We start from the raw sequence: 57671 nt of genomic DNA, 5'->3' as shown, positions 1-57671 counted from the left end.
TGCCGGCGTTTGCGCATTCGCCGGATTCCGCGCGCGGATGTGTTCGTAATAGACGGCGCCGATCGCTTGCAGAAAATCGGTGATGCCATAGCGGACGCCGGCCCACCAGAACGTGAAGTTCGTCACGACCGACGGCGCGGCGATGTCGCTGTGCGCGTGCTCGACGCCGGCCAGCAGTTGCGCGCGCCCGAGCGGCACGAGCGCGGAAGCGGCGTAGCGGCGGAAGTGCGCGAAGCCGCCGGGCCGCGGCGTGTGGACGTCGTCGAACGCCGCGGCGAACGAGAACGCGCTGCCCGCGTAGTCGAAGCCCGCGCCGTACGCGGCGTTCGACTGGAACGCGCCCGCCGTGCCGCCGAACGCGTAGTGGGTTTCGAGCGTCAGCGCGCCGAGCTTCGCCAGATACTTGACGACGTTGTTCTCGCGATAGTTGATGCCGACGATCGCGCCGTCCGGCTCGTACAGCGTCGAATAGGCGCCCGTCGGCGAATAGCGCTCCATGATGTCGAACAGCGTCGTGTACTGACGGCCGAGCCGCAGCGCGCCCCAGCGCTCGTGTTGCAGCGCGACCCACGCGGAGCGGTCGAAGCCGCCCGAGCCGGCGCCGTTGGCGAGGTTGATGCTGCTTTCGACGCGAAACGCCGCCTGCCAGCCACCGCCGAGATCCTCGACGCCCTTCAGGCCCCAGCGCGATCCGCTCTTGCCGCCCGACGCCATCCGCGCGAGCGACGCGGACGACTTGCCGTCGGGCCCGGCCTGGTTGGTGAGAAATTCGGTGTAGACGTCGGCGACGCCGTACAGCGTGAGGCTGGTCTGCGCGCAGGCGCCGGCCGATACGAGGCCCAGTCCGCACAATGCGGACATTCGCTTGCCCATGGGGCTGTCTCCTTGTTTTGGGGTTGTTGTTCGTCATGGGCGCCGCGCGGGTCGGCTCGCGCGGCGCGGCGTCGCTATCCGGGGCGGAAGGCGAACGGCGCGTGCCGTGCCGGGCCGCTCGCGTGCGTTGCGCGGCGCACGCGGGCGATGCCTGGCGGCTGGGTCACGCGGTCGGGCGTGCGCATCGTCGGTCAGCGTGCGCGGGCCCGCACGGCCGCGTCGCGCGCGAGTACGCGCGTGGCCTGTGCGACGCCCGCCGCGTCGACCATCCGGCCGTCGATGCGCAGCGCGCCGCGGCCGTTGGCGCGCGCGTCGTCGTACGCGGCGAGCACGGCGCGCGCGTCGCGCACCGCGTCGTCGTCCGGCCGGAACGCGCGGTTCAGCGCATCGACCTGCAGCGGATGAATGCAGGTCGCGCCCGCATAGCCGAATGCCGCGGACGCACGCGCGATGCGCTCGAACGCATCGAGGTCGCGCAGTTCGTCGAGGCCGTCGAGCAGGCCGAGCGGCAAAATGCCGGCCGCGCGCGCGGCGATGATCAGCAACTGCTTCGGCACGCGCAGCACGTCGGCGCCGGTGCCGCTTTCGCAGTTCAGCGCGAAGTCGGCGCCGCCGAGCATCATCGCGACGACGCGCGGCGACGCGCGCGCGATCCGCTCCATCGCCTGGAACGCACGCGGCGTCTCGATGATCGCGACGACGCGCGTGCCGCCGGGCGCGGCGCCGGCTTCATCCTCGAGCGTGGCCAGCAGTTCGTCGATCGCCTCGACGTGCGAGCCGCCGCGAACCTTCGGCAGCACGACGCCGTGCACGCCCGCCTGCACGGCCGCACGCAGGTCGGGCACCAGCAGGTCGAGCGGGCCGTTGGCGCGGACCAGCACGTCGTGGCCGGCGGCCCGCAGCCTCGGCACGGCGTCGGCGAGGCCGTCCCGCGCGTCGCGCTTGCACGCGAACGGGACGCTGTCTTCCAGGTCTAGGATCAGCGCATCGGCCGCGCTGGTCGCGGCCTTCTCGACGAAACGGGGGACGTGGGCAGGCACGTAGAGCAGCGAGCGCCAGACCGGTTGGGAGGTGGGATTCATCGTTGTTCTATAAAAATGAAAGTCACTTTTATTTTTGTGATCGATGGGGCCATTCGTCAAGATTATCGTTAACGCCTATATTTATGAGGAGTTGAAAGAAGTTGAACGAAGGAAGCGCTGCGGATTCATGTTGATGTCACGGCCATCCTGCGTATAATGAAAGTGACTTTCAATTTGTGTGAGCCCGGGCGCGCCGTTCGCGCCGCCCGGCACAGCGCGAGGCGGACATGAGCAAGGTGGAGACGACTAATCAGGCGGAAGGCGGCGTGGCCGCGGTCAATCGTGCGTTGACCGCGCTGCTGGCCTTCTCCGGCGCGCCCGGCGGGCTGATGCTCGCGCAGGTCAGCGACGCGACGGGGCTCAACATGAGCACGCTGCTGCGGATGTTCGAGTCCCTCGAACAATTCCGCTTCATCAAGCGCCTGCCCGACGGGCGCTACGTGTTGGGGCCGGCCGTGTTCCAGCTCGGCGTGATGTATCGCGAGTCGTTCCAGTTGCGCGAATACGTGATGCCGATCCTGTCGACGCTGTCGGCGCAGACCGGCGAGACCGCCGCGTTCTACGTGCGCGAAGGCGACCAGCGTGTCTGCCTGTTCCGCATCCAGGCGCAGCGCGCGGTGAGCACGCATCTGCGCGAAGGCGACCGCTTCGCGCTCGACGTCGGCGCGGCGGGGCGCGTGCTGCTCGCGTTTTCCGGCACGCGCGGCGGCGAGTACGAGAAGACGGCCGAGCAGGGCTATGCGGTGTCGATCGCCGAGCGCGATCCGGAGAGCGCGGCGATCGCGTGCCCGGCGTTCGGTGTCGGCCGCGTGCTGAGCGGCGCGATTTCGCTCGGCGTGCCGCGCTATCGCTTCAACAAGAAAGTGCTGGCCGATTACCTGCCGCATGTGCAGGCCGCCGCCGCGGAATTGACGCGTGCGCTCGGCGGCGATCTGCCCGCGACGGGTGCGGCGTTTCCCGCGACCGACCGGCTCGGCGTATTGCTCGAGTAGCGCCGGCGCGCGACGCGCGCATGCCTGACTGACCGACAACTACCAGGAGACATCATGTCCGTACCCGACCCGCAGGCCGCTCGCGCGGCCGGCGCGCATCGTCGCGCGTCCACCGGCCCGATCCATCCGAAATCGTTCGATGCCAACGCCACCGGGCCGCTGTCCGGCGTGCGCGTGGTCGATCTGTCGCGCCTGATGGCCGGCAACATGCTGAGCGTGCAGTTGGCCGACTTCGGCGCGGACGTCGTGAAGGTCGAAAGCGAGCGCGGCGATACGTTGCGCGCGGTCGGCGCCGGCGGCATCAGCACGAACTGGAAGGTGTACGGGCGCAACAAGCGCAGCGTGTGCGTCGATCTGCGCACGCCGGAGGGCGTCGACATCGTGCGCCGGCTGGTGCGCGACGCGGACGTGTTCGTCGAAAGCTTCAAGCCGGGCGTCGCGGAGCGGATGGGGCTCGGCCCCGACGACCTGCTCGCGATCCGCCCGGAACTCGTGATCGCGCGGATCTCCGGCTGGGGACAGACCGGGCCGTATCGCCACAAGCCGGGCTTCGGCACGCTCGCCGAAGGCTATGCGGGTTTCGCGGCGATCAACGGGTTCGCCGATCGCGAGCCGGTGCTGCCGCCGATGTTTCTCGCCGACATGACGGCCGGGATGTCCGGCGCGCTCGCCGTGCTGGTCGCGCTGCATGCGCGCGGCGCGCAGCGGGCGGCCGGGCAGGTGATCGACGTGTCGCTGTTCGAGCCGCTGCTGTCGATCCTCGGGCCGGCCGCGGCGAACTACGTGATGACCGGCGAGATCAAGCCGCGCACCGGCAGCCGCTCGACGAACACCGCGCCGCGCAACGCGTATCGCACGCGCGACGGCAAGTGGCTGTGCCTGTCGAGTTCGACGCAGGCGATGGCCGAGCGGCTGTTCCGCGCGATCGGGCGCGCCGATCTGATCGACGATCCGCGCTATGCGACCAACGTACTGCGCGTGCGGCACGCGCAAGCGCTCGATGCGATCGTCGGCGAATTCATCGCCGCGCGCGATCTCGACGCCAATCTCGCGTTCTTCGAGGAGGCGGGCGTGACGGTCGGGCCGATCCAGGACATCGCGCAGATCGTCGCCGATCGCTACGTGATCGAGCGCGAGGCGCTGGTCGAGCTGCCCGACGACGACGTCGGCAGCCTGCCGATGCACAACGTCACGCCGCGCCTGTCGGGTACGCCCGGCGCCTTCCGCCGGCCCGCGCCCGCGCTCGGCGAACACAACCGCGAAATCCTGCAGCCGCTGCTCGGCGAGCACGAATACGCACGGCTCGCCGCGCTGGGCGTGATCCGCTCGCAGTAAGCGGGCCGCGCACCGGCAGAGACCGGATGCACCGCATAGTGGAGGAGGCATCATGAATCCGCGTTGGACCCACCGACCGCCCGGTTCGAACTGGGGCGATTTCGGCCCGGACGACCAGAAGGGGCGCCTGAACTGGCTGACGCCGGACGCCGTGCTGCGCGGCGTCGCGGAAGTGCGCGAAGGCCGCGTGTTCTCGCTGAGCCTGCCGCTCGACGTGCCGCGCGGCGGCGGACTGAACGCGAGACGGCGCCCGCCGGCGATCATGCCGGCGCTGCTGGGCGACAAGCCGTACTTCGGCTACCGCGCCGACGAACAGGTTGCGAACGCAACGGATGTCGTCTGCGACGACGCGTTCTGCCTGCATTCGCAGTTCTCGACGCAATGGGATGCGCTGTCGCACGTCGGCTCGCTGTTCGATCCGGCCGGCGACGGCGAAAAGACCCGCGTGTTCTACAACGGCTACCGGATGGACGAGCATATCCGCGTGCCGGAAGCGGGCGCCGCGCAAGGCGGCGCGCACGCGCTCGGCATCGAGGTGATGGCGCGCACCGGCGTGCAGGGGCGCGGCGTGATGGTCGACCTGCGCCGCCACTTCGGCGACGCGCGGCGCAAGATCGGTTTCGACGACTGGATGGCGGTGCTGCGCGCGGACGGCGTGAGCGTCGAGCGCGGCGATATCGTCTGCTTGCACACGGGTTTCGCGGACCTTCTGCTCGCCGCCGACGCGCGCGGCGAGACCGGTGCGCCGCCAGCATGCTGCGTGCTGGACGGCGCCGACGAACGTCTGCTGAACTGGATCGACGCGTCGGGGCTCGCCGCGCTCGCGGCCGACAACCACGCGGTCGAGGAGCGCCCGCGCGACGCGCCGCCGCGCGCGCGGCCCGGCGCGCTGATGCCGCTGCACGAGCTGTGCCTGTTCAAGCTCGGCATCCATCTCGGCGAGCTGTGGCACCTGACGCCGCTGGCGGACTGGCTGCACGAACACCGTCGCAACCGCTTCCTGCTGACCGCGCCGCCGCTGCATCTGCGCGGGCTCGTCGGCTCGCCGGTCAATCCGGTCGCCACCGTGTGATTGCCTGCCGCGCGGCCCGCGCCGCGCGTTGATCGACGTCCCGCGCGGCGCGCGGGCGGACTACCGAGGACACGCCATGTCTGACTCTGTTGCGGCATCGCTCGCCGCGCGCATCGACCGCCTGCCCGCCACGGCGAGCATCTGGAAGCTCGTGCTGTTCCTGAGCGTGGGCGGCTTCTTCGAGGTCTACGACCTGTTCCAGATGACCTATCTGCCGCCCGGGCTGATTCGCGACGGCATCTTTCACACCGGCGCGCGCGGCGTGCTCGGCATGTCCGACCAGGGCGCGCTCGGCGCGGCGACGTTCATCGGGCTGTTCGTCGGCGAGATGTTCGTGTCGCGCCTGGCGGACCGCTACGGGCGTCGCGCGCTGTTTACCGGCGCGCTGCTGCTCTATACCGTTGCGAGCCTGGCGATGTGCGTGCAGTGGAGCGCGATCGGCGTGCTCGCGTGCCGCTTCGTCGCGGGCTGCGGCGTCGGCGCGGAGCTGATCACGATCGGCGCGTTCCTGACCGAGCTGGTGCCGAAGGCGGTGCGTGGCCGTGCATTTGCCGTCTGCTTCGCCGTCGGGTATCTGGCCATGCCGGTGCTCGCGTTCGTATCGTGGCTCTGGGTCCCGCGCGATCCGCTCGGCTGGTCGGGATGGCGCTGGGTCGTGCTGCTCGGCGGAAGTGGCGCGGTGGTCGTCTGGTGGCTGCAGGCGCGCCTGCCGGAGTCGCCGCGCTGGCTCGTCGGCGTGGGCCGGGAAGCCGAGGCCGAACGCATCGTGGCGCGACTCGAACGGATCGTCGCGCGCGAATCGGGGCGGCCGCTGCCGGCGGTCCGGCCGCCGGCCGCCGACGTGCAGCCGGCGCCACGCGCGCCGTCGATGTGGGATGCGCGGCACCGCGGCCGCACCGCGATGCTGATCGCGTTCAACGGCTTCCTGAGCATCGGCTTCTTCGGTTTCAGCCAATGGCTGCCGACGCTGCTCGCCGCGCAGGGCGCGACCGTCGCGAAAAGCCTCGGCTATGCATTCGTGATCGCGTTCGCGTATCCGGTGTCGCCGCTCGTCGCAGGCCTGCTCGCCGACCGGATCGAGCGCAAGTGGTTGATCGTCGCGTCGGCGTTCGGCGTCGCGCTGTTCGGCAGTGCGTTCGCGACGTCGGCGCAGGCGCCGTTCGTGATCGCGTTCGGCCTGCTCGTCACGCTGTCGAGCACGGTGCTCGCGAGCAACGGCACCGCGTACCAGTCGGAACTGTTTCCGACCGCGATCCGCGGGCGCGCGCTCGGCTTCGTGCATTCGATCGGCCGCCTGACCGGCGCGGCCAGCAGTTTCATCGTCGCGTTGCTGCTCGAGCGCGCGGGGGTGTCCGCGGTGTTCGCGCTGATCGGCGGCAGCATGCTGATCGTGATGCTGTCGATCGGCGCGTTCGGGCCGCGCACCAACAACCGGTCGCTCGACGATATCCCGGACGAGCAAGCTGACTCGGCCGTGGCGAACCGGCCGGCCGGCACGCTCGACGCGCTGCCGACGCGCCGTTCGTGACGGCCTGCGTGCGCTGGTGCGACGCCCGCTATGCGCTCATCGCCAGCGCGGTCGCGCCGACGTGCCACCGCAAGCATTCGACGACGAGCGCGTGATTGTCTTCGGAGCCGAGCCCCGCGATCGTCATCGCGCCGACGATGCCGGCGCCGACGAGCCGCAACGGCACGCCGCCGCCGTCGAGCGCGTAATCGTCGTCCGACAGGCCTTGCGAGCGCAGCGACCAGCCGGCACGCCGAAAGCACGCGCCGACCGCGAGCGAACTCTGGCCGAAACGCAGCACCGTGTTCTGCCGGCGGCGGATCGCATCGCCGTCGCGCGCGTCGCTGCCGTCGAGCGCGCAATAGAACAGCGGCGCGTGCCCGCCGACGATGCCGACCGCAATCGGCAGTCCGCGTCGCGTCGCGAGGTTGACCGCGATTTCTCCGATGCGGCGCGCGACGGCTGCATTGAAGTGCGGCAGCGCCGGGTTCGACGCATCGTCGTCGAAGGCGTGGGGTTCGAGGCGAAAGGGGGGCGTCACCATGGCGGCTCCGTCGCATTGCCGGCGCTGCACGCGCGTGCCGGGCGTTGCATCGTCACGGGCCGCGCGCGGGCCCGTCTTCCGTTCGGTGCTTCGGCGTTTCAGTGCTTCAACGATGGGGCGCCGCGTCCAGCATCCACTCATGCGCGGGATCGTTCTTGAACGCCCACGCACGGCTTGGGCCCGCCATCACGTTCAGGTAGTACAGGTTGTAGCCGTGAGGCGCCACCACCGGGTGATAGCCGCGCGGCACCATCACGACGTCGTGGTTCTCGACCGCGCAGGCTTCGTCGAGGCTGCGGTCGTCCGTGTACACGCGCTGGAACGCGAAACCCTGCGGCGGATCGATCCGGTGATAGTAGGTTTCCTCGAGCGAGGTTTCGTCGGGCGCGGCGTCGCGGTCGTGCTTGTGCGGCGGATAGCTGCTCGAATGGCTGGCCGGCGTGACGACTTCGACGACGAGCAGCCGGTCGGCGGCCGGGTTGTCGCCCATCAGGATGTCGCATACGTAGCGCGTGTTGGTGCCTTGCCCGCGCACCGAGCGGCGCATCCGCTCGCCGTCGAGGCGCAGCACGCGCTTGTCGCCGCTCGCGTAGGGCGCGGTGCACAGCGCGACTTCCGCATCGCGCGTCGCGACCAGCGTCACCGTCTTGCCGCCCGGCACGTACAGCGCGTCCGGCGACACGTCCTCGAACACGCTGTCGCGCCTGCCGAGCGCGTCGTGGGTTTCGCCGTCGACTTCGGCGCGCACCGTGCCCGTCAGCACGACGACGCACAGTTCGCGCGTGCCGGTGTCGAGCGTCTCGGTGTCGCCGGCCTTCAGGCGCAGCGCGCGAAAGCCGACGTGTTTCCAGCCGGCCGATTCGGGCGTGACGTTGCAGATTTCGCGGTCGGCGGATGCCTTGACCAGGAGGGGAGAAATCGTCATGAGATGGGTCTCCGCAATAGGGTGGGGCGCGACCGCCCAGGCGCTTGCGCGCGTGCTCAAGCGCTCAACCGGTCGACGATCGCGCGCAGCGCGTCGTAGCCCTTCTTCGCATACTGATAGCTCGGCGCGACGGCCGGATCCTGCTCGGCCTCGACGACGAGCCAGCCTTCGTAGCCGGCGTCCTTCAGCGTGCGCAGCGTCGCGTCGTAGTCGAGCGCGCCGTCGCCCGGCACCGTGAAGGTGCCGTTGATCACGCCGTTCAGGAAGCTCCAGCCGTCGTTGCGCGCCTGGTTGACGACTTGCGGTCGCACGTCCTTGCAATGCACGTGCGCCACGCGCGATACGTGCTTCTTCAGCAGCGCCACCGGGTCGGCCGCGCCGCCGAAATACGCATGGCCGGTGTCGAACAGCAGGAACACCTTCGCCGGATCGGTCAGCGCCATCAGCCGGTCGACGTCGGCCGGCGATTCGACGTACGCGCCCATGTGGTGATGGTAGGCGAGCTTGATGCCGTACGTGTCGAGCAGGTGCGCGCCGAACGCGTCGAGGCGCGCCGCATAGCGCCGCCACGCTTCGTCGTCGACGAAACGCGGCCGCTTCGCGACCGGCGTGTCGATGCTGCCCTGGATCGTGCCCGCGCATTCGCCGTACACGACGACCTTCACGTCGTTGAATTGCAGCTTCGTCATGTGCGCGCGGCAGCGCTCGATCTCCGCCGCCACCGCGTCGGCGTCCGTCATGCCCGGCGCGACTTCCGCGAGGAAGCCCGAATACCAGCCCGACACGCACACGAGCCCGAATTCGGCGAGCTTCGCCTTCAGTTCGGGGCCCGTCTTCGGAAACTTGTTGCCGAGCTCGAAGCCCGCATAGCCGATCTCGGCGCCTTCCTTCAGCGCCGTTTCGAGCGGCGTCTCGCCGCCGAGCGACGGCAGGTCGTCGTTCATCCACGACAGGGGATTGATACCGATACGAACGTTCCAGCTCATGACGTGCTTCCTTGGTTCGAATGTTGTTTTACCGGTGCGGCAGAGGCGCGGGGCAGGCGCGCTCAACGTCGCTGGCGCGTCTTCGCGTCGAGATACGCGCGGTGCGCCGCTTCGACGCCGGCGCGTCCGGATACCTGCGGCACCGCGACTTCCCACCACGCGCCGCCGTCGTCGGTCGTGCGATGGTGCGTGGTGTCGATCACGAGCACCTGGCTCTTCGTCGCCGCACGCGCGCGCTTCATTTCATCGCGCAATTCGCCGACGTCGCGCACGTGCACGGCTTCGGCGCCCATCGCGCGCGCATGCATCGCGAAGTCGATCGTCGAGCGCTCGCCGCCTTCGGGCACGCAGTCGTCGAGCATGTTGTTGAAGCTCGCGCCGCCGCAGTGGCGTTGCAGCCGCTCGATGCAGCCGTAGCCGCGGTTGTCGAGGATCACGACGATCAGCTTGCGGCCGAGCATCACCGACGTCGCGAGTTCCGCGTTGAGCATCATGTACGAGCCGTCGCCGACGATCACGATCACTTCGCGCTCGGGGCGCGCGAGCTTCGCGCCGAGGCCGCCCGCGACTTCGTAGCCCATGCACGAATACGCATAGTCCATGTGGTAGTTGCCCGGCACGCCGCTGCGCCACAGTTTGTGCAGTTCGGCCGGCAGCGTGCCGGCCGCGCAGACGACGAGATCGTCGCGCGCGCTGTCGCGCCCCGCGTCGGCCGCGGAGTCGCGCACCGCGCCGATCACTTCCGCGTCGTACGGCAGCGTGTCCTTCGGAATCCGTGTGGTCAGCTCGGTCACGCGCGCGTTCCATGCGGCGGCCTGGTCGCGGTTCGCGGCGGTCCACGCCGCATCGGCGCGCCAGCCGGCCAGCGCGGCCGATAGCTGCCCAAGGCCCGTGCGCGCATCGGCCACGAGTTGCCGGCCGCGCTTCTTGCCCGCGTCGAACGGCTGCACGTTCAGGCTCAGCAGCGTCGCGTCGCCGTAGAGCGCGTGCGAGCCGGTCGTGAAATCCTGCAGCCGCGTGCCGACCGCGAACACGACGTCGGCCTGCGCGGCCGCGCGGTTCGCGGCGGGCGAGCCCGTCACGCCGATCGAGCCGAGGTTCAGCGGATGATCCCACGCGAGGCTGCCCTTGCCGGCCTGCGATTCGGCGACGGGCACGCCGTGCGTGTCGGCGAACGCGCGCAGCGCGTCCCACGCCTGGCTGTACAGCACGCCGCCGCCGGCGACGATCAGCGGCTTCTTCGCGGCTTTCAGCACGTCGAGCGCGTCGGCGAGCTCGAGCGCGTCGGCCGGCGGCCGGCGCATCCGGATCACCGGCGGCGCGAAGAAATCCTCGGGCCAGTCGTACGCGAAGGTCTGCACGTCCTGCGGCAGCGCGAGACACACGGGCCCGCACTGCGCGGGATCGGTCATCACCTGGATCGCGCGCGGCAGCGCGACGAGCAGTTGCTCGGGCGACGTGATGCGATCGAAGTAGCGCGTGACGGGCCGGAAGCAGTCGTTCGCGCTGACGTCGCCCTGTTCGAAATCCTCGACCTGCTGCAGCACCGGGTCGGGCAGCCGCGACACGAACACGTCGCCGGGCAGCAACAGCAGCGGCAAGCGGCCGACGTGCGCGAGCGCGGCGGAGGTCAGCATGTTGGTCGCGCCGGGGCCGATGCTCGACGTCGCGGCCATCATTCGCTGGCGGAAATGCGCCTTCGCGAACGCGACGGCCGCGTTGGCCATCCCTTGCTCGTTGTGCGCGCGAAACGTCGGCAGCCGGTCCTTCTCCGCATGCAGCGCTTCGCCGAGACCGGCCACGTTGCCGTGGCCGAAGATCGCGAACACGCCGCCGCAATACGGCAGGATCTCGGTGCGCCCGTCGGGCTGGACGACTTCGGCGCGCAGGGCGGCCAGATAGCGCACGAGCGCCTGGCTGACGGTCAGTCTTACGGTGGTGGTCATCGTCGGTCGATAGAGAGGAGTCGGGTGGTCGTCACGAACACGGGGCATCAGGCCGCGGCGGCCCGCGCGGTGGCCCGGCGGCCGAGCCACGCGTCGACCAGTCGCGCGAAGTTGCCGGCCACTTCGTCGATCAGCGCCTGATCGTCGATCCGGCCCGCGAACCAGTTCAGCGACGCATCGGCCCACAGCGTGCGCCCGACCATGAAGCCCTTGACGATCGGGTTGGTCGCCGAGCGGAAGCTGTCGACCAGGTATTGCAGCGGCTGGTTCAGGCCGAGGATCACCGCGCCGCGGCAGTACGGGTCGCGCTCGGCGATCAGCGCGGCGAGCCGCGCCCAGCCGTCGGCGGTGAGCGGCGTGAGCTTCCACCATTCGGGCTTCACGCCGAGGTTGTAGAAGCGCGCGACCGTGCGCAGCACCGCGTCGTCCTCGGTGCCGGCCGGCGTGACCGCGCGCGGCGGAATCATTTCCAGCAGCAGCTCGTTGCCGCTCGCGCGCGTGGCTTCCCACAGTTCCAGCACGCGCTGCTCCTGCTCGACGCGCAGGTCGACGGGGTCGTCGGGGTGATAGTGAACGAGGCACTTCACGACCTGTTCGGTCGGCCAGTGCGTGAGCGACGAGCCGACCGAGCGCGTGTCGTCGAAACGCAGCGGCCGCGAGCCGGGCAGCTCGACCGGGCGGCCGACCCACCAGCCGCGCCCGGTGGCTGACGCGAGCGCGTCGCTGCCGTATGCGCCGCCGTCGATCAGCACGCCGACGTGGCCGGCGATCCCGCGATCGCGCTCGACCTGTTCGACCGCGCGCACGAGCAGGCGCTTCAACGTCTTGATCCGTGCTTCGTCCGCGCCGGCCTGCACTGCCAGCTCGTAGAACTGGCTGCGATGGTCGAACGCCATCACGCACAGGTCGTCCCAGTCGCGGCGCGGCACCGTCACGCGATGCAGGTGCGCGAGCGTGCGGTCGGCATCGACCGCCGGATTGCGCCCGCCGTCGAACCAGTGCGCGAGTTCGGCCGGCGTCGGCATCGCGGCCGAGCACGCGTGGCGCGACACGACGATCGCGCCGCACGCGTTCGCGATGCGCGTCGATTCGGCCCAGTCGCGCCCGCGCAGCAGCCCCGACAGCAGGCCCGACAGGAACGCGTCGCCCGCGCCGAGCACGTTGAGCACCTCGACCCGCTCGCCGAGATAGGTCGGCGCATCGTCGATGCGCGCGGGAACGTCGCCTTCGATCACGCAGCAGCCGAGTGCGCCGCGCTTGACCACCAGCGTCGCGTTCGTGATCGCGCGCACCGCCTGCAACGACGCGATCAGGTCGTGCGGCACGCCGCCCGCGATCAGGAATTCCTCCTCGGTGCCGACCAGCAGGTCGAATTCGCCGAGCACCTGCTGCAACTGGCGCGTCACCTGCGCGTCCGGCACGTAGCGGTTTTCGCCGGCACCGCGCGCGGTCAGCCCCCACAGCACCGGCCTGTAGTCGATGTCGAGGATGCGCACGGCGCCGTGGCGGCGCGCATACGTCAACGCGGTCAGCGACGCCTCGCGCGTGCCCGGCGTCGACAGATGCGTGCCGGTGATCGCCAGCGCGCGGCAGCCGGCGATGAAGTCCTCGCTGATCTCGTCGGCGCGCACGGCCATGTCCGCGCAGTTCTCTCGCACGAACAGCAGCGGGAACGTGTCGCGATCCTTCAGCCCGAGCAGCACCAGCGCGGTCAGGCGCTCGCGGTCGGTCTGCAACTGGCTCGTGTCGCAGCCTTCGCGCTCGAGCGTCTCGCGCAGGAAGCGGCCCATCTGCTCGTCGCCGACGCGCGAAATCATCGCGGTCTTCAGGCCCAGCCGCGCGACGCCGAACGCGACGTTGCCCGACGAACCGCCGAGATACATCTGGAAGCTGCGCGCATCCTCGAGGCGGCTGCCGTACTGCTGGGCATAGAGATCCACGGCCACGCGGCCGAGGCAGGCGAGATCGATGGGGCGGTCACTCGGAAAGTTCAGGCTCATATCACGTGTCACGCTCGCGGCCGGCGTTCGGCGCTGCCGGCAGATTAGGGACCGATCCAGCGGCAGCTGTCCGCGGCACGTGCCGCACGACGCGAGGCTGCCTGCCGCCGGGAATCGGGCTACGGAACGGAGTCTAGACTTTTTGGAAATACAGTTCCCTAGGTGAAATCACGTAGAAATAAATTTCCAAATTTTCGAGGAAGTGATCTACAGTTTCATCCGGATGCTTCAGTCCCGATCGGACCAGATCGGACTCGGCCCGGCGGCGCGCAACGCGCCGTCTTCCGCCCCCGGAGATGAGGAGACAGATTGATCATGAAGACCAAGCTGATGGCCGTCGCGGCCGCCGCGATCCTGGCCGCGCCGCTCGCGCATGCCGAGAAGATCGGCGTGACGATGGCATCGTTCGACGACACGTTCCTGACCATCCTGCGCAACAGCATTGCCGATTCGGCGAAGAAGGACGGCGTGACCGTGCAGATCGAGGACGGCGGCAATGACGTCGGCAAGCAGTTGAGCCAGGTCCAGAACATGATCGCGCAGAAGGTCGACGCGATCATCGTGAACGCGGTCGATACCGACGCGACGCCGAAGATCACGAAGATGGTGACCGCCGCGAAGATCCCGCTCGTCTACGTGAACCGCAAGCCGGTCGATTTCGACAAGCTGCCGGCCGGCGTCGCGGTCGTCGCCTCCGACGAGAAGCAGTCGGGCACGCTGCAGGCGCGCCAGGTGTGCAAGCTGCTCGGCGGCAAGGGCGACATCCTCGTGCTGATGGGCGAGCTGTCCAACGAGTCGGCGCGCGCCCGCACCAAGGACATCGAGGACGTGATCGCGACGAAGGATTGCGCGGGCATGAAGATCGTCGACAAGCGCGAAGGCAAGTGGAGCCGCACGCAAGGCCAGGACATCACGATGAACTGGCTGAGCTCCGGGACGAAGTTCGACGCGATCGTGTCGAACAACGACGAAATGGCGATCGGCGCGATCAACGCGCTGAAGGCCGCGCGCAAGCTGACGCCGAAGACGGTCGTCGCCGGTATCGACGCGACGCCGGACGGCCTCGCGGCGATGAAGGCCGGCGAGCTGAAGGTGTCGGTCTACCAGAACGCGACCGGGCAGGGCGCGCAAGCGGTGGCCGCGGCGCTCAAGCTCGCGAAGAAGCAGCCGGTCGATCGCTACGTGAACGTGCCGTTCGAGCTCGTCACGCCGGAGAACATGAACCAGTACGCGAAGCACTGACCGGTTTTCCCGCTGAACTGCGCGGGCCCGGCGCGGCCGGGCTCGCGCGCGACTTTCGAGGAACGTCCATGTTTACAGCCAGGATCGCGCGCTCGATGGCCAGCGAAAGCGCGCCGGCCGCGTCGTCCGCCGCGCCGGGTTCGTCCGGTGCGCCCATGGCCGACTGCGTGCTCGAGGTGCGCGGCGTCGGCAAGTCCTTTCCCGGCGTCGTCGCGCTCGACGGCGTGCAGTTCCGCGTGCGCCGTGGCACCGTTCATGCGCTGATGGGCGAGAACGGCGCCGGCAAGTCCACGCTGATGAAGATCATCGCGGGCGTCTACACGCCCGACCAGGGCGAAATCCTGATCAACGGCGAGCCCGTCGTGCTGAACGGGCCGCTCGACGCGCTCGATCGCGGGATCGCGATGATCCATCAGGAGCTCAACCTGATGCCTTACATGACGGTCGCGGAGAACATCTGGATCCGCCGCGAACCGAAGAACCGCTTCGGCCTGATCGATCACGCCGAGCTGCGCCGCCGCACGGCCGAGCTGTGCGAGCGGCTGTCGATCGACATCGATCCGGAAACCGACGTGCGCACGCTGACGGTCGCGAGCCGCCAGATGGTCGAGATCGCGAAGGCCGTGTCGTTCGACTCGGACGTGCTGATCATGGACGAGCCGACCTCCGCACTGACCGACAGGGAAGTCACGCACCTGTTCCGGATCATTCGCCAGCTGCGCGAGCAGGGCAAGGGCATCGTCTACATCACGCACAAGATGAACGAGCTGTTCGAGATCGCCGACGAATTCTCGGTGTTCCGCGACGGCAAGTACATCGGCACGCACGCATCGAGCGACGTCACGCGCGACGACATCATCCGCATGATGGTCGGGCGCGAGATCACGCAGATGTTCCCGAAGGAAGACGTGCCGATCGGCGACGTCGTGCTGTCGGTGAAGGATCTCTGCGTCGACGGCGTGTTCCGCGACGTGAGCTTCGAGCTGCGCGCGGGCGAGATTCTCGGTGTCGCGGGCCTCGTCGGCTCCGGGCGCTCGAACGTCGCGGAGGCGCTGTTCGGCGTCGTGCCGGCCACGTCGGGCGAGATCCGCATCGACGGCAAGCCGGTGCGCATTTCGACGCCCGCGCAGGCGATGCGGCACGGAATGGCGTTCCTCACCGAGGACCGCAAGGACTCCGGCTGCTTCCTGAATCTCGACCTGCTCGCGAACATGGAAGCGGCGGTGCTCAGCCGTCGCTACGTGAAGTTCAACTTCGTGCAGCACGCGCAGTTGAAGCGCGACTGCGAGGAAATGAGCCGGATGCTGCGCGTGAAGTCGCCCGGGCTGCACGAGACCATCCAGAACCTGTCGGGCGGCAACCAGCAGAAGGTGCTGATCGGCCGGTGGCTGCTCACGCAGCCGCGCATCCTGATCCTCGACGAACCGACCCGCGGCATCGACGTCGGCGCGAAGGCCGAGATCCACCGGCTCGTCAGCGCGCTCGCCGGCAAGGGCGTCGCGGTGCTGATGATCTCGTCGGAGATGCCGGAAGTGCTGGGCATGAGCGATCGCGTGATGGTGATGCACGAAGGGCGCATGACCGGCATCGTCGATCGCAAGGACGCCGACCAGGTCCGCATCATGGATCTCGCGTCGCGCTGAGCCGAAACAAGATTGGAGACAACTGAAATGGGCAACCTGAACCCGGTCGCGGATGCGCAGACCATGACACTCAAGTCGCGGCATGCGAAGTGGCCGCCCGAACTGAGCATCTTCCTCGTGCTGGTCGGCATCAGCCTGTTCTTCGAGATCGTCGGCTGGGTCGTCGTCGGCCAGAGCTTCTTGTTCAATGCCGAGCGGCTCGAGATCATCGTGCTGCAGATGGCCGTGATCGGCATCATCGCGGTCGGCGTGAACCTCGTGATCATCACCAGCGGGATCGACCTGTCGTCGGGGTCGGTCGTCGCGGCCGCCGCCGTCGTGTCGGCGAGCCTCGCGCAGGTGTCCGACTTCCCGCGCGCGGTGTTTCCGCACCTCACCGACCTGCCGGTCATCTGGCCGGTGCTGGCCGGCGTGTGCGTCGGGCTGCTGGTCGGCCTGCTGAACGGCACGCTGATCGCGATGACGGGCATCCCGCCGTTCATCGCGACGCTCGGCACGATGGTCGCCGCGCGCGGCTTCGCGAAGTGGTTCACCAACGGGATGCCGGTGTCGATGCTGACCGACCCGTTCGCGGCGATCGGTGCGGGCGCCAATCCGGTGATCATCTTCGTCGTGATCGCCGCGATCTTCCACGTCGTGCTGCGCTATACGCGCTTCGGCAAGTACACCTATGCGATCGGCGCGAACCGCCACGCGGCCGTCGTGTCGGGCATCAACGTCACGCGTCACCTGATCTTCGTCTATGCGATCGCGGGCCTCCTGAGCGGCATCGCGGGCACCGTGACGGCCGCGCGCGCGATCTCCGGCCAGTCGGGCATGGGCGTGATGTACGAGCTCGATGCGATCGCGGCCGTCGTGATCGGCGGCACGTCGCTGTCGGGCGGCCTCGGCCGCGTGACGGGCACCGTGATCGGCGTGCTGATCCTCGGCGTGATGACGTCGGGCTTCACGTTCATCCGCATCGACGCGTATTACCAGGAGATGGTGAAGGGCGCGATCATCGTCGCGGCCGTGATCGCCGACCAGTACCGCAACAAGAAGTCGCGCCGCTGAGCGCGCGGGCCGCCCGCATTCGAGAGGGAAGCGACCGGCGCGGCATGGGCCGCGCCGCTGATGAACGAACCACCGGAGACAACTGCATGACCTTGCAAATCGGCGTGATCGGCTGCGGCGCGATCGGCCAGGACCACATTCGCAGACTGACCCGCACGCTGTCCGGCGCGCGCGTCGTGGCCGTCAACGACATCGATCCGCGGCAGGCGCGCGACGCGGTGACGAAATACGGGCTCGACGCCGAGATCTACGGCGACGGCCACGAAGTGATCGCGGCCGCCGACGTGCAGGCCGTGCTCGTCACGTCCTGGGGGCCGACGCACGAAGCGTTCGTGCTCGACGCGATCGCGCACGGCAAGCCGGTGTTCTGCGAGAAGCCGCTGGCCGTCACGGCCGACGGTTGCATGCGGATCGTCGAAGCCGAGCTCGCACACGGCAAGCGGCTCGTGCAGGTCGGCTTCATGCGGCCGTACGACGAAGGCTATCGCGCGTTGAAGCGCGTGATCGACAGCGGCGAAATCGGCGCGCCGCTGATGCTGCATTGCGCGCACCGCAACCAGTCGGTCGGCGAGCGCTACACGACCGACATGGCGATCACCGACACGCTGATCCACGAACTCGACGTGCTGCGCTGGCTGCTCGGCGAGGATTACACGAGCGCGCAGGTCGTCTATCCGAAGAAGACGCGCCATGCATCCGCGCATCTCGCCGATCCGCAGATCGTGCTGCTCGAAACCGCGAGCGGCGTGCGCATCGACGTCGAGATCTTCGTGAACTGCCAGTACGGCTACGACATCCAGTGCGAGGTGGTCGGCGAGCAGGGCATCGCGAAGCTGCCCGATCCGCCGGCCGTCGGGCTCAAGCATGCGGCGCGGCAGTCGGTCGAGATCATGACCGACTGGAAAGAGCGCTTCATCGCGTCGTACGACGTCGAGCTGCAGGCGTTCATCGACGGCGTGCGGCAGGGCGTGCTGACCGGGCCGTCCGCGTGGGACGGCTACGCGGCGGCGGTCGCGGCCGACGCGTGCGTGCGGGCCCAGAAGACCGGCGCGGTCGAGCCGATCGCGATGGCCGAGCGTCCCGCGTTCTATCGCGGCTGACCAGCGACCGCCCGCCGCTGACGTACCGGACCGACCGACATGACGATGAAGATAGGTTGCGCCCCGTGCTGCTGGGGCGTCGACGACGTGAACAACCCGCATCTGCCGCCGTGGCGGCACGTGCTCGCCGAGGCCGCGCAGGCCGGTTATTCGGGCATCGAGCTCGGGCCCTATGGCTATATCCCGCTCGAACTCGACGTGGTGAGCGCCGAGCTCGAGCGCCAGCGCCTGAGCATCACGGCCGGCACGATTTTCGACGATCTCGTATCGCCGGAGAACCTGCCGAACCTGCTGCGCCAGACGCGCGACATCTGCGCGCTGATCACGCAGTTGCCGAAGCTGCCGACGCAGGACGGCCAGCGCTACGCGGCGCCGTACCTGGTCGTGATGGACTGGGGCCACGAGGAGCGCGACTACGCGGCCGGCCACGGCGATCGCGCGCCGCGGCTGTCCGACACGCGCTGGGCGCGGATGGTCGACCATATCCGGCAGATCGCGACGATCGCGCGCGACGAGTTCGGCGTGCGCGCGGTGATTCATCCGCATGCGGGCGGCTACATCGAATTCGCGGACGAGATCGACCGGATCGTTGCCGACATTCCGGCCGAGACGGCGGGCCTCTGTCTCGATACCGGCCACCTGTATTACTCGGGCATGGAGCCGGAAGCGTGGTTGCGCCGCCATGCGGCGCGTCTCGACTACGTGCATTTCAAAGACATCGACGCAGCCGTATACGACGCGGTGATGGGCGAGCACATCGCGTTCTTCGCCGCCTGCGCGCGCGGCGTGATGTGCCCGATCGGCGCCGGCGTGCTCGACTACCGCGCGATCCGCGCTCGACGACATCGGCTACGCGGGCTATATCACGATCGAGCAGGAACGCGACCCGCGCAGCGCCGGCACGAGCCTGCGCGACGTCGCCGCGAGCCGCGCGTTTCTCGCGTCGGCCGGTTTCGCATGACCCATGAACACGCACCAGGAACACCACCATCATGATTGACGGACAGATTCTGCTTGGACATTCGATTCGCTGGGGCATGGTCGGCGGCGGACTCGGCAGCCAGATCGGCTACAGCCACCGGTCGGCCGCGCTGCGCGACGGCAGCTTCCAGCTGGTTGCCGGCGCATTCGATATCGATCCCGAACGCGGCCGCCAGTTCGGCGTGAAGCTCGGCGTCGCGGCCGAGCGCTGCTATCCCGATTACGCGACGATGTTCGACGCCGAGGCGCGTCGCCCCGACGGCATCCGCGCGGTGTCGATCGCGACGCCGAACAACACGCACTTCGAGATCTGCCGCGCCGCGCTGAACGCGGGGCTGCACGTGGTCTGCGAGAAGCCGCTGTGCTTCACGACCGAGGAGGCCGAGGCGCTGCAGCGGCTGTCGGTCGAGAAGAACCGGATCGTCGGCGTCGCGTACGGTTATTCCGGACACCAGATGATCGAGCAGGCGCGCGAGATGATCGCGCGCGGCGACCTCGGCGAGATCCGCATCGTGCAGATGCAGTTCGCGCACGGCTTCCACAGCGAGGGCGTCGAGGCCGCGAGCGCGGCCGCGCGCTGGCGCGTGGATCCGAAGTTCGCGGGCCCGAGCTACGTGCTCGGCGACATCGGCACGCACCCGCTGTACATCTCCGAGGTGATGGCACCCGAGCTGAAGATCCGGCGGCTGATGTGTTCGCGGCAGAGCTTCGTGAAGAGCCGCGCGCCGCTCGAGGACAACGCGTTCACGATCATGGAATACGACACCGGCGCGATCGGCTACGTGTGGTCGAGCGCGGTGAACGCCGGCTCGATGCACGGGCAGAAGGTGCGCGTGATCGGCTCGAAGGCGAGCGTCGAATGGTGGGACGAGCACCCGAACCAGTTGCGCTACGAAATCCAGGGGCAGCCTGCCCAGGTGCTCGATCGCGGAATGCCGTACCTGCATCCGCACGCATTGCGCGAAGATCGCATCGGCGCCGGGCATCCGGAAGGGCTGTTCGACGCATGGTCGAACCTGTACGCGCGCTTCGCGCTCGCGATGGACGCGGCCGATCGCGGCGACGCGGCGGCATTGAAGACCATCCGCTTTCCGGACGTGCACGCGGGCGTCGAGGGCGTGCGCTGGGTCGAGAACTGCGTGCGTTCGGCCGATGCGGGCGGCGTGTGGGTCGACTATCGTTGAAGCGGGCAAGGCCGGCTGCGCCGCGTTTCGCCGCGGCGGCCGGCCTCGGTACACACCCCGATCTTTACGCCGCCGCGCGCGCGTTGGACAATCGGTTCCAGTCTTGCCGTGGAGCGTACGTCAACAGACCCTGGTGATGATCGAGCGCGTGGGAGCGAGCAGGCGGCACGGGCCGTGCCGCAAACGTGATTAAATTCGCCCTTCATGCATGTATCCAGTCGAGCCCCGGGCCGCGTCCGTCAGCCACGCGCGCGCATCGGGGCCGTCAACTTCGCGCTATCCGATGAGTTCATCCGAGAAACCTCCCGCCACCGTCGAGGCGTTCCTGCAGCACCTGACGCAGGAGTACGACGGCCTCAGCAATCGCCTGAAGGTGATCGCGCGCCACGTGGAAACGCATCGGGACCAGCTTGGGCTGGAAGGCATCCAGTCGCTCGCGGAGGCCTGCGGCGTCCAGCCGTCGGCCGTCGTGCGCTTCGCGAAGCACTTCGGCTTTTCCGGCTTCTCCGAAATGCAGCGGCTGTTCCGCGAAGGGCTCGCGCAGCAGATCGCGCCGGGGCGCGCATACAACCTGCGGCTGCGCGACGTGATCGAAGCCGGTTCGTCGAGCCTGCAGCCCGAACAGATCGCCGACGAATTCATCAAGGGCAGCATCGCCGGGATGCAGCAGTTGCGGCAGACGCTCGACTCGCAGGCGCTCGCGCGGGCCGTCGACCTGCTCGCCGATACGCAGGCGATCTGGATCGCCGGGTCGCGGCGCGCGTTTCCGATCGCCGTGTATCTGGACTATGCGCTGCAGCACACCGACAAGCGCATCGGGCTGTTCAGCGCGCTCGGCAGCATGCATCTCGGGCAGATCCGGTCGGTGCGCGAGGGCGACGTGATGATCGCGATCTCGTTCATGCCGTACGCGGACGAGACCGTGCAGGTCGCGCAGCAGGCCGCGCAGCGCGGCGCGCGGCTGATCGCGATCACCGACAGCCGGATGAGCCCGCTCGCGCGGGAGGCCGAGGTGACGCTGATGGTGCAGGACAGCGCGACGTTCGGGTTCCGCGCGCTGACCGCGACGATGGGCCTCGCGCAGAGCCTGTTCGTCGCGCTCGCGTACCGGCTCGAGCTGTCCTATATGCCGACCGCCGACGGCGCGCACGGCACGAAAGCCGGTTGATCTCGACGGGCTGCGCACCGCCCGCCGAACGGCTCGACGGGCTGCGCACCGGCCGGCTTACTTCGCGGTCGGCATTGCGAATTCGGCGCCCTTGCCGATGCTCGACGACCAGCGCTGCATCACCGACTTCTGGCGCGTGTAGAAGCGCACGCCTTCCTCGCCGTACGCGTGCATGTCGCCGAACAGGCTCTTCTTCCAGCCGCCGAAGCCGTGCCACGCCATCGGCACCGGGATCGGCACGTTGATGCCGACCATGCCGACCTGGATGCGCCGCGCGAATTCGCGCGCGATGCCGCCGTCGCTCGTGAAGCATGAAACGCCGTTGCCGAACTCGTGCGCGTTGATCAGGTCGACCGCTTCGCCGAAATCCTTCACGCGCACGCAGCCGAGCACCGGCCCGAAGATCTCTTCCTGGTAGATCCGCATGTCGGGGCGCACGTGATCGAACAGCGTGCCGCCGGTGAAGAAGCCGGCCTCGCGGCCCGGCACGCGCAGCCCGCGCCCGTCCACCACCAGTTGCGCGCCTTCGTTCACGCCCTGCTCGATATAGCCTTCGATGCGCTTGAGCGCTTCGCCGGTGACGATCGGGCCCATCTCGACTTCCGGCGACATCCCGTCGCCGATCACCAGCTTGCGTGCGCGTTCGGCGACCGCCGGCACGATCTTGTCGGCCACGTCGCCGACCAGCACCGCGATGCTGATCGCCATGCAGCGCTCGCCGGCCGAGCCGTACGCGGCGCCGATCAGCGCGTCGACGGCCTGCTCGATGTTCGCGTCGGGCATCACGACGAGGTGGTTCTTCGCGCCGCCGAGCGCCTGCACGCGCTTGCCCGACTGCACCGCGCGCTGCTGCACGTACGCCGCGATCGGCGTCGAGCCGACGAAGCTGACGGCCTGCACGTCCGGGTGGTCGAGCAGCGCATCGACCGCGTCCTTGCCGCCCTGCACGACGTTGAACACGCCGGCCGGCAGGCCCGCCTGCGTGAGCAGGTCGGCGATGAACAGCGCGGCCGACGGGTCGCGCTCGCTCGGCTTCAGTACGAACGTGTTGCCCGTCGCGATCGCGACCGGGAACATCCAGCACGGCACCATGCACGGGAAGTTGAACGGCGTGATGCCCGCGACGACGCCCAGCGGCTGGCGCATCGTCCAGTTGTCGATGCCGGTGCTGACCTGGTCGGTGAAGTCGCCCTTCAGCAGTTGCGGCACGCCGCATGCGAATTCGACGATGTCGATGCCGCGCGCGACTTCGCCTTGCGCGTCCGAGAACACCTTGCCGTGCTCGGCGGTGATGATCGCCGCGAGCGTGTCGCGGTGCTCGTTCATCAGTTGCAGGAAACGGTGCAGCACGCGTGCGCGGCGGATCGGCGGCGTGTCGGCCCAGGCCGGGAACGCGGCGTGGGCGGCGGCGACGGCCTGCCGCACTTCGCTGTCGTCGGCCAGCGCCACGCGACGCACCGCGCGACCGAGCGCCGGATTGAGGACGTCCTGGAAGCGGCCGCTGCGGCCGGCGACGGGCGCGCCGTCGATGTAGTGGCCGACGTCGGCGTCGGACGTATACGCGGGAACCGTGGTCATGCGTGTCTCCTGGGGATGAAGGCGAACAGCGCCCAGTCTAGGGAAACCGGCAGGGCGGGAGAAGTCCGCCAAACTTGATTCACTGTTCAGAATTCTGAATAATCGGCGGATGAATCAGCAAAATGTCCAGGCGCTCTGGCCGCATATCCATTCGCTGACGGTGCTGGCCGCGGCGGGCAGTTTCACGGCTGCCGCGCAGCGGCTCGGCATCAGCAAGGCCGCGATGAGCCAGCGCATCGCCGATCTCGAAAAGGCGGCCGGCGTGCCGCTCGTGCGCCGCACCACGCGCAGCGTGCGGCTCACCGATGCGGGCCAGACACTCGTCGACAGCACGCGCGACGCGTTCGAGTCGATCGGCCAGCATTTCGCGCGCGTGAAGGATCTCGCCGGCGAGCCGCGCGGGCTGCTGCGCGTGACGGTGCCGGTCGCGCTCGGGCGCCAGCAGGTCGTGCCGCACCTGCCCGATTTCCTGCGCCGGCATCCGGGCGTGCAGATCGAGCTCGACCTGTCGGATCGCCTGCACTCGCTGACGCAGGAAGGCTTCGATCTCGCGATTCGCCATACGACCACCGCGCCGCAGACCCACGTCGCGTGGAAGCTGTGCGACACGCGTTCGCTGCTGGTCGCGAGCCGCGACTATCTCGACGCGCGCGGCGCGCCGCGCCACCCGGGCGAGCTCGTCGATCACAGCTGCCTGTGCTACCTGCGCGAGAACGAGCCGGCCGCGTGGAGCTTCGAGCCGGACGGCCGCCGGCGCGAGCGCGTGAGCGTGCCGGTGCGCGGCAGTTTCGCGGCGAACAACAGCGAGGCGATGCGCGAGGCCGCGCTCGGCGGGCTCGGCATCGCGCTGCTGCCCGATTTCAGCGCGCGGCGCGATCTCGATGCCGGCCGCCTCGTCGCGCTGCTCGACGGCTGGCGGCCGTCGGGCGCGTTCGGCGACCATATTTTCGCGATCCGCCCGTACAGCCCCGTCGTGCCGAGCGCGGTGCGCGCGCTCGTGCGGCACCTGCGCGAACGGCTCGCGGGCGGTTTCTCCGGCGCATGAGCCGGATGCCGGCGGGCGCCGGGCCGTGGGCGCCCGGGCAGGCGCGGCGGCGCTGCGGTAAAATCGCGGCTTCCTCCCGCGCCAGGTGTGGCGCGTCATTCGAAGGTCGACAGCCGATGCAGATTCACAAGGAAGTGGACGCGCGCGGGCTCAATTGCCCGTTGCCGATCCTGCGTGCCAAGAAAGCGCTTGCCGATATGGAAAGCGGGCAGATCCTCAAGGTGCTCGCGACCGATCCGGGCTCGCAGCGCGATTTCGCCGCGTTCGCGAAGCAGACGGGCAACGAGATCGTCGAATCGACGACGCAGGACAAGACCTTCGTGTTCCTGATGCGCCGCCGCTGAAGGCGCGCATCACCCATCCCGCCGCGGCAGGCTTCCGGCCGGCCGTGTCTTGCCGCTCCTTTCTGACAATTCTTAAACCTCGTCGCGCGACCGGCTGCGTATACTGAGCCGGCCGGTCGTCCGCTCCCAGCGGAGGCGCCGGCCACGGTACGTCGCACGGCGGGCTCGGGGGCCATGCCTGACGCTACCGTCGTACAACGGGGAGAGGACATGTCCTTCAGACCAGGGACCTTTGGAAGCCCGTCCGGAGCGGAAAGCATTGCGCCCGTGCGCACGTCGGAATTGAGCCGGATCGAGCTCGATCCGCAACAGGACCGCCACGCGCGTGCCGCGCTGGAGGCGTATGCGGATTCGGCCGCGGCCGAGATGCCGTGGCTGGCCGAGTGGCTAGACGAACGGCTGCGCGATGCCGCGCGGGACGACGGCTCGGGCCCGACCTACTGCGGCGCGACGATCGAGCGCGTGTTCGATCTGGCGCAGGCATGGGCGGCGGGCCAGCCCGACTACGCGGCCGGCGCGTGGGAGCGCGTGCGCGACCAGCTGCAGCGGATGCTTGCGCAACCGCCGCTGGCGGAGCCGCCGTCGCCGCGCGTGCCGACAGACGACTGTGCCGAGCCGGTGGCCGGCATCGCGGGCGCCGAATAGGCGTCCGGTTGCGCAACAGAAGGGATTATTCGAAGAAAGGGCGATAGTCCGCGCAATTTCTTGGCGAATTTCATACTACTATGATGAAATCGCCGGTTCGTCCGTGCCCCGTTTTTGAGATATTTAGCCGGGGTCGCCGGGGTGCGCAGGAGGCGCGAGCGGCGAACGACGGCTCGCCGGCCGGTATCCGGAACGCCGCGCGCATGCTGCGCGGCCGGGGCAGGCGCGGGAGCCGAATGGACGAACCGACTTCGATTTGCGGGGTGCTATGAGAATTGCTGTACTGGATGACGATCCGGCCCAGACGGATTTCGTCAGTCAAACGCTGACGGCCATCGGCCACACGTGCTACGCGTTCAAGGAAGGCAAGGCCCTGAAAAAGCGCCTGCAGCGCGAGACGTTCGATCTGCTGGTGCTCGACTGGAACGTGCCCGACATGTCCGGCGAGGAAGTGCTCAAGTGGGTGCGCGCCAACCAGACCGAGCACAGCCTGCCGATCATCTTCATGACGAGCCGCGACGACGAGGCGGGTATCACGCAGATCCTCAACGCCGGCGCCGACGATTACGTGGTCAAGCCCGTGTCGGGCCCGATCCTGCGCGCGCGCATCGGTTCGCTGCTGCGCCGCGCGTATCCGGTCAACGCCGAGGCGACCGTTCGCGAGTTCGACCAGTTCCGTTTCGATGTGAACCTGAAGCAGGCGTACGTCGGCGACAAGGCCGTGAGCCTCACGCAAAAGGAATTCGAGCTCGCGCTGCTGCTGTTCCAGCATCTCGACCGGCCGCTGTCGCGCGCGCACATTCTCGACCTCGTGTGGAAGCAGGCGACCGACATCCCGTCGCGCACGATGGATACGCACATTTCGATGCTGCGCACCAAGCTCGGCCTGCGGCCCGAAAACGGCTACCGTCTCGCGCCGATCTACGGGTACGGCTACCGGCTCGAACGGGTCGGCCAGGGGGAACCGGAGTGATCACGCGAATCGCGCCGCGCACGGCGAGCCTGCGTACGGCGGCGCTGCAAGCGGCCTGCGCGGCGGCGTTGGCGTTCGCCGTGCAGCCCGCCGTCGCGCAGCCGCCCGCCGCCGCGGGAAAGATGGTCGTCTATCGCACGCAGGCGGGCGACACGCTGTACGACGTCGCCGCGCGCTACCTGCAAGGCGCGGACGACTGGCAACTGCTCCAGCAGATCAACGGCGTGCCGGCGCCGAAGCACCTGCAGCCCGGCATCGCGCTGAAGCTGCCGGTCGCGCGGCTGCGCAAGGAAAAGCTCACCGCACGCGTGGTCGCGGTGCAGGGCACGGCCGAGCGCGCGTCCGGCGGCGCCTTCGCGCCGCTCGCGAACGATGCGACGCTCGCCGAAGGCGACCGCGTGCGCACGGGCGCGAACGGCTTCGTGACGATCGAGCTGAGCGACGGCACGCACATGAGCCTGCCGCCCGACAGCCAGCTCGACCTGAAGTCGTTGCGCCGCACGGTGCTGACCGGCACGCTCGATCGCGAGTTCGAGCTCACGCGCGGCTCGGTCGACAGCGAAGTCACCCACCTGAAGAAACGCGACGACCGCTTCCAGATCCGCTCGCCGTCGGTCGTGGCAGGCGTGCGCGGCACGCGCTTTCGCGTGAACTACGACGCGGCCGGCAATGCGACGACGCGCGTCGAAGTGCTCGACGGCACCGTCGGCGTCGCGGGCGGCCGGCGGCCGGCCGACGCGACCCTCGTGCATGCGAATTTCGGCAGCGTCGCGACGTCGTCCGGCGCGGTCGGCGCGCCCGTCGAACTGCTGGGCGCGCCAACGCTCGCGCATCCCGACAAGGTGCAGGACGAGCCCGACGTCGCCTTCGACGTCACGCCGCTCGCGCAGGCGCATGCGTATCGCGTGCAGCTCGCGCACGATGCGGGGCTGCTCGACCTGTTCCGCGAAACGCGTACCGATTCGCCGCGCGCGGTGTTCCGCGACGTGCCGAACGGGAATTACTTCGTGCGGATCGCCGCGATCGATGCGAACGGCCTCGAGGGGCGGCCGCGCACCTATGCGTTCGAACGCCGCGTGATGGGGCTCGACGCGAGCGCGTCGCAGGGCGCGGGCGGTTACGAGTTCCGCTGGTCGCCGAATGGCTCGGGCAAGAACGCGCGTTACCGCTTCGTGCTGTCGCGCTCGAAGGACCTGAGCGCGCCGGTCGTCGATCAGGTCGGCCTGCACGCGCGCCAGATCACCGTCGCGCACCTGCCGCCGGGCGACTATTTCTGGGCCGTGACCGTCGAGGATTTCGAAGGCGGCAGGTTCTACGAGAAGACCAGTCCGGTCAGCGCGTTCACGTTGTCGCGCTGACCCGCGGCGCATGAGACACGACTCCGTTTCTCCGCGGCGGCGCCTCGGCCGCCGCTTCCTGATCGAATGGATCGCGATCGGCTGCCTCGGGATCGCGGTGATCCTCGCATGCGCGCTCGGCCGCCTGTCGTCGAGCGTCGACGGGCTGATCTACGACCGGCTGCTGATGCTGCGCAGCCTGCCGCTGTCACCCGACGTGGTCGTCGTCGACATCGACAACCAGAGCGTATCCGCGCTCGGTCGCTGGCCGTGGCCGCGCGACGTGCACGCGCGGCTGCTCGACACGCTCGCGCGCGCACAGCCGGCCGCCGTCGTCTACGACGTGCTGTTTACCGAACCGTCGCCCGAGGATCGCGCGTTCGCGGACGCGATGAGCCGCGTGCCGACCTTTCTGCCGGTGCTGCTGAGCCCCGAGCAGGCGGACGGCGCGCGTTCCGTCGATCCGCCGGTCGCCGCGCTCGCCGCGCGCGCGACGGGGCTCGGCCATATCAATCTCGAAGTCGATCGCGACGGGATCGTTCGCAGCGTCGCGCTGTTCGAAAGCGACGGCCGCGTGCGCTGGCCGCAACTGATGGTGCCTGTGTACCGCGCGATCCAGGCCGGCCGGCTGCACCCGGTCGGCGGCGTGCCCGGCGCGAACGCGCACGACCTGTCGCGCGATGCGGCGGGCGAGGGCCGCTACCTGATTCCGTTCAGCCGCAACACGCCCGCGTATCCGACGCTGTCGTTCGACGACGTGCTCGAAGGGCGCGTGAAGCCCGACGCCCTGCGCGGCAAGATCGTCGTCGTCGGCGTGACCGCGTCCGGGCTGTACGATCGCTTCGCGACGCCGGTGTCCGGCGAGTTCGGTCCGCTCGCCGGCGTGTACATCCATGCGAACGTGCTCGACATGCTGGCGACCGGCAGCGCGATCTCGCCCGCGTCGCGCGCGGGATTGTTCATCGCGTCGCTGCTGCCGCTCGCCGTGTTGCTGGGCGGCTTCCTGATGCTGTCGCCGTGGCGCGCGCTGCTGCTGACGCTGAGCCTGGCCGCGCTCGCCGTGGTCGCGAGCGTGGCGCTGCTGTTCGAGGCGCGCATCTGGCTGACGCCGGCGCCGGCGATCTTCGGGCTGATCGCCGTCTACCCGATCTGGAACTGGCGGCGGCTGGAAATGACGATGTCGTATCTGCGTCGCGAGCTGCAGAAGCTCGCCGACGAGCCGCACCTGCTGCCCGAGGCGCCGCGCACGCGCAACGTCGGCGGCGACGTGCTCGAGCGGCAGATGGCGCTGATGGCGCAGGCCGCGCAGCGCGTGCAGGACATGAAGCGCTTCGTGTGGGACAGCCTCGACAGCATGCCCGAACCGATCTTCGTGACCGACCTCGCCGGTACCGTGCTGATCGCGAATCATGCGGCCAAACGCTACGGGTCGCGGCTCGCGCTGCCGCTGCCGGAAGGACGGCCGCTGCGCATCGCGCTCGGCGAGCTGACGTTCATGAAGACGGTCGACGGCAACGCGGAGCACGACGCGGCGATCCGCGAGCACTGGCCGGCCGCGCTCGACCCGACGCTCGAGGCCGAGCACGACGCGATGGCGCGCGGCATCGAGGTGCGCGACCGGGACGGGCTCGACCATCTGCTACGCTACGCCGCGTGCACGAACGCGCAAGGTCGCGTGACCGGCTGGATCGCCGGCCTCGTCGACGTGACCGAGCTGCACGCGGCCGAGCGGCAGCGCGAGGAAGCGCTGCACCTGCTGTCGCACGACATGCGTTCGCCGCAGTCGTCGATCCTCGCGCTGGTCGAGATCGAGCGCGACCGCGTCGAGAGCGATGCGATGCGCGGGCTGCTCGCGCGGATCGAGCGCTATGCGCACCGCGCGCTGTCGCTCGCCGACGAGTTCGTGCAACTGGCGCGCGCCGAGTCGCAGGCGTACCAGCTCGAGGTGACGAGCCTCGTCGACGTGCTGATCGATGCGAGCGACGAGGTGTGGCCGCAGGCGCAGGCGAAACACATCCGGATCGAGACCGACGTGGGCGCCGACATGTGCTGGGTGCGCGCGGACCGCTCGCTGATCACGCGCGCGTTCGTGAACCTGCTGAACAACGCGGTCAAATACAGTCCGTCCGACACGGTGATCACGTGTACGCTGACGGTCGAGCACGCAACGAAGCGGATGTTCTGTACGATTCGCGATCAGGGGTACGGCATCGCGCCGGAAGATCAGCGGCATCTGTTCGAGCGTTTCAAGCGGTTCCATGCCGGCGAGCGGCCCGAAATCTCGGGTTCCGGGCTCGGCATGGCGTTCGTGAAGACGGTCGTCACGCGCCATGGGGGCAGCGTGTCGGTCGACAGCGAAGTGGGTGTCGGCACCGCGGTGACGGTGTCGCTGCCCGCGATCGACGAGCCGTCCGCCTGACAGGGCCGGGCGCGACGGCAGGCATTTGGGGAAAGCCATGAGAAAGCAATGGGCGGCGGCCGCGCTGGCGGCGTCGCTGTTGGCGGGTTGCGCCGGCGTCACGAGCGGCGTGAGTGCGGTCGGGCAGTCGGATGCGTTCGCTTCCGGTGCGCACGGCTACGATTTCGTGCGGACGGCCGCGCAGGCGGGCGATGCCGAGTACCGGCAGATCGAGACGCTCGTGCGCGACGAGCTCGCGCGCCGCGGCTTCGATGCGCAGCCGCTCAAGGACGCGCGTTACCGGTTGTCGATCGCGTACGCGACCCAGCCGGCGGCGGTCGCGGCAAGCGCCGAGCGCTGCGGCGCGGCAAGCAGCGCATGCGTGACGGTCGACGGGCCCGCGCCGCTCGCGCTGCCGTTCATGGGCCGCGTGTACCGCCACGTGCTGACGCTGCGGTTCGTCGATGCGAAATCGGGCGCAGACGTCTATCGCGTGTCGGCGTCGCTGCGCGATCGCGATCCGGGCACGCAGCAGGCCGCGCCAGCGCTCGTGAAGAGTGCGCTGGCGAAGGTCCCATTCGGCGACGGCACCGGCTGGCTGGTCAAGACGAAAAAAGACGACGCGGGCGGCATGCCGGGCGTCGTCTCGGTGAAGCCGGCCGACGCGCGCTGAAGGCGCCGGCCGCAACGTGAGGGCGGGCCCGCCGGGGCAGGCCCTTGCCGCGTTCAGACGGCCGGTTGGCCGCCGTCGCGGGTGCGCAGGTACGTTTCGAACTCCGCGCCGACTTCCGGGTGGCGCAGCGCGAATTCGACCGTCGCCTTCAGGTAGCCGAGCTTGCTGCCGCAGTCGTAGCGCGTGCCCTGATACTTGTAGGCCAGCACCTGTTCGTCGGCGAGCAGTGCCTGGATCGCGTCGGTGAGTTGCAGTTCGCCGCCCGCGCCCGGTTTCAGCGCGCGCAGGTGCTCGAAGATCCGCGGCTTCAGGATGTAGCGTCCGACCACGCCGAGGTTCGACGGCGCGACTTCCGGCGCCGGCTTCTCGACGATCGCCGACATCTTGACGATCGACTCTTCCCATTCCTTGCCGTCGACGATCCCGTACGATTTCGTCTCCGACGGCGGGATCTCTTCGACGCCGATCACCGAGCTGTGATAGTGGTCGAACACGTCGACCATCTGCTTCATCACCGGCGGGTTGCCGTCGAGCAGGTCGTCCGCGAGGATCACCGCGAACGGATTGTCGGCGACCAGCTTTTCCGCGCACAGCACCGCGTGGCCGAGGCCGAGCGCTTCCGGCTGGCGCACGTAGAAGCAGTCGACATGGCTCGGCTTGATGCTGCGCACCAGCTCGAGCAGCTTTTCCTTGCCGCGCGCCTCGAGTTCGGCCTCGACTTCGTACGATTTGTCGAAGTGGTCCTCGATCGCGCGCTTGCTGCGCCCGGTCACGAAGATCATCTCGGTGATGCCGGCAGCGATCGCTTCCTCGACCGCGTACTGGATCAGCGGCTTGTCGACGACCGGCAGCATTTCCTTCGGGCTCGCCTTCGTTGCCGGCAGGAACCGCGTGCCGAGACCGGCCACGGGGAATACCGCCTTGGTGACTTTCAACATGATCGAACCTTTATTCCTGTAATCGACTTGTCAGACGGTCTATGTTCACGTCCGCATTATAGTGAACGCAAATGACCTTACCCTTTGTTACGCAGGCAACCGATCGAGCTGAGCACGCAGTTTTTCGAGCGTGCTCTGGAATTCCGCGACGCGTTTTTGCTCCTGTTCGACCACGGCCGGCGGCGCTTTCGCGACGAAAGCCTCGTTGCCGAGCTTCGCGTTGCACTTCGCGATCTCGCCCGTCAGGCGCGTGATTTCCTTCGCCAGGCGCTCGCGTTCGGCCGCGACGTCGATTTCCACCTTCAGCACCAGCTTGTTCGGGCCGACGATCGCGATCGGCGCGCCGTGCGCCTGCTGGTCGAGCGACGCTTCGTCGGCCAGGATCTGCACTTCCGACAGGCGCGCGAGCGCCTGGACGTACGGCGCGAACGAGCGCAGGCGCTCGGCGTCGCCGGCGGCCAGCAGCGGCACCTTGGTGGCCGGCGACAGGTTCATCTCGCCGCGCAGGTTGCGGCACGCGTCGACGATCGCCTTCAGGTCGGCCGCCCACTGCTCGGACGCCTCGTCGATCTTCTGCAGGTTCGCGATGGGGTAGGCCTGCGTCATCAGCGACGCCTCGCCGTCGGCCTTGCCCTGCGGATAACGGCCGGCGAGCGGCGCGACCTTCTGCCAGAGCGCTTCCGTGATGAACGGGATGACCGGATGCGCGAGGCGCAGCACCGTTTCCAGCACGCGCAGCAGCGTGCGGCGCGTCGCGCGCTGCTGTTCCGGCGTGCCGTTCTGGATCTGCACCTTCGCGAGTTCGAGATACCAGTCGCAGTACTCGTCCCACACGAACTTGTAGATGCTGCTCGCGATGTTGTCGAAGCGGTAATCGGCGAAACCCTTCGCGATGTCGGCTTCGGTGCGCTGCAGCAGCGACACGATCCAGCGGTCCGCCGCGGAGAAATCGAGGTAGCCGCCGGGGCCGCAGTCGCCCGCGCCGCACACTTCGGGCTTGTCGGCGCCGCAGTCATGGCCTTCGCAGTTCATCAGCACGAAGCGCGTCGCGTTCCACAGCTTGTTGCAGAAGTTGCGATAGCCTTCGCAGCGCGCGAGGTCGAAGTTCACGTTGCGGCCGAGCGTCGCCATCGACGCCATCGTGAAGCGCAGCGCGTCGGTGCCGAACGCCGGAATGCCGTCCGGGAATTCCTTGCGCGTCTTCTTCTCGATCGTGGCGGCCTGCTTCGGGTTCATCAGGCCCGTCGTGCGTTTCGCGACCAGCGTGTCGAGATCGATGCCGTCGACGATGTCGATCGGGTCGAGCGTGTTGCCCTTGCTCTTCGACATCTTCTGGCCTTCCGCGTCGCGCACGAGGCCGTGCACGTACACGGTGTGGAACGGCACCTTGCCGGTGAAGTGCGTCGTCATCATCACCATCCGGGCGACCCAGAAGAAGATGATGTCGAAGCCGGTGACGAGCACCGACGACGGCAGGAAGTGCTGCAGTTCGGGCGTTTCGTTCGGCCAGCCGAGCGACGAGAACGGCACGAGCGCGGACGAGAACCACGTGTCGAGCACGTCCTCGTCGCGCTTGAGCGCGCCCGCATAGCCCTTCGCCGCGGCCTGCGCACGCGCTTGCTCCTCGTCGCGCGCGACGAACACCTCGCCGTTCTCGCCGTACCACGCGGGAATCTGGTGACCCCACCACAGCTGGCGCGAGATGCACCAGTCCTGGATGTTTTCGAGCCACTGGTAGTAGGTGGTCGTCCAGTTTTCCGGCACGAACTTGATCTGGCCGCTGCGCACGACGTCGAGCGACGTTTCGGTGATCGACTTGCCCGGATTGAACGTGCCTTCCGGCGCCGGCTTCGTCATCGCGACGAACCACTGGTCGGTCAGCATCGGCTCGATCACGACGCCCGTGCGGTCGCCGCGCGGCACCATCAGCTTGTGCGGCTTCACCGAGTCGAGGAAGCCCTGCGCGTCGAGGTCGGCGACGATCGCCTTGCGCGCGTCGAAGCGATCGAGGCCGCGATACTGCTCGGGGCCGTTGTCGTTGATCTTCGCGTCCAGCGTCAGGATCTCGATCGGCGCGAGGTTGTGGCGCAGGCCGACCTGATAGTCGTTGAAGTCGTGCGCGGGCGTGACCTTCACGACGCCCGTGCCGAATTCGCGGTCGACGTAGTCGTCGGCGATCACCGGGATCTCGCGGCCCGTCAGCGGCAGCGTGACGAGCTTGCCGATCAGGTGCGCGTAGCGTTCGTCTTCCGGGTGGACCATCACAGCGACGTCGCCGAGCATCGTCTCGGGGCGTGTGGTCGCGACGGTCAGCGAGCCCGAACCGTCGGCGAGCGGGTAGCGGATGTGCCACAGGTGGCCGTTTTCTTCCTCGCTCACGACTTCGAGGTCCGACACGGCGGTGAGCAGCACCGGATCCCAGTTGACGAGGCGCTTGCCGCGATAGATCAGGCCCTGTTCATAGAGCGTGACGAACACGTCGCGCACGGCGGCCGACATCTTGTCGTCCATCGTGAAGTATTCGCGCGACCAGTCGGTCGACGCGCCGAGGCGGCGCACCTGGCCGGTGATCGTCGAGCCGGATTTCTGCTTCCATTCCCACACGCGCTCGACGAACTTCTCGCGGCCGAGGTCGTGGCGCGACACGCCCTGCGCGTCGAGCTGGCGCTCGACGACGATCTGGGTGGCGATCCCCGCGTGGTCGGTGCCGGGCACCCACAGCGTGTTCTCGCCGAGCATCCGGTGGTAGCGGGCGAGGCCGTCCATGATCGTCTGGTTGAACGCGTGGCCCATGTGCAGCGTGCCGGTGACGTTCGGCGGCGGCAACTGGATCGCGAAATCGGGGCGCGCCGGATCGAATGCCGGGGCGGCATAGCCGCGTTTTTCCCACTCGGGCCCCCATTGGGACTCGATGGTGTGGGGTTCGAAGCTCTTCGCCAGCGTGTTGTCGCTCATGGTGGAAATTTGCCGAAAAATGCGTGTTGGAGACTTGAACCCGACATTATAAATCGCCAGGCGTCGAGTGAGCCGTTCGCGGCCTGCGGTCAGTTCGTACGTGTCCAATTGCTGACGCGTGTTGCGAGCGCTAACTTGCGGGTCTGGCTGTGGATGTAAGTAGGGCCTTTTCGAGGTGCATGGGTGGAGTGACGCCAGCGGGCATGCGACGCTGTTCAATGGGCGCCAGCGCTACGACGCTTGTTATTTCAACGAGCCGGGGGCGAACTATCGCACTAGCCGCGCTTGTTTCTGGACGCTCAAATGAACGTTTTTCGGGCAGTCTGCGCCGTCGCGCTATGTTCGGCACTGTCTGCCGAAGCGGCCGATTCCGTCATGGCCGTGCGGCGCACCAATGCGGAGAATTACAAGGACAGGGCGTTGGCGGCCTGCCTGTCGATCGCTTACCGAGGATCGCCGGCAGGCAAGGATGCCGAAATGACCAAGAGTGCGTTCCTGGAATGGACTTATTACGATGACGAGAAGGGCGATCCGGCGGTCGAGCGCCTTGCTGAACACTATTTGCACCGCGATTACGGCAATCCCGTGGAAGGTTACGCCGGGGCCGAATTTGCTCTGCTGAAATGCCTGGACCTGTATCACGGCCCCGAGCTCGACGAACAAGTTCGCCGGTATGTCCGACATCCCGACTGGATCGGCGACAAACCCGCCAGGCGGCCCAGGAAATAACGCGGGTGACGGGCGCCGAAGCCGTCGCCGGCAGGAAAGTGGCATCGTCGGGACGCGATGCCACATCGGTCGGCCACGGCATTGCACGCGACGGACTTATAATGTCGGGTCCGCATTTTTCTCGCCCGTCAGCTGCCGCTCCATGCCCGATCTGCTCGCCAATCTGAACCCCGAACAACTCGCCGCCGTCACGTTGCCGAACGAACCGGCGCTGATCCTCGCAGGGGCGGGCAGCGGCAAGACCCGCGTGCTGATCACGCGCATCGCGTGGCTGATCCAGCAGGGCTACGCATCGCCGCCCACCGTGCTCGCCGTCACCTTCACGAACAAGGCCGCGCGCGAGATGATGGCGCGCCTGTCGGCGATGATGCCGATCGACACGCGCGGGATGTGGATCGGCACGTTCCACGGCCTGTGCAACCGGATGCTGCGCACGCACTGGCGCGACGCCGGCCTGCCGCAGACTTTCCAGATCCTCGACACGGCCGATCAGTTGTCCGCGATCAAGCGGTTGATGAAGGCGGCGAACGTCGACGACGAAAAGTACCCGCCGAAGAACGTCCAGTACTTCATCAACAACGCGAAGGAGCAGGGGCTGCGCCCGGACAAGGTCGACGCGACCGACAACTTCAACCGCAAGTTCGTCGAGCTGTACCAGGCGTACGACCAGCAGTGCCAGCGCGAAGGCGTCGTCGACTTCCCCGAGCTGCTGCTGCGCTGCTACGAACTGCTCGCGTACAACGCGCCGCTGCGCGCGCATTACCAGGCGCGCTTCCGGCACATCCTCGTCGACGAATTCCAGGACACCAACAAGCTGCAGTACGCGTGGCTCAAGATGCTGGCAGGCGGCGAGAACGCGATCTTCGCGGTCGGCGACGACGACCAGTCGATCTACGCGTTCCGCGGCGCGAACGTCGGCAACATGCGCGACTTCGAAGACGAGTTCCGCGTGCGCAACCTGATCAAGCTCGAGCAGAACTACCGGTCGCACGGCAACATTCTCGATGCGGCGAACCAGCTGATCTCGAACAACGCGCACCGCCTCGGCAAGAACCTGCGCACCGACGCCGGCCATGGCGAGCCCGTGCGCGTGTACGAAGCCAGCACCGATTCGCAGGAGGCCGGCTGGATCGTCGAGGAGATCCGTTCGCTGATCAATACCGGGATGGCGCGCAGCGAAGTGGCCGTCCTGTACCGCAGCAACGCGCAGTCGCGCTCGATCGAGCACACGCTGATGTCGTCCGGCATTCCGTACCGCGTGTACGGCGGCCTGCGCTTTTTCGAGCGGCAGGAAGTGAAGCACGCGCTCGCGTACCTGCGCCTGATCGACAACCCGAACGACGACACCGCATTCGCACGCGTCGTGAACTTCCCGACCCGCGGAATCGGCGCGCGCTCGGTCGAGCAACTGGCCGACGCGGCGCGCCTGTACGGCTGCTCGATGGCCGCCGCGATTCCGTACGTGACGGGCAAGGCCGGCACGAGCCTCGGCGGGTTCGCGAACCTGATCGCGAAGATGCGCGCCGACACGCAGCATATGAATCTGCCCGACACCGTCGAGCACATCGTGCGCGCGAGCGGTCTCGCCGATTTCTACCAGGGCGAGCGCGAAGGCCAGGATCGCCTCGAAAACTTGCAGGAACTCGTGAACGCGGCCACCGCGTTCATCGCCGAGGAAGGCTACGGGCTCGACACGCCGGCTCGCTCGATCCCGCTGCGCGCGGGCGCGATCGCGGCGCCCGAGTTGGGCACGGCGACCGACGATCCGGCGCTCGACGTGCTCGATGCGGCGTCGCCCGCCGACCCCGCCCAGAACCCCGACACGATGACGCCGCTCGCCGGCTTCCTGTCGCACGCGTCGCTGGAGGCCGGCGACAACCAGGCGCAGGCCGGACAGGACGCGGTGCAGCTGATGACCGTGCACGCGGCGAAGGGGCTCGAGTTCTCGGCCGTGTTCATCACGGGGCTCGAGGAAGGGCTGTTCCCGCACGAGAACAGCGTGCTCGAATCGGACGGCCTCGAGGAAGAGCGCCGGCTGATGTACGTCGCGATCACGCGCGCGAAGGAGCGGCTCTACCTGTCGTTCGCGCAAAGCCGGATGCTGCACGGCCAGACCCGCTACAACGTGCGCTCGCGCTTCTTCGACGAACTGCCGGAGCACGTGCTGAAGTGGCTCACGCCGAAGGTCGAGGCCGGCTCGCGCTGGGGCGGGCGCTCGGACAACGCCGGTTACGGGCGCGACTGGTTCGCGCGCCCCGGCGGCGGCAGTCGCGAGCAGATCGTCGATGCGGCCGTGTCCGCGCCGCTGCCCGCGTTCGCGGACAAGCAGCGCGCGGCCGACGCCGGCTTCCGGGTCGGCCAGCAGGTATTCCATACGAAGTTCGGCGAAGGCACGGTCACCGCGCTCGAAGGCAACGGCACCGATGCGAAGGCGCAGGTGAAGTTCAAGCGCCACGGCGAGAAGTGGCTCGCGCTCGCGGTCGCGAAACTGCAGGCGGTGGAATGATGGACGTCGACCTGGGTGTTGCGCCTGCCGCGCGTCCGCTCGGCATTCTGGCCGCGCTGCCGGAGGAACTCGGCGACCTGATCGCCGCGATGCGCGCCGACGGCGCGATGAAGACGGTCACGCTCGGCCGCCGCGATTATCACGTCGGCACCGTGCACGGCGCGGCCTGCGTCGTCACGCTCGCGCGGGTCGGCAAGGTCGCGGCCGCCGCGACGGTCAGCGCGCTGATCCACGTGTTCGGCGTGTCGGGCGTGGTGTTTACCGGCGTCGCGGGCGGTGTGTCGCGCACGGTGCGCGTCGGCGACGTCGTCGTGGCCGATACGCTGCTGCAGCACGATCTCGACGCGTCGCCGCTCTTTCCGCGCTACGAGGTGCCGCTGCTCGGCATCACGCGTTTCGCGACCGACGCGGCGCTGACGGCCCGCTTGCGAGCCGCGTGCGCGCTGTTCGTCGACGAAGAGGGCGCGCGGTTCGCCGAACGCTTCGGGCTCGCCGGCGCGGCGCTGCACGCCGGGCTCGTCATCAGCGGCGACCGCTTCGTATCGAGCGAGCAGGAAGTGCTCGCGCTGCGCGACGCGCTGCCGGACGCGCTCGCGGTCGAAATGGAAGGCGCGGCGATCGCGCAGGTGTGCGCCGAACACGACGTGCCGTTCGCGCTCGTGCGCACGATCTCCGATACGGCCGACGACCACGCGACGCAATCGTTCTCGCACTTCCTGTCGGCGATCGCGGGCAGCTACTCGTCCGGCATCCTCAAGCGTTTCCTGACGCTGCATGCGACGACGGCGGCCTGAAGCCGCCGCCGAACGATTCCCCATTCGAAGCAGACGACCGGCCGCGGCGTGCACGCCGCGCCCGGTCGTTCTTCGTCATGCCTGCTTGCGCCCGCTGCCTTCGAGGTTCGGCAGGAACACCGTCAGCACGCCGATCAGCGGCAGGAACGAGCACACCTTGTAGACGAACGGGATGCTCGTCGCGTCCGCGAGCTGGCCGAGCACGGCGGCACCCACGCCGCCCAGGCCGAACGCGAAGCCGAAGAACAGGCCCGCGACCATCCCGACCTTGCCGGGCATCAGCTCGGTCGCATAGACGAGGATCGCGGCGAACGCCGACGCCAGCACGACGCCGATGATCACGGTCAGCACGCTCGTCCAGAACAGGTTCGCGTACGGCAGCAGCATCGTGAACGGCGCGACGCCGAGGATCGACACCCAGATCACGTACTTGCGGCCGATCCGGTCGCCGACCGGGCCGCCGATCAGCGTGCCGGCCGCCACCGCCGCGAGGAACACGAACAGGTGGATCTGCGCGGCCTGCACCGACAGATGGAACTTGTCGATCAGGTAGAACGTGAAATAGCTGTTGATGCTCGCGAGGTAGAAGTACTTCGAGAACACGAGCAGCACCAGCACGCCGATCGCTCCCATCACGCGGCCGCGCGACAGCGTCGGGTGGCCGGCCGACGCGGCCTTCTTCTTCATCGACGGATGCTTCTTGTACCAGTGGCCGATCTGCGTGAGCACGATCATCGCGACGAGCGCGGCCGCCGAGAACCACGCGATGCTGTGCTGGCCGTGCGGAATGATCACGAGCGCGGCGAGCAGCGGCCCGAGCGCGGAGCCTGCATTGCCGCCCACCTGGAACACCGACTGCGCGAGCCCGTGCCGGCCGCCCGACGCCATCCGCGCGACCCGCGACGATTCGGGATGGAACACCGACGAGCCGCAGCCGACGAGCGCGGCGGCCACGAGCAGCATCGGGAAATTCGACGCCGCCGACATCAGCAGCAGCCCCGCGAGCGTGAAGCCCATGCCGACCGGCAGCGAATACGGCTTCGGCCGCTTGTCGGTATAGAGGCCGACGAGCGGTTGCAGCAAGGACGCGGTGATCTGGTAAGTGAGCGTGATCAGGCCGATCTGCGCGAACGACAGCGCGAACTGGCTCTTGAGCATCGGGTAGATCGCGAGGATCAACGACTGGATCATGTCGTTGAGCATGTGCGAGAAGCTGATCGCGCCGAGCACCGGGTAGACGGTGCGGGCAACGGGTGGTGCGGACGGCTGGGCGGCGGCTGCGCCGGCCCGGGAGTCGAGGCTGGTTTCCATGTGAACTGAACGAGTTGAGGTGGCAGGCGCGCTCTGTTGGGATCGGCGCGTGGGTTGATTCGTTGATGCGTCAAAGAAGTGTAATGTGGCGTATCAAGAATGTCAGGCCAAGTTTTATCGCGAATCGGACATTCGTCGGACGGATCGGCTGCTGCGTGCTTTTTTGGACGGGTATAACGCTGGCGGCGCGTCCGCCCTTCGGCGGGGCCGCGCCGGGGCCCGGTGCGTGTTTTTCCGGACTCAAGAAACGGCGGTGGCGGCCGTAGAACGACCCAATGACAACACGCGCGCCCGCCGGGCGGGCGCAGGACGCGCGGCATGGCCTGCCATCGCGGGACAGCCGGACCGACCTTTCCGGCAGCGTGATCCATACGGGGATAGTTCGATGAAAGCAGCATCTTTGCATCCACAGCCCGGTGCGGCAGCCGCCGCATCCGACGTCGCCGCCGGTCGCGTCACGCGACGCGCGCGAGCGGCGCGCCGAGAGCGCCGGCCGTGGACCGTCAAGGCGACGTTGCGCGCCGCATTCGCGATCCTGCTGGCCGGTACGCTCGCGATCGGCGTGTTCTCGCTATGGCAGATCAGCCGGCTGAACGCGTCGATCGCGTCGGTCTACGAGCAGGGCCACGTCGCGAGCCGGGCGGCGGCGGAGGTGCGGGCCGAGGTGCTGCGCGCGAGCCGCGCGCAGAAGATGCTGCTGACCGCGACCACCGCGAAGGAGCGTGACGAACTCGGCGCCGAAGTGAGCGCGGGGCTCGCGTCGATCGGCCAGGCGCTCGGCACGCTGCAGCGCTATGCGGATCCGGCCGACGCCGGCGATTCGGCGCGGCTGCGCGCGTTCTCGACGGCGGTTGGCACGTGGAGCGCGCATCTGCGCGATTTCGTCGCGCTGGTGCGCGCGCAGCCGCTCGACCTGTCGCAGATGAACTGGCAGGTCGGCACGCAGGACGTGTCGCTGCTGGTCGAAACCAGCAAGCTCGAAAAACTCGTCGCCGAACTCGTGAAGACGCGCGGCGAAAAGTCGAAGGCGACGCTCGATGCGTCCGCGACCATTTTTTCGTCGTCGTTCGCGATGATCGCGGCAATGACGGCCGCGCTGATCGTGCTGGCCGTCGCGATCGCCGAACGCGTCGTACGACGCCTCGCGTCGCAGCTCGGCGGCGAGCCCGCGCTCGCGAAGGAAATTGCCGCGGACATCGCGCGCGGCGACCTGACGCGGCCGATCACGCTCGGCCGGCACGATCGCGACAGCATGGTGCGCGCGCTGGCCGAGATGCAGACGGGGCTCGCGGCAACCGTGGGCGAGATCGCGGTGAGCGCCGAAGCCATCGCGGCCGCGTCCGGCGAGATCTCGACCGGCAACCTCGACCTGTCGCGGCGCACCGAGCAGCAGGCCGTCGCGCTCGAGCGCACCGCGGCCAGCATGGAGCAGCTCACGTCGACCGTGCGGCAGAACGCCGAGAACGCGCGGCAGGCGAGCACGCTCGCGGCCAATGCGTCGGCGGTGGCGGAGACGGGCGGGGAAGTCGTCGGGCGCGTGGTCGCGACGATGAGCGAGATCGACGACAGCGCGAAGAACATCCGCGACATCATCGGCACGATCGAGGGGATCGCGTTCCAGACCAACATTCTCGCGTTGAACGCGGCGGTCGAGGCCGCGCGCGCCGGCGAGCAGGGGCGCGGTTTCTCGGTGGTCGCCGGAGAGGTGCGGCTGCTCGCTCAGCGCTCGGCGACCGCGGCCAAGGAGATCCGGGAACTGATCGGCGCGTCGGTCGAGCGCGTGGCGAACGGTGCGGCGCTCGCGCACGACGCCGGCCGCACGATGGACGACGTGGTGCGTGCGGTCAAGCGCGTGACCGACATCATCGGCGAGATTTCGGCGGCGTCGGACGAGCAGAGCGCGGGGATCGACGAGATCGGCCGCGCGGTCACGCAGATGGACGCCGGCACCCAGCAGAACGCGGCGCTCGTCGAACAGGCGGCCGCGGCCGCGAACGCGCTCGACGAGCAAGCGCAGGCCTTGAAGGCGCTGGTCGGGCGCTTCCGCATCGCACACTGACCGTGCGGCGCGCCCCGCCGATTACCGCTTCTTCTGCTTGTCCGGATCGATGATGACCGTGCAGGTCGTGCCCGCCGACAGCACCACGTCGGCCGGCACTTCGTCGATCTTGATGCGCACCGGCACGCGCTGCGCGAGACGCACCCAGTTGAAGGTCGGGTTCACGTCCGCGACGAGGTCGCGGCTTTGCGGGTTGTCGCGATCGTAGATGCCGCGCGAGATGCTCTCGACGTGGCCCTTCATCACGCCGCCGCTCATCAGCCGCATTTCGGCCGGCGCGCCGATCTTCACGCGCGGCAGCTTGGTTTCCTCGAAGTAGCCGTAGACCCAGAACGAGTGGCTGTCGACGATCGCGAGCTTCGCCTGGCCGGCCACCGCGTAGTTGCCCTTGAAGGTCTGCAGGTTCGTGATGTAGCCGTCGACCGGCGCGACGACGCGCGTGCGTTCGAGGTTAAGCTTCGCGGCGTCGAGCGCGGCGAGCGCCTGCTGGTACTGTGCTTCGGCGCTCGATGCGCTGTGCGCCGCGTTCTCGCGGTTTTCCTTCGACACGACGAGCGCATCGAGGTCCGCGCGGCGGGCCGCATCGTCGCGGCGCATCTGCAGTTCCGCGCGGCGGGCGGCCACCGCCGCCTGCGCCTGCTCGACCGCGATCTGGTAGTGCGACGGATCGATCTGCATGATCAGGTCGCCTTTCTTCACGAGCTGGTTGTCATGCACGGGCAGCTCGACGATCGCGCCCGACACGTCCGGCGCGACGTTGACGATCTCCGCGCGCACGCGCCCGTCGCGCGTCCACGGATCGTCCATGTAGTGCACCCACAGCGAGCGCCCGATCAGGATCGCGACGAGAAGGATGACGGCGGTCGCGACGAAGCCGAAGAGTTTTCTGAGCATCATGATGGTTCGGAATCAACGGTAAACGGCAAGACTCAGTCCGCCGCAAATGCAGACGAGAAGGCAGGCCCGGAACAGAGACGGGTGCCAGACGAGACGGTAGAGGCCCGTGTAGGCGAGCAGGCGGTCGACGGCCCAGGTCGCGATCGCGCCGAGGACGAACATCAGCACCACCGTGGGCATGTAGGCATCGAGAATGGCGATTTCACGCGGCATCATGACGAGGCTCCTGGTTGGGGACGCACGGGGCGGTTGCGGTTGAGCGGCTCGAGCGGCGATTCCGGGTCGAGCAGCGCGGTCCGCACGAAATGCAGATGGCTCAGGATGCGCTGCAGCCGGTGGCGCTCTTCACGCGACGGCTCGACCGCGTCGAGCGTTTGCCGGGTCGCGTCGATCGCCGCATTGGTCGCGGCGAGCGTCGCGTCGAAGCGCGCGGCGCTCGGCTTCGAGAACAGCGCCGACAGCGCCGTGCGCATCGTCTCGATCGCGCGACGCCACGGCATCGTGCTCGCATAGCGCGGGTCGGGCGGCAGCGCCGCAAGCTCGTGACGCAGGTCGATCGTCGCGTTGCCGGCTTCGAGCACCGCGAACATCCAGCGCAGTGCGTCGCGCTGCACGTCGGGCTGGTCGGCCGACAGCGTATGCGCCTGGTACATCAGGTCGCGCGCGCCGCTTTCGAAGCGCGTGCGCAGGCCCGCGAGCCGTGCGTGCCCGGCCGCGACGGCCTGATGGCGCAGATCGGCGAACAGCCGCTTCTTGAGCCACGGCGCGGTCGGCGGGAACAGTACCGCGAACGCGATCGCCGACACCAGCATCGACAGCACCAGTGCGAGCGCATCGTTCATGAAGCTCGTCGGGTCGTAGTGCGTGACGTTGTCCGGGCCGGCGAGGAAACAGAAGAAGATCAGGTAGCCCATCCCGTAGCCCGCGAGCTTCGGCTTCAACGACATGTAGATGCCGATGGCGAGCAGCGGCGCGAGCGCGACGCACAGGAGCGGGAAGCCGTCGATGTGCGGGTAGATGCCGAACATCAGCAGGAAACCCGTGCAGACGGCGAGTGCCGTGCCCATGCCCATCTGCGCGGCCATCGCTGTCGGGCGCGGCGCCGACGACGCGAGCGCGCAGGCCGACGCCGCCGTCAGCGTCATCGTCACGCCGCTTGGCCAGGCGGTCTCGATCCAGAACCAGCCGAGCACGAGGATCACGATCGCGGTGCGAATCGCCGCGATCGCCGTCGCCGTCGCGTTGGTGCGCGGCTCGTAGCGTTCGATCCAGCGTTCGCGCTCGTGCGTCGCGCTCGACAGCGACGCGTAGGTCGCTGCGTACTCGCGCAGGTCGGTGATGAAGCGGTACAGCAGCTCGGCGGCCGTATCGAAGTCGAGCAGCGGAAACGCCGGCTGCGTTTCGAGCGTCGCGCGCGTCGCGCGGATGCGGCGCGGCAGCGCGTCGCGCCACGCGAGCAATTGTTCGGCCGTATGCGCCGCGTCGGTTGCCGTGCGCACGGGTTCGCCGGCGGGCGTCAGCAGCAGCGGCGCGATTTCGCGGAAGTACGGCTCGATCGCGTCGATCGCGGCCTGCGCGCCGGTCGCATGCAGCCGGTTCATCAACTGATGCAGCGCATGGAAACGGCTCGACGCGCTCATGAACTCGCTGTTCAGCCGCGCGAGGCGGCCGCTGCGCATCCGCGTGTCCGGATTCTCGAACACGGCCATGCTGCGCGCGGCCTCGAACCCGACCACGTCGGCGACGAAGCGCGTATGGATGGTTTCGATATGCGCACGGTCGAGCTGGCCCGAAAGCGTCGACGCGACGTAATCGACGAAGGTGCCGAAGCGCTTGCGTACCGTCGTGCGCATCTGCTCGCCCGTGTACTGCGGGAACACGAGTGCGCTGACGACGCCGGCCGACACGATCCCGACCATGATTTCGGCCACGCGCGTCAGCGCGCTCATGAACGCGCCGTCCGGGTGCTGCGACGCGGGCAGGCCGATCAGCGCGGTCGTGTAGCCGGCCAGCAGGAAGCCGTAGCTGCGGAAGTTGCGGTTGCGCGCGGCGCCCGCCGTGCACAGGGCGATCCACAGCGCGATCGCCAGCAGGAACAGTTGCGGCTGCTGCGGGAACAGCCCGACGAAGGTGAGCGTCGCGATCAGCCCGAAGATCGTGCCGGCGACCCGGTAGAAGCTCTTCGCGAGCACCGCGCCGCTTTGCGGCTGCATCACGATGAAGACGGTCGTCATCGCCGTTTTCGGCGCGGGCAGGTCGAGCCGCATCGACACGCCGGTCGCGATGAACGCGGCGAGCAGCGCCTTGAACAGGTAGAGCCACGCGGCGCCGTCGGTGCGGGCCCAGTCGCCGAACGCGGCGTACCAGGCCGCGAATGGGCCGCCGGCGGGCGTGGAAGCGGGGGAGGAGGCTGACATGGCGGCGCTCCGCGTTACCGTGCGTCCGGCGCGGCGGACGCGTCGGCGGTTGCGACCTGCGCGGGCCGGCCGACGCGGGCCGCGGGCTTCGTGCCCGATGCGGCGGCTGGCGCGGCGGCGCCGACGGCGGCTTCGTCCTTCGGCGGTGGGTCGCCCCGGCCATCCGTGCCCGTCTCGACCCCGCCGCCGAGCGCGGCCATCAGCTGCGCGTGCGCGGCGAGGCGTTCCGCGTCGATGCGGGCGGCCGTCTCCTGCGCGCGCAGCAGTTGCTGTTGCGCGACCAGCACGTTCACGTAATCGGTCAACCCGCGGCGGAAGCCTTCGCGCGACAGTTGATAGCTGCGATTGTTGGCCGCCACCGAGCGCGCGGCGTCCTTCTTCTGCGTATCGAGCGAGCGGATCCGCACGACCTGGTCGGCGATGTCCTTGAGCGCGCCGACGATCGTCTGGTTATAGCGCTCGACCGCCTGGTCGTAGCCGGCATTCGCGGCGCCGAGCTGCGCACGCAGCCGGCCGCCTTCGAAGATCGGCAGCGACAGCGCGGGGCCGGCCGTCCAGCCGCCATTCATCGCGCGCAGGAAGTCGGTGAACGGCGCGGTCACGCCGAAGCCGCCGACCGTCGCGAGCAGGTCGATGTTCGGGTAGAACGACGCCTTCGCGACGTCGATGCCGCGCGCCTGCGCGTCGACCGTCCAGCGCGCCGCGACGACGTCGGGGCGGCGGCCGAGCAGGTCGGCCGGCAGCGCCGACGGCAGGCCGGCCGGCGCATCGAGCGCGAGCTGCGGCCGCTTGATCGCGTCGCCGGCGCCCGGGCCCTTGCCGGCCAGCGCGGCGAGCTGGTGGCGCGCGAGCTGGATCGCTTCTTCATAGGTGTCGATCTGGCGCTCGTAGTCGGGCAGCGTCGATTCCGCCTGGCTGACTTCGAGCTGCGTGCCGATGCCGGCCTGCAGCCGCTTGCGCGCGAGATCGGCGAGCGAGCGCTGGCGTTCGAACGTTTCATGCGCGAGATCCAGCAGCGCGTAGTTCATCGACATGCCCACATACGCGCGCACCACGTTCACTTCAAGTTCGAGCTTCGCCGCCCGTGCGTCGGCGGCGGTCGCGTGCGCGGTGTCGAGCGCGCGTTCGGTTGCGTTCTTGTCCTTGCCCCACAGGTCGAGGTGGTACGACAGGCCGAGCGTGCCGGTATTGTTCCAGGTGTCGGCGTTCGCGAGCGGGCCCGGGCCGTAGTACACGTTGTCCGGCCAGTGCTCGCGCATCAGCGACAGATTGCCGTTGATCTGCGGTAGTTCGGCCGAGCGGGCGACGCGCGCCATGGCCTGCGCTTCGCGCACGCGTGCCCTCGCCGCCGCCAGGGTGGGGTTGCCGGCCTGCGCGGCGGCGATCCATGCATCGAGCTGCGGGTCGCGGTACGCGCGCCACCAGTCGGCGGCGGGCCAGCCCGCGTCGCGGTCCGCCGCGCGGATGGCCGCGCCGGCGTCGAGCGCGTTCGCTTCGATGCGCGTGGACTGGGTCCGGTTGTCGCCCATGCTCGCACAGCCGGCCATTATTAATGAGATTGCAAGAACCGCCAGTGCGAGCGTCCCTGTTTTTCCCCGAGACTGCACGATTTTCTCCCTTTCGGACATAGATGGGTCGGGGGGGATTATATTTTTCAGCGATTCCTGAATAAACCGGCAACGGCGAAACTCATTTTTACGAATCCTGGGATAATATTGGCTAGCGGATGTGCAACAATCCCTCCGCATTCAAACGGGTAGTGGGATGGATACGTTACAAAACATGCGGGTATTCGTCCGCGTGGTCGACGCGGGCAGCTTTACCGCGGCCGCCCAGCAGATGAATTCGACCACCGCCTACGCGTCGCGCGCGGTCTCGGATCTCGAGGCCCACCTGCGCACGCGCCTCCTGAACCGCACGACGCGCCGGATCGCGCTGACCGAAGCCGGCGAGCGCTATCTGCAGCGCTGCGAACAGATCCTCGCTTACGTCGACCAGGCCGAAGCCGAGGCCGGCGACGCGCATGCGCGCCCGTCCGGCAAGCTGAAGGTCCATTGCTTCACGAGCCTCGGCCAGCACTATCTGGTGCCGGCCATCGCGCGCTACCGCACGCGCTATCCGGACGTGCACGTCGAGCTCACGCTCGCGCAGCGGATGCCTGACCTGCTGGACGAGGGGTACGACGTCGCGATCGTCGTCGGCCGCGATCTGCCCGATTCTGGGCTCGTGTCGCAGCGGCTCGGCGAAAGCTACAGCGTCGTCTGCGCATCGCCCGGCTACATCGAGTCGCACGGCGTGCCGCAGCGGCCGGCCGACCTCGCGCAGCACGTGTGTCTCGGGATGGTTGCGCCGGGCTTTCACTTCGACGAATGGGCGCTGGCGGGGCCGAACGGCGACGAAGTCGTGCCCATCACGGCGCCGCCGTTTCGCGTGAACGTCGCCGAGGCGCTCGCGGTGGCCGTGCGGGAAGGGATGGGCGTTGGCGGGCTGCCGCTCTATTCGGCGATCGGCTGGCTGCGCAGCGGGCACATCGTGCGCGTGATGCCCGAGTACCGGTCGCACGTGATGAACATCTACGCGCTGTATCCGTCGCGGCAGTACCTCGACGCGAAAATCCGGACCTGGGTCGATTTCCTGCGCGACGAGCTGCCGGTCACGCTCGAAGCGGACGAAGCGGCGCTCGAACAGTACACGCATGCGACATGACAGCGCGGTGGGCCGCAATCTGACGAGATTTGTCCTTCACGCAACATTTTTTTACGAACGCGTGTCGGACAGTTTGATACTGTTGGAATTAACGAGATACATCACACCGGAGTAGCGATGGATACGCACCTGATGATCGGCCTTGGCGTCCTGCTGGGCGCGGTTGCCGCCGCGGCGGCGAGCCGCGACCTGCTGCGTGCGATGAAGGCGAAGGCGCAAATGAAGCCCGTGCCGGTCCGTGTGCGCGAGCCGCGCCGCCCCGGCCGCTGATCCCGCCGTCACGCTTCTGGTCGGGAAGGCCGCGCCACGCGGCGGGCCGGGCTCGGCGCTCAGCCGAGCTCGACGACCTTGTCCCACGCGAACGCGGGGTTTTCCCATTCGCCGGTGCGCCGGTGAAAGTAGCCGCGCGGATTGCATACCACGCGCGTGCCGCTGTCCGTCACGTAATCGAATGACGTATGCGTGTGGCCGTGCAGCCACAGATCCACCGGCGGTCGCACCAGGTCCGCCATGTCCGTCACGAACCCCGCCGAAGCAAGATCGTCCGCATAGCGTTGCGCCAGCGAGCGCCGGTGCGGCGCATGATGGGTGACGACGATCGTCTTGCCCGCGAACGGCGCCGCCAGCTGCGCTTCCAGCCATGCGCGCCCTTGCCGGTGCAGCGCGATCGCGTCGGCCGGCGAGAAATCCCGGTCCGGTGCGTCCGGCGCACTCGCTGCCGCATGCAACGCCGCGTCGTGCGGCCAGGTCACCTGGATCAATCCCTTGAAATCGAGCATCACGCGCAGCGCGGCATCGATCGCGCGCGCGACGCTGGCTTCGTCTCGGCCGAACAGCGAGAAATCGGCCCAGAGCGTCGTGCCCAGCACGCGAAAGCGTTGCGCGGGATCGACGTAGACGCCGTTGTTCAAGTAGTGCACGTTGTCGAGCGCATGCGCCGCGTCGCGCATCGCCGTTTCCAGCGCGCCGAATTCCCCGTCGTAGTACTCGTGATTGCCGGGCACGTAGATCACCGGCACCGCGGGGTCGAACGTCTCGGCGGCCCAGCGCAGGCCTTCCGCGTGATTGTGGATGTCGCCGGCCAGCACGACGAGATCCGCGTCGGCATGCGGGATCGCGTCGGGCAGGTTGCTTTCGAGATGCAGGTCGGACAGGACGCGGACTTTCACGGGATTGGCTCCGGAGTAGGCGGCTTCAGCGCAGGACCTTGCCGGGATTCATCAGGCCGCGCGGGTCGAGCGCGGTCTTCAGCGTGCGCATCAGCGCCGTTTCGACCGGCGACTTGTAGCGTTGCGCGTCGTCGATCTTCAACTGGCCGATGCCGTGCTCCGCGCTGATCGTGCCGTGGTGGCGGTGCACGTTGTCGTAGACGATCCGGTTGATCGGCACCTGGAACGCGGCCAGGAACGCCTTCGCATTGCCGCCTTCGGGCATCTGCACGTTGTAGTGCAGGTTGCCGTCGCCGAGGTGGCCGAACGTGACCATTCGCGCGCCCGGCGCGGCCTGCTGGATCGCCGCGTCGGTCTCGTCGATGAAGCGTGCGATCGACGAGATCGGCACCGCGATGTCGTGCTTGATGTTGAGCCCTTCGTCGGCCTGCGCGAGCGGGATGTGCTCGCGCAGGTCCCAGAACGCACGCGATTGCGCGAGGTTCTCCGCGACCACCGCGTCGACCACGAGCCCGGCCTCGAACGCTTCTTCCATCAGCTTCTCGAACAGCGCGCGCGCATGTGCTTCGCTTTCGTTGTCGGACAGCTCCAGCAGCACCGTCTGCGCATGCGTTTGCGCGAACGGGTAGCGCAGTTGCGGATAGTGCTTGCCGACCAGCTGCATGCAGAAATCCGACATGAGCTCGAAGCCGGTCAGCAGCGGTCCGGCCGCGCGCTGCGCGAGCGCGAGGAAATCGAGCGCCGCGTGCGGCGATTCGAGCGCGGCCAGTGCCGTGACCTGCGCGGCCGGCAGCGGATGCAGCTTCATCACGGCCGCCGTGATGATCCCGAGCGTGCCTTCGGCGCCGATGAACAGGTCGCGCAGGTCGTAGCCCGTGTTGTCCTTGCGCAACCCGCGCAGCCCGTCCCAGATTTCGCCCTGGGGCGTCACGACCTCGAGCCCGAGGCACAGCTCGCGCGCGTTGCCGTAGCGCAGCACCGCGGTGCCGCCCGCATTGGTCGACAGGTTGCCGCCGATCGTGCAGCTGCCTTCCGCCGCGAGGCTCAGCGCGAACAGCCGGCCGCCTTCGCGGGCGCGCGCCTGCACGTCGGCGAGGATCACGCCGGCTTCGACGGTGATCGTGTTGTTGTGCGGATCGAGCGCGCGCACGCGGTTCAGGCGCGCGACGCTCAGCACGGCCTGGCTGCCGCTCGCATCGGGCGTCGCGCCGCCCGCGAGCCCCGTGTTGCCGCCCTGCGGCACGAGCGCGATGCCGTGCGCGTTGGCCAGCTTCACGAGTGCGGCGACTTCGGCCGTGTTCGCGGGCTTCAGCACCGCGCACGCCGCGCCCTTGTAGCGGCGGCGCCAGTCGATGAGAAACGGTTCGGTATCGTGCGGATCGGTCAGCACGTGGTCGGCGCCGATCGCGTCGCGGCACGCGGAAACGAAAGCTTCGGAGGACATCATCACCTTGTCGCGTAAGGGTCAGGACGTGGCGCGCGGCTTTTTCGCCGCGCGCTTGAACGGCGCGACGTAAGCCAGCGCCGCGACGAAGAAGCCGACGGCAAGCGCGGTCTCGCACCAGCCCAGCGTCGCGGACAGCCCGCGATCGGACATGCCGCGCACGATGCCTTCGGCAAGATAGACGAGGATCAGCATGCTCGCCCACTGCATCGTATAGATGTTACGCCGCCAGACGCCGGGCAGCGCGAGCGCGAGCGGCACGGCCTTGAGCATCAGCGCGGAGCCGCCGGGGCGCAGCGGCGCGAGCCACAGCTCCCACGCGAGCGACAGCGCGATCAGCGCGACGAGACACGCGGCGGCGGCCAGCGCGTAGTGCGGCCGGGCCGCGACGGCGGAGCGGGCGGGGGCGTTCATGCCGCCTCGGCGGCCTGGGCGCTGGAAAGGGCCGCGGCGGCGCGCGCGAGCCGTACGCCGAGCGCGGCCGCGAGTGCCTTCTCGTCCGCGGACAGTCCGCCGGGTGACGACCGATCGTGCTGCGCGACGTGCGACGCGCCGTACGGTGTGCCGCCGGTACGGGTCGTGCTGAGGGCGGATTCGGTGTACGGGATCCCGACGATCATCATCCCGTGATGCAGCAGCGGCAGCATCATCGACAGCAGCGTCGATTCCTGGCCGCCGTGCAGGCTGCCCGTCGACGTGAACACGCTCGCGGGCTTGCCGGTCAGCGCGCCCGACAGCCATTGCGGCGTCGTGCCGTCGAGGAAATACTTGAGCGGCGCGGCCATGTTGCCGAAGCGGGTCGGCGAGCCGAGCGCGAGGCCCGCGCATTCCTCGAGGTCGCGCAGTTCCGCGTAGGGCGGGCCGTCGGCCGGGATGTCGGGGGCGGTGGCTTCGCAGACGGCCGACACGGGCGGCACGGTGCGGACGCGCGCCTGCATGCCCGGCACGCTGTCGATGCCGTTCGCGATCGCGAGCGCGAGGTCGCGCGTGGCGCCGTGGCGGCTGTAATAGAGGACGAGAATGTCTTTCATGGGCGACGGAGCCGCGTGCGGCCGCGCGCATGCCCGGTGCAGTCGGCCCCTGCTGGAATCGAGCGGCTATTATAGGGGCTGAAGCCGTCGCGCAGCGCGGCGGCGGCGCGCCGTGACGCGCGCGGCATCAAGAAGGAGAAGCCGTTTGCCGAAGTTGAGCGTTGATCTCGATACCATCAAGCGCCTCGCGCAGTTCGCGGCCCGGCGTAGCGCCGAGGATCGCATCCCGCAGGTGGCGGGCAGCCTGACCTTCACGACGCTGCTGGCGCTCGTGCCGCTGCTGACGGTCGCGTTCGCGTTGTTCACCGCGTTCCCGATGTTCGCGTCGTTCCAGATCTCGCTGCAGGGGTTCCTCGCCGATCACCTGATGCCCGCGCAGTTCAACATCCAGATCTTCAAGTACCTGAACCAGTTCGCATCGAAGGCCAAGGGGCTGACGACGGCCGGCCTGATCGTGCTCGTCGTCACGTCGGTGATGACGATGATGACGATCGAATCGGCGTTCAACCTGATCTGGCGCGTGCGCAAGCCGCGGCCGTTCGCGCAGCGCGTGCTCGCGTACTGGGCGCTGATCACGCTCGGGCCGTTGCTGTTCGGCGTGAGCCTGTCGATCTCGTCGTACCTGTTCACGCAATCGCTCGCGTTCACCGGCGCGGGGCCGTCCACGTCGATCGTCGAGTGGCTGCTCGCGCTCGCGTCGTTGCCGTTGACGGTGCTCGCGTTCACGCTGCTGTACGTGTACCTGCCGAACTGCGCGGTCGCATGGCGCGATGCGGTGATCGGCGGGCTGTTCGCGGCCATCGCGTTCGAACTCGCGAAGCGCGGCTTCGGCTACTACGTCCGACGCATTCCGACATATACGGCTGTCTACGGCGCGTTCGCGGCGCTGCCGGTGTTCCTGCTGTGGGTGTATTTGAGCTGGTTCATCGCGCTGCTCGGCGCGATGGTCGCGTCGGCGCTGCCGGCGATTCGGGTGGGCCAGTTTCACCGCATCCATTATCCGGGGAGCGACCTGCTCGACGCGCTCGAACTGCTCGCGCGGCTCGCCGAAGCGCGCGCGGCCGGCAAGCGCGGCTACACAGCGATGCGGCTCGCGACGATGCTGCGCTGCGACATGGAAACCGCGCAGCGCTTGCTGACGACGATGGAGGAGCGGGAATGGGTCGCGCGGCTCGAGGGCGGCGACGAGGCCACGCCGCGCTACATCCTGCTCGCGAACCCGGAGCAACTGACGCTCGCGCAACTGTTCGACGTGCTGGTGATCGACCGCGCGGAGTTGACCTACCAACTGGAGCGGCGCCGCAGCCACGTCGAAGGCGCGGCGCTGCTCGCGGTGCTGTCGAGCGACCGGTTCGACGTGACGCTCGCATCGCTGATCGCCGCGCACCGGCTCGCGGGCGGGCAGCCGGCCGGGAGCGCCGGCGCGGCGCCGCGCGTGGACGATCCGCACGCGCGGCCGCCGCGGCCTGCGTGAAGGCGGGGCGGGCGGCTACAGCGGGATCTTGCCGGTGCAGATGTCCTTGAACATCACCCAGTCGCCCATCAGGCTGTAGATCGGGTGCCGAAACGTGGCCGGGCGGTTCTTCTCGAAGAAGAAGTGCCCGACCCACGCGAACCCGTAGCCGCACACGACCGCCGCCGGCAGCCACGGCCAGTGGCCGGTCGCGACCGCCATCGCGACGCAGCCGATCACGCCGAGCGAGCCGATGAAGTGCAGCCGCCGCGACGTCAGGTTCCGGTGCTCGTTCAGGTAATACGGGTAGAAGTCAGCGAAGCTGGCGAATTGCTCCGTATGCGTATGCGCCATGGCCGTCTCCTCGGGCCGTCGTTCACAAGGCCATTGTGCGGCGGGCGGCCGGCGTCCGCAAGCGGCGGCGGGCCGCCGCGCGGGCCCGTGCTTTCCTTTTGGCAGGCTTTCCGATAGGATCGAAAGAGATTTTGCATTCAAGCATGAGGGGACTACGATGCGCGTCAGCGATATTCTGAAAGTGAAGGGCAACACGCTGTTTACCGTGACGCCCGATAAGCCGCTGCGCGAAGCGGTCGATACGATGGCCGAACACGACATCGGTTCGCTCGTCGTGATGGAGTACGGCGATCTCGTCGGGATGCTGACGTTCCGCGAGATCATCCTGCGCCTGCGCGAAAATGGCGGCGCGATCGGCGACGTGCAGGTGCGCAAGGTGATGGACGAGCCGCTCACGTGCACGCCGGAAACGGACGTCAACGAAGTGCGCCGGATGATGCTCGAGCGTCACGCACGCTACATGCCGGTGCTCGACAAGAAGGTGCTGATGGGCGTCATTTCGTTCTACGACGTCGCGAAGACGGTCGTCGAGGCGCAGAGCTTCGAGAACCGGATGCTGAAGGCATACATCCGCGACTGGCCGGAATCGGAAGCCGAAGCGCACAAGCCGTGAATCGCGCCGCGCCCGGCACGTCGATGCATGGGCGCCGCCATCCGGCACGCGGCGGCGCAGGCATGGCCTGCGCCGTTTTTTTTTTCAACAACGACACGAGGCCCGCGCAGCTTCGCCCAGACGATGCGCGCGTATTCCGCATGAGCGATCACACGCAAGCCACTTCGGGGCGGCGCGACGAACGGCGCGCCCACGCATCGCAGTTCGACCTGCTGCGCGAGCGCCGCTTCGCGCCGTTCTTCACGACCCAGTTCCTCGGCGCGCTGAACGACAACGTCTTCAAGATCGGCTTCACGTCGCTCGTCACGTATCACACCGCACGGTTTTCCGGCGTCGATGCGAAGACGGCCGCATTCCTGATTTCCGCGATCTTCATTCTGCCGTTCGTGCTGTTCTCGGCCACCTCCGGCCAGATCGCCGACAAATACGACAAGGCGACTCTCACGCGTTTCGTGAAATCGTTCGAGATCGTGCTGATGTTGGTCGGCGCGGCCGGCTTCGTCACGCACAGCGCGACGCTGCTGTATCTGTGCACGTTCATGATGGGCATGCACTCGACGCTGTTCGGGCCCGTCAAGTATTCGTACCTGCCGCAGCATCTCGGCGAACATGAGCTGGTCGGCGGCAACGGGCTCGTCGAGATGGGCACGTTCATCGCGATCCTGATCGGCACGATCATCGGCGGCGCGGCGGCCGGCATCGAAGGCAGCGGCGAACGCGTGCTCGCGGTGAGCGTCGTCGTCATCGCGCTGGCGGGGCGGCTCGTCGCGCAGCGCGTGCCGCCCACGCCCGCGCCGCAGCCCGACCTCGTGATCAACTGGAACCCGGTCAGCGAGACCTGGCGCAACCTGAAGCTCGCGCGCCAGAACCGCACGGTGTTCCTGAGCCTGCTCGGCATCTCGTGGCTGTGGTTCGTCGGCGCGACGTTCCTCACGTCGTTCTTCAATTTCGCGAAGGACGTGCTGTCCGCCAGCCCCGACGTCGTCACGATCCTGCTCGCGACCTTCTCCGTCGGCATCGGCCTCGGCTCGCTGCTGTGCGAGCGGCTGTCGCAGCGGCGCGTCGAGATCGGCCTCGTGCCGCTCGGCTCGATCGGCATCAGCGTGTTCGCCATCGAGTTGTATTTCGCGAGCCACGCGCTGCCGTCGCCCGGCCATCTGCTGTCGGTCGGCGAATTCCTGGCCGGTGCGCGCCACTGGCGGATTCTCGCCGACCTGTTCCTGCTCGCGATGTTCGGCGGCTTCTACAGCGTGCCGCTGTACGCGCTGATCCAGAGCCGCAGCGCGCCGACCCACCGCGCGCGGATCATCGCCGCGAACAACATCCTCAACGCGCTGTTCATGATCCTGTCGGCCGTGATGGCGATGGGGTTGACCAAGGCCGGCGTCGACATCCCGGGGCTGTTCCTCGTCACCGCGCTGCTGAACGTGGTCGTCGCGACGTATATCTACCTGCTCGTGCCCGAGTTCCTGCTGCGCTTCGTCGCGTGGGTGCTCGTGCATACGTTCTACCGGATCCGCCTCGTGCACGCGGAGCGGATTCCGGCGGAAGGCGCGGCGGTGCTCGTGTGCAATCACGTGAGCTACGTCGATGCGCTCGTGCTGGCCGCCGCGAGCCCCCGGCCGATTCGTTTCGTGATGGATCACCGGATCTTCAAGACGCGTTTCGCGAGCTGGGTATTCCGGCACGCGAAGGCGATCCCGATCGCGCCGCGCCACGAGGATGCCGCGATGCTCGCGCGTGCGTACGACCTGTGCGAGGCAGCACTGAAGGACGGCGAACTCGTGTGCATCTTCCCCGAGGGCAAGCTGACGAAGACGGGCGACATCAACACGTTTCACCACGGCATCACCGAGATCCTGAGCCGCACGCCGGCGCCGGTGATCCCGATGGCGCTGCGCGGGCTGTGGGGCAGCTATTTTTCGCGGCATGCCGATGCGCGGATGCCGCGGCCGATCAAGCGCGGCGTGATGAGCCGGCTGACGCTGGCGGTCGGCGAGCCGATCCCGGCGTCGATGGCGACGCCCGAAGCGCTGCAGGCGGCAGTGACCGAGCTGCGCGGCGCGCGGAAGTAGGCGGGGCGGCCGGGTGCGGGTTGCCGGTTGCCGCGCAGCGACGAGCGCGGCGAGCCGCACGGCCTGCCCGGCCCCGGTGCGGCCGAGCGACCGCAGGCCACGCCGCGGCCACGGCCTGCCCGGGTGATCTGAACGGTTCACACGGCCCGCGGGCCCGGGACGGCTGGCATAATAGCGGTTTACCTCTTTTTCGACCGGCAAACGATCGACCTGCCCGCGGCCCCGGCAGCGCATCGGTTTGCCCATTTCTCTTTGGGCGGTTCCATCATGTCCGGCAATACCCTCGGCACGCTTTTCACTGTCACGACCTTCGGCGAATCGCACGGTCCCGCGATCGGCTGCGTGATCGACGGCTGCCCGCCGGGGATGGGGTTGACCGAAGCCGACATCCAGGTCGAACTCGATCGCCGCAAGCCGGGCACGTCGCGGCACGTGACGCAACGGCAGGAGGCCGACGAGGTCGAGATCCTGTCGGGCGTGTTCGAAGGCGTGACGACCGGCACGCCGATCGCGCTGCTGATCCGCAACACCGACCAGCGCAGCAAGGATTACGGCAACATCGTCGAGACGTTCCGTCCCGGCCACGCCGACTACACCTACTGGCAGAAATACGGCATCCGCGACTACCGCGGCGGCGGCCGCTCGTCCGCGCGCCTGACCGCGCCGATCGTCGGCGCCGGCGCGGTCGCGAAGAAGTGGCTGCGCGAGCGCTTCGGGGTCGAGGTGCGCGGCTACATGAGCGCCCTCGGCGAGATCGACGTGCCGTTCGTCGACTGGTCGCATGTGCACGAGAACCCGTTCTTCTCGCCGAACGCGGCGGTCGTGCCGGAGCTCGAGGCGTACATGGATGCGCTGCGCAAGGACGGCGATTCGATCGGCGCGCGCATCGATGTCGTCGCGTCGGGCGTGCCGGTCGGCTGGGGCGAACCGGTATTCGACCGGCTCGATGCCGATATCGCGAAGGCGATGATGAGCATCAACGCGGTGAAGGGCGTCGAGATCGGCGCGGGCTTCGACAGCGTCGCGCAGCGCGGCTCGGTGCACGGCGACGAACTGACGCCGGCCGGCTTCGTCGGCAACCACGCGGGCGGCGTGCTCGGCGGGATTTCGACGGGGCAGGACATCACCGTGTCGATCGCGATCAAGCCGACGTCGAGCATTCGCACGCCGCGCCGCTCGATCACGAAGTCCGGCGAAGAGGCGACGGTCGAAACCTTTGGCCGCCACGATCCGTGCGTCGGCATTCGTGCGACGCCGATTGCCGAATCGATGCTCGCGCTGGTGCTGATCGACCATGCGCTGCGCCATCGTGCGCAGTGCGGCGACGTCGAGACGTCGACGCCGAAGATCGCCGGCAGCGCGACCTGATACGAAGCAGGTTGGGGCGCGGCGCGTGTCGCCTCGTCCGGCAAACGATGAATGCAAGCGGGGCGCTGCGTGATGCAGCGCCCCGTTTCGTTTGCGGCGGTATGCCGTGACCCACGCAAAACGCGCCGCTCGTGGCGGCGCGTTCCGGTCGTTACATGTTCGGGTAATTCGGCCCGCCGCCGCCTTCGGGCGTGACCCACACGATGTTCTGCGTCGGGTCCTTGAT

At 68.5% G+C, this 57671-nt stretch carries 48 protein-coding genes and 1 pseudogene (1 of these 49 running past the window's edge); 28 read left to right on the top strand and 21 right to left on the bottom strand.

Annotated features, from left to right (window positions below; genetic code table 11):
• Both C5F75_RS11840 and C5F75_RS11835 read right to left on the bottom strand, forming a co-directional pair.
• A protein-coding gene (locus C5F75_RS11840; protein ID WP_059575908.1) for a porin crosses the window boundary here: on the bottom strand, positions 1-873 show its 5' portion. It extends 204 nt beyond the left edge of the window; 873 of the gene's 1077 nt are visible here — the first part of the coding sequence; the start codon lies at positions 871-873; its stop codon lies beyond the left edge, outside the window.
• A 191-nt stretch (positions 874-1064) separates the two neighbouring features.
• The gene (locus C5F75_RS11835; protein WP_059575905.1) at positions 1065-1955 is read right to left on the bottom strand and encodes an HpcH/HpaI aldolase/citrate lyase family protein; all 891 of its coding nucleotides are present in this window, start codon (positions 1953-1955) and stop codon (positions 1065-1067) included.
• Positions 1956-2182: 227 nt separating this feature from the next.
• Between C5F75_RS11835 and C5F75_RS11830 the strand changes: the two genes are divergently transcribed.
• The 4 genes from C5F75_RS11830 (at position 2183) to C5F75_RS11815 (ending at position 6882) form a co-directional block, all read left to right on the top strand.
• Positions 2183-2947 carry an IclR family transcriptional regulator gene (locus tag C5F75_RS11830; RefSeq protein WP_059575903.1) on the top strand — a complete coding sequence of 255 codons (765 nt, stop codon included), beginning with the start codon at positions 2183-2185 and terminating at the stop codon, positions 2945-2947.
• Between the two features lie 54 nt (positions 2948-3001).
• On the top strand, positions 3002-4282 hold the full coding sequence (locus C5F75_RS11825) for a CaiB/BaiF CoA transferase family protein (protein ID WP_059575901.1): 1281 nt from the start codon (positions 3002-3004) through the stop codon (positions 4280-4282).
• A gap of 52 nt (positions 4283-4334) precedes the next feature.
• Positions 4335-5354 carry a cyclase family protein gene (locus tag C5F75_RS11820; protein WP_059575899.1) on the top strand — a complete coding sequence of 340 codons (1020 nt, stop codon included), beginning with the start codon at positions 4335-4337 and terminating at the stop codon, positions 5352-5354.
• Between the two features lie 76 nt (positions 5355-5430).
• Positions 5431-6882: an MFS transporter gene (locus C5F75_RS11815; RefSeq protein WP_081066612.1), complete on the top strand. Its 1452-nt coding sequence runs from the start codon at positions 5431-5433 to the stop codon at positions 6880-6882.
• Between the two features lie 28 nt (positions 6883-6910).
• Here the strand turns inward: C5F75_RS11815 and C5F75_RS11810 are convergent, their stop codons facing one another.
• The 5 genes from C5F75_RS11810 to C5F75_RS11790 form a co-directional block, all read right to left on the bottom strand.
• On the bottom strand, positions 6911-7405 hold the full coding sequence (locus C5F75_RS11810) for a heme-degrading domain-containing protein (protein WP_104012272.1): 495 nt from the start codon (positions 7403-7405) through the stop codon (positions 6911-6913).
• Between the two features lie 106 nt (positions 7406-7511).
• Positions 7512-8330, bottom strand: a complete 819-nt coding sequence (gene iolB, locus C5F75_RS11805; protein WP_059575895.1) for a 5-deoxy-glucuronate isomerase — start codon at positions 8328-8330, stop codon at positions 7512-7514.
• A gap of 56 nt (positions 8331-8386) precedes the next feature.
• Positions 8387-9316 carry a myo-inosose-2 dehydratase gene (gene iolE, locus C5F75_RS11800; protein WP_059640651.1) on the bottom strand — a complete coding sequence of 310 codons (930 nt, stop codon included), beginning with the start codon at positions 9314-9316 and terminating at the stop codon, positions 8387-8389.
• Positions 9317-9378: 62 nt separating this feature from the next.
• The gene (gene iolD / locus C5F75_RS11795; protein WP_060316294.1) at positions 9379-11262 is read right to left on the bottom strand and encodes a 3D-(3,5/4)-trihydroxycyclohexane-1,2-dione acylhydrolase (decyclizing); all 1884 of its coding nucleotides are present in this window, start codon (positions 11260-11262) and stop codon (positions 9379-9381) included.
• A gap of 47 nt (positions 11263-11309) precedes the next feature.
• Positions 11310-13262, bottom strand: a complete 1953-nt coding sequence (locus C5F75_RS11790; protein ID WP_104012271.1) for a bifunctional 5-dehydro-2-deoxygluconokinase/5-dehydro-2-deoxyphosphogluconate aldolase — start codon at positions 13260-13262, stop codon at positions 11310-11312.
• Positions 13263-13577: 315 nt separating this feature from the next.
• Between C5F75_RS11790 and C5F75_RS11785 the strand changes: the two genes are divergently transcribed.
• The 7 genes and pseudogenes from C5F75_RS11785 (at position 13578) to C5F75_RS11755 (ending at position 21633) form a co-directional block, all read left to right on the top strand.
• Positions 13578-14504: a sugar ABC transporter substrate-binding protein gene (locus C5F75_RS11785; RefSeq protein ID WP_059575888.1), complete on the top strand. Its 927-nt coding sequence runs from the start codon at positions 13578-13580 to the stop codon at positions 14502-14504.
• Positions 14505-14572: 68 nt separating this feature from the next.
• Positions 14573-16147 (top strand): sugar ABC transporter ATP-binding protein, encoded by a 1575-nt coding sequence (locus tag C5F75_RS11780; RefSeq protein ID WP_104012270.1) that lies wholly within the window; start codon positions 14573-14575, stop codon positions 16145-16147.
• A gap of 27 nt (positions 16148-16174) precedes the next feature.
• On the top strand, positions 16175-17200 hold the full coding sequence (locus tag C5F75_RS11775) for an ABC transporter permease (RefSeq protein WP_059575884.1): 1026 nt from the start codon (positions 16175-16177) through the stop codon (positions 17198-17200).
• Between the two features lie 86 nt (positions 17201-17286).
• The gene (locus tag C5F75_RS11770; protein WP_104012269.1) at positions 17287-18300 is read left to right on the top strand and encodes a Gfo/Idh/MocA family protein; all 1014 of its coding nucleotides are present in this window, start codon (positions 17287-17289) and stop codon (positions 18298-18300) included.
• A 39-nt stretch (positions 18301-18339) separates the two neighbouring features.
• Positions 18340-19261, top strand: a pseudogene (locus tag C5F75_RS11765) (TIM barrel protein).
• 31 nt (positions 19262-19292) lie between these two features.
• Positions 19293-20465, top strand: coding sequence for a Gfo/Idh/MocA family protein (locus C5F75_RS11760; RefSeq protein ID WP_060316277.1), 1173 nt, complete (start codon positions 19293-19295; stop codon positions 20463-20465).
• A gap of 283 nt (positions 20466-20748) precedes the next feature.
• Positions 20749-21633 carry a MurR/RpiR family transcriptional regulator gene (locus C5F75_RS11755; protein WP_060316274.1) on the top strand — a complete coding sequence of 295 codons (885 nt, stop codon included), beginning with the start codon at positions 20749-20751 and terminating at the stop codon, positions 21631-21633.
• Between the two features lie 57 nt (positions 21634-21690).
• On the opposite strand, the gene C5F75_RS11750 is transcribed toward C5F75_RS11755, so the two are convergent.
• Positions 21691-23211: a CoA-acylating methylmalonate-semialdehyde dehydrogenase gene (locus tag C5F75_RS11750; protein ID WP_060316271.1), complete on the bottom strand. Its 1521-nt coding sequence runs from the start codon at positions 23209-23211 to the stop codon at positions 21691-21693.
• 109 nt (positions 23212-23320) lie between these two features.
• Between C5F75_RS11750 and C5F75_RS11745 the strand changes: the two genes are divergently transcribed.
• The 7 genes from C5F75_RS11745 to C5F75_RS11715 all read left to right on the top strand — a co-directional run bounded on the left by C5F75_RS11745 (position 23321) and on the right by C5F75_RS11715 (position 30626).
• On the top strand, positions 23321-24256 hold the full coding sequence (locus tag C5F75_RS11745) for a LysR family transcriptional regulator (RefSeq protein WP_060965936.1): 936 nt from the start codon (positions 23321-23323) through the stop codon (positions 24254-24256).
• Between the two features lie 116 nt (positions 24257-24372).
• Positions 24373-24600, top strand: a complete 228-nt coding sequence (locus C5F75_RS11740; protein ID WP_006402122.1) for a sulfurtransferase TusA family protein — start codon at positions 24373-24375, stop codon at positions 24598-24600.
• 210 nt (positions 24601-24810) lie between these two features.
• On the top strand, positions 24811-25245 hold the full coding sequence (locus tag C5F75_RS11735) for a hypothetical protein (protein WP_059575870.1): 435 nt from the start codon (positions 24811-24813) through the stop codon (positions 25243-25245).
• Positions 25246-25513: 268 nt separating this feature from the next.
• Positions 25514-26218, top strand: coding sequence for a response regulator transcription factor (locus C5F75_RS11730; protein ID WP_027784223.1), 705 nt, complete (start codon positions 25514-25516; stop codon positions 26216-26218).
• A complete protein-coding gene (locus C5F75_RS11725) occupies positions 26215-27576 on the top strand; it encodes a FecR family protein (protein WP_104012268.1) in 1362 nt (453 codons plus the stop codon). The genes C5F75_RS11730 and C5F75_RS11725 overlap by 4 nt, the downstream gene beginning before the upstream one ends.
• 10 nt (positions 27577-27586) lie before the next feature.
• Positions 27587-29974, top strand: a complete 2388-nt coding sequence (locus C5F75_RS11720; RefSeq protein ID WP_104012267.1) for a CHASE2 domain-containing protein — start codon at positions 27587-27589, stop codon at positions 29972-29974.
• A 37-nt stretch (positions 29975-30011) separates the two neighbouring features.
• Entirely contained in the window at positions 30012-30626 is a 615-nt protein-coding gene (locus tag C5F75_RS11715; protein ID WP_104012266.1) for a DUF4136 domain-containing protein, read from the top strand.
• A gap of 53 nt (positions 30627-30679) precedes the next feature.
• Here the strand turns inward: C5F75_RS11715 and galU are convergent, their stop codons facing one another.
• Together galU and C5F75_RS11705 are read right to left on the bottom strand one after the other, a co-directional pair.
• Entirely contained in the window at positions 30680-31564 is an 885-nt protein-coding gene (galU, locus tag C5F75_RS11710; RefSeq protein ID WP_059575861.1) for a UTP--glucose-1-phosphate uridylyltransferase GalU, read from the bottom strand.
• Between the two features lie 87 nt (positions 31565-31651).
• On the bottom strand, positions 31652-34519 hold the full coding sequence (locus C5F75_RS11705) for a valine--tRNA ligase (protein ID WP_059575859.1): 2868 nt from the start codon (positions 34517-34519) through the stop codon (positions 31652-31654).
• A gap of 303 nt (positions 34520-34822) precedes the next feature.
• Between C5F75_RS11705 and C5F75_RS11695 the strand changes: the two genes are divergently transcribed.
• The 3 genes from C5F75_RS11695 (at position 34823) to C5F75_RS11685 (ending at position 38548) form a co-directional block, all read left to right on the top strand.
• On the top strand, positions 34823-35248 hold the full coding sequence (locus C5F75_RS11695; protein ID WP_059575857.1) for a type VI secretion system amidase immunity protein Tai4: 426 nt from the start codon (positions 34823-34825) through the stop codon (positions 35246-35248).
• Between the two features lie 142 nt (positions 35249-35390).
• Complete coding sequence (locus tag C5F75_RS11690) at positions 35391-37754, top strand: UvrD-helicase domain-containing protein (RefSeq protein ID WP_059575855.1); 2364 nt, start codon at positions 35391-35393, stop codon at positions 37752-37754.
• On the top strand, positions 37754-38548 hold the full coding sequence (locus tag C5F75_RS11685) for a 5'-methylthioadenosine/adenosylhomocysteine nucleosidase (RefSeq protein WP_407641347.1): 795 nt from the start codon (positions 37754-37756) through the stop codon (positions 38546-38548). Before C5F75_RS11690 ends, C5F75_RS11685 begins: the two co-directional genes overlap by 1 nt.
• Positions 38549-38623: 75 nt before the next feature.
• On the opposite strand, the gene C5F75_RS11680 is transcribed toward C5F75_RS11685, so the two are convergent.
• Positions 38624-39859 carry an MFS transporter gene (locus tag C5F75_RS11680; RefSeq protein WP_059640682.1) on the bottom strand — a complete coding sequence of 412 codons (1236 nt, stop codon included), beginning with the start codon at positions 39857-39859 and terminating at the stop codon, positions 38624-38626.
• Between the two features lie 385 nt (positions 39860-40244).
• Between C5F75_RS11680 and C5F75_RS11675 the strand changes: the two genes are divergently transcribed.
• Complete coding sequence (locus tag C5F75_RS11675; RefSeq protein ID WP_059575849.1) at positions 40245-41918, top strand: methyl-accepting chemotaxis protein; 1674 nt, start codon at positions 40245-40247, stop codon at positions 41916-41918.
• A gap of 21 nt (positions 41919-41939) precedes the next feature.
• Here C5F75_RS11675 and C5F75_RS11670 read toward each other — a convergent pair whose 3' ends face one another.
• Genes C5F75_RS11670 through C5F75_RS11655 form a run of 4 tightly spaced genes read right to left on the bottom strand, consistent with a single transcriptional unit; the run spans position 41940 to position 46860 of the window.
• Positions 41940-42815 carry an efflux RND transporter periplasmic adaptor subunit gene (locus C5F75_RS11670; protein WP_060316250.1) on the bottom strand — a complete coding sequence of 292 codons (876 nt, stop codon included), beginning with the start codon at positions 42813-42815 and terminating at the stop codon, positions 41940-41942.
• A gap of 12 nt (positions 42816-42827) precedes the next feature.
• Positions 42828-43031 carry a DUF1656 domain-containing protein gene (locus C5F75_RS11665; protein ID WP_006476212.1) on the bottom strand — a complete coding sequence of 68 codons (204 nt, stop codon included), beginning with the start codon at positions 43029-43031 and terminating at the stop codon, positions 42828-42830.
• Positions 43028-45232 (bottom strand): FUSC family protein, encoded by a 2205-nt coding sequence (locus C5F75_RS11660; protein WP_104012264.1) that lies wholly within the window; start codon positions 45230-45232, stop codon positions 43028-43030. The genes C5F75_RS11665 and C5F75_RS11660 overlap by 4 nt, the downstream gene beginning before the upstream one ends.
• 14 nt (positions 45233-45246) lie before the next feature.
• Positions 45247-46860, bottom strand: coding sequence for an efflux transporter outer membrane subunit (locus tag C5F75_RS11655; RefSeq protein ID WP_146075201.1), 1614 nt, complete (start codon positions 46858-46860; stop codon positions 45247-45249).
• A gap of 136 nt (positions 46861-46996) precedes the next feature.
• Between C5F75_RS11655 and C5F75_RS11650 the strand changes: the two genes are divergently transcribed.
• Both C5F75_RS11650 and C5F75_RS36735 read left to right on the top strand, forming a co-directional pair.
• Positions 46997-47938 (top strand): LysR family transcriptional regulator, encoded by a 942-nt coding sequence (locus C5F75_RS11650; RefSeq protein WP_059640691.1) that lies wholly within the window; start codon positions 46997-46999, stop codon positions 47936-47938.
• 117 nt (positions 47939-48055) lie between these two features.
• Positions 48056-48208 (top strand): hypothetical protein, encoded by a 153-nt coding sequence (locus C5F75_RS36735; protein WP_167351608.1) that lies wholly within the window; start codon positions 48056-48058, stop codon positions 48206-48208.
• 59 nt (positions 48209-48267) lie between these two features.
• On the opposite strand, the gene C5F75_RS11645 is transcribed toward C5F75_RS36735, so the two are convergent.
• From C5F75_RS11645 to wrbA, 4 genes are read right to left on the bottom strand one after another with little or no spacing between them, the layout of a single operon-like run.
• Positions 48268-49107 (bottom strand): metallophosphoesterase, encoded by an 840-nt coding sequence (locus C5F75_RS11645; protein ID WP_104012262.1) that lies wholly within the window; start codon positions 49105-49107, stop codon positions 48268-48270.
• 25 nt (positions 49108-49132) lie between these two features.
• Entirely contained in the window at positions 49133-50554 is a 1422-nt protein-coding gene (locus tag C5F75_RS11640) for an FAD-binding oxidoreductase (RefSeq protein ID WP_059575838.1), read from the bottom strand.
• Positions 50555-50572: 18 nt separating this feature from the next.
• Entirely contained in the window at positions 50573-50965 is a 393-nt protein-coding gene (locus tag C5F75_RS11635) for a DUF2069 domain-containing protein (RefSeq protein ID WP_059575836.1), read from the bottom strand.
• Positions 50962-51582 carry an NAD(P)H:quinone oxidoreductase gene (gene wrbA / locus C5F75_RS11630; protein ID WP_059575834.1) on the bottom strand — a complete coding sequence of 207 codons (621 nt, stop codon included), beginning with the start codon at positions 51580-51582 and terminating at the stop codon, positions 50962-50964. The genes C5F75_RS11635 and wrbA overlap by 4 nt, the downstream gene beginning before the upstream one ends.
• 145 nt (positions 51583-51727) lie before the next feature.
• On the opposite strand from wrbA, the gene C5F75_RS11625 reads away from it, so the two are divergent.
• The gene (locus tag C5F75_RS11625) at positions 51728-53056 is read left to right on the top strand and encodes a YihY family inner membrane protein (protein ID WP_104012261.1); all 1329 of its coding nucleotides are present in this window, start codon (positions 51728-51730) and stop codon (positions 53054-53056) included.
• A 15-nt stretch (positions 53057-53071) separates the two neighbouring features.
• On the opposite strand, the gene C5F75_RS11620 is transcribed toward C5F75_RS11625, so the two are convergent.
• Positions 53072-53389, bottom strand: coding sequence for an Mpo1-like protein (locus C5F75_RS11620; protein WP_059640702.1), 318 nt, complete (start codon positions 53387-53389; stop codon positions 53072-53074).
• Between the two features lie 157 nt (positions 53390-53546).
• Here C5F75_RS11620 and C5F75_RS11615 point away from each other — a divergent pair, with 157 nt between their 5' ends.
• The 3 genes from C5F75_RS11615 to aroC all read left to right on the top strand — a co-directional run bounded on the left by C5F75_RS11615 (position 53547) and on the right by aroC (position 57445).
• Positions 53547-54002, top strand: a complete 456-nt coding sequence (locus C5F75_RS11615) for a CBS domain-containing protein (protein ID WP_034207093.1) — start codon at positions 53547-53549, stop codon at positions 54000-54002.
• 140 nt (positions 54003-54142) lie between these two features.
• Positions 54143-56077, top strand: a complete 1935-nt coding sequence (locus tag C5F75_RS11610; RefSeq protein ID WP_059575968.1) for an MFS transporter — start codon at positions 54143-54145, stop codon at positions 56075-56077.
• Between the two features lie 267 nt (positions 56078-56344).
• A complete protein-coding gene (gene aroC / locus C5F75_RS11605; RefSeq protein WP_059575828.1) occupies positions 56345-57445 on the top strand; it encodes a chorismate synthase in 1101 nt (366 codons plus the stop codon).
• A 151-nt stretch (positions 57446-57596) separates the two neighbouring features.
• Here the strand turns inward: aroC and C5F75_RS37625 are convergent.
• The coding region (locus C5F75_RS37625) for a 4Fe-4S dicluster domain-containing protein (RefSeq protein ID WP_133168007.1) at positions 57597-57671 on the bottom strand (75 nt) is incomplete at its 5' end.

It is taken from the genome of Burkholderia anthinoferrum (assembly GCF_002925705.1).
Classification (GTDB): domain Bacteria; phylum Pseudomonadota; class Gammaproteobacteria; order Burkholderiales; family Burkholderiaceae; genus Burkholderia; species Burkholderia semiarida.
This window is presented reverse-complemented; position numbering and strand designations above follow the sequence as displayed.

Coding starts and splice junctions, on each gene's coding strand:
- C5F75_RS11835 (WP_059575905.1), bottom strand. CDS start 1,955: ATGAATCCCACCTCCCAACCGGTCTGGCGCTCGCTGCTCTACGTGCCT.
- C5F75_RS11830 (WP_059575903.1), top strand. CDS start 2,183: ATGAGCAAGGTGGAGACGACTAATCAGGCGGAAGGCGGCGTGGCCGCG.
- C5F75_RS11825 (WP_059575901.1), top strand. CDS start 3,002: ATGTCCGTACCCGACCCGCAGGCCGCTCGCGCGGCCGGCGCGCATCGT.
- C5F75_RS11820 (WP_059575899.1), top strand. CDS start 4,335: ATGAATCCGCGTTGGACCCACCGACCGCCCGGTTCGAACTGGGGCGAT.
- C5F75_RS11815 (WP_081066612.1), top strand. CDS start 5,431: ATGTCTGACTCTGTTGCGGCATCGCTCGCCGCGCGCATCGACCGCCTG.
- C5F75_RS11810 (WP_104012272.1), bottom strand. CDS start 7,405: ATGGTGACGCCCCCCTTTCGCCTCGAACCCCACGCCTTCGACGACGAT.
- iolB (WP_059575895.1), bottom strand. CDS start 8,330: ATGACGATTTCTCCCCTCCTGGTCAAGGCATCCGCCGACCGCGAAATC.
- iolE (WP_059640651.1), bottom strand. CDS start 9,316: ATGAGCTGGAACGTTCGTATCGGTATCAATCCCCTGTCGTGGATGAAC.
- iolD (WP_060316294.1), bottom strand. CDS start 11,262: ATGACCACCACCGTAAGACTGACCGTCAGCCAGGCGCTCGTGCGCTAT.
- C5F75_RS11790 (WP_104012271.1), bottom strand. CDS start 13,262: ATGAGCCTGAACTTTCCGAGTGACCGCCCCATCGATCTCGCCTGCCTC.
- C5F75_RS11785 (WP_059575888.1), top strand. CDS start 13,578: ATGAAGACCAAGCTGATGGCCGTCGCGGCCGCCGCGATCCTGGCCGCG.
- C5F75_RS11780 (WP_104012270.1), top strand. CDS start 14,573: ATGTTTACAGCCAGGATCGCGCGCTCGATGGCCAGCGAAAGCGCGCCG.
- C5F75_RS11775 (WP_059575884.1), top strand. CDS start 16,175: ATGGGCAACCTGAACCCGGTCGCGGATGCGCAGACCATGACACTCAAG.
- C5F75_RS11770 (WP_104012269.1), top strand. CDS start 17,287: ATGACCTTGCAAATCGGCGTGATCGGCTGCGGCGCGATCGGCCAGGAC.
- C5F75_RS11760 (WP_060316277.1), top strand. CDS start 19,293: ATGATTGACGGACAGATTCTGCTTGGACATTCGATTCGCTGGGGCATG.
- C5F75_RS11755 (WP_060316274.1), top strand. CDS start 20,749: ATGAGTTCATCCGAGAAACCTCCCGCCACCGTCGAGGCGTTCCTGCAG.
- C5F75_RS11750 (WP_060316271.1), bottom strand. CDS start 23,211: ATGACCACGGTTCCCGCGTATACGTCCGACGCCGACGTCGGCCACTAC.
- C5F75_RS11745 (WP_060965936.1), top strand. CDS start 23,321: ATGAATCAGCAAAATGTCCAGGCGCTCTGGCCGCATATCCATTCGCTG.
- C5F75_RS11740 (WP_006402122.1), top strand. CDS start 24,373: ATGCAGATTCACAAGGAAGTGGACGCGCGCGGGCTCAATTGCCCGTTG.
- C5F75_RS11735 (WP_059575870.1), top strand. CDS start 24,811: ATGTCCTTCAGACCAGGGACCTTTGGAAGCCCGTCCGGAGCGGAAAGC.
- C5F75_RS11730 (WP_027784223.1), top strand. CDS start 25,514: ATGAGAATTGCTGTACTGGATGACGATCCGGCCCAGACGGATTTCGTC.
- C5F75_RS11720 (WP_104012267.1), top strand. CDS start 27,587: ATGAGACACGACTCCGTTTCTCCGCGGCGGCGCCTCGGCCGCCGCTTC.
- C5F75_RS11715 (WP_104012266.1), top strand. CDS start 30,012: ATGAGAAAGCAATGGGCGGCGGCCGCGCTGGCGGCGTCGCTGTTGGCG.
- galU (WP_059575861.1), bottom strand. CDS start 31,564: ATGTTGAAAGTCACCAAGGCGGTATTCCCCGTGGCCGGTCTCGGCACG.
- C5F75_RS11705 (WP_059575859.1), bottom strand. CDS start 34,519: ATGAGCGACAACACGCTGGCGAAGAGCTTCGAACCCCACACCATCGAG.
- C5F75_RS11695 (WP_059575857.1), top strand. CDS start 34,823: ATGAACGTTTTTCGGGCAGTCTGCGCCGTCGCGCTATGTTCGGCACTG.
- C5F75_RS11690 (WP_059575855.1), top strand. CDS start 35,391: ATGCCCGATCTGCTCGCCAATCTGAACCCCGAACAACTCGCCGCCGTC.
- C5F75_RS11685 (WP_407641347.1), top strand. CDS start 37,754: ATGGACGTCGACCTGGGTGTTGCGCCTGCCGCGCGTCCGCTCGGCATT.
- C5F75_RS11680 (WP_059640682.1), bottom strand. CDS start 39,859: ATGGAAACCAGCCTCGACTCCCGGGCCGGCGCAGCCGCCGCCCAGCCG.
- C5F75_RS11675 (WP_059575849.1), top strand. CDS start 40,245: ATGAAAGCAGCATCTTTGCATCCACAGCCCGGTGCGGCAGCCGCCGCA.
- C5F75_RS11670 (WP_060316250.1), bottom strand. CDS start 42,815: ATGATGCTCAGAAAACTCTTCGGCTTCGTCGCGACCGCCGTCATCCTT.
- C5F75_RS11665 (WP_006476212.1), bottom strand. CDS start 43,031: ATGATGCCGCGTGAAATCGCCATTCTCGATGCCTACATGCCCACGGTG.
- C5F75_RS11660 (WP_104012264.1), bottom strand. CDS start 45,232: ATGTCAGCCTCCTCCCCCGCTTCCACGCCCGCCGGCGGCCCATTCGCG.
- C5F75_RS11655 (WP_146075201.1), bottom strand. CDS start 46,860: ATGTCCGAAAGGGAGAAAATCGTGCAGTCTCGGGGAAAAACAGGGACG.
- C5F75_RS11650 (WP_059640691.1), top strand. CDS start 46,997: ATGGATACGTTACAAAACATGCGGGTATTCGTCCGCGTGGTCGACGCG.
- C5F75_RS36735 (WP_167351608.1), top strand. CDS start 48,056: ATGGATACGCACCTGATGATCGGCCTTGGCGTCCTGCTGGGCGCGGTT.
- C5F75_RS11640 (WP_059575838.1), bottom strand. CDS start 50,554: ATGATGTCCTCCGAAGCTTTCGTTTCCGCGTGCCGCGACGCGATCGGC.
- C5F75_RS11635 (WP_059575836.1), bottom strand. CDS start 50,965: ATGAACGCCCCCGCCCGCTCCGCCGTCGCGGCCCGGCCGCACTACGCG.
- wrbA (WP_059575834.1), bottom strand. CDS start 51,582: ATGAAAGACATTCTCGTCCTCTATTACAGCCGCCACGGCGCCACGCGC.
- C5F75_RS11620 (WP_059640702.1), bottom strand. CDS start 53,389: ATGGCGCATACGCATACGGAGCAATTCGCCAGCTTCGCTGACTTCTAC.
- C5F75_RS11615 (WP_034207093.1), top strand. CDS start 53,547: ATGCGCGTCAGCGATATTCTGAAAGTGAAGGGCAACACGCTGTTTACC.
- C5F75_RS11610 (WP_059575968.1), top strand. CDS start 54,143: ATGAGCGATCACACGCAAGCCACTTCGGGGCGGCGCGACGAACGGCGC.
- aroC (WP_059575828.1), top strand. CDS start 56,345: ATGTCCGGCAATACCCTCGGCACGCTTTTCACTGTCACGACCTTCGGC.